The 57,671-nt window shown below is 55.8% G+C and carries 45 protein-coding genes, 1 tRNA gene, 1 other RNA gene and 2 pseudogenes (2 of these 49 running past the window's edge); 34 read left to right on the top strand and 15 right to left on the bottom strand.

Going from position 1 to position 57,671, the window contains the following annotated elements:
* The 8 genes from ABC336_RS12750 to ABC336_RS12715 form a co-directional block, all read left to right on the top strand.
* A protein-coding gene (locus tag ABC336_RS12750) for a tetratricopeptide repeat protein (RefSeq protein WP_413239003.1) crosses the window boundary here: on the top strand, positions 1-707 show its final stretch. Its footprint begins 1,042 nt before the window's first position; only the last 707 of its 1,749 coding nucleotides appear in the window; its start codon lies beyond the left edge, outside the window; its stop codon occupies positions 705-707.
* 39 nt (positions 708-746) lie between these two features.
* Positions 747-1,694 (top strand): thioredoxin-disulfide reductase, encoded by a 948-nt coding sequence (gene trxB / locus ABC336_RS12745; protein ID WP_413239002.1) that lies wholly within the window; start codon positions 747-749, stop codon positions 1,692-1,694.
* A 293-nt stretch (positions 1,695-1,987) separates the two neighbouring features.
* Positions 1,988-2,929 carry an ROK family glucokinase gene (locus ABC336_RS12740; RefSeq protein WP_413239001.1) on the top strand — a complete coding sequence of 314 codons (942 nt, stop codon included), beginning with the start codon at positions 1,988-1,990 and terminating at the stop codon, positions 2,927-2,929.
* 55 nt (positions 2,930-2,984) lie between these two features.
* Positions 2,985-3,869 (top strand): RNase adapter RapZ, encoded by an 885-nt coding sequence (gene rapZ, locus ABC336_RS12735; RefSeq protein ID WP_413239000.1) that lies wholly within the window; start codon positions 2,985-2,987, stop codon positions 3,867-3,869.
* A gap of 19 nt (positions 3,870-3,888) precedes the next feature.
* Entirely contained in the window at positions 3,889-4,875 is a 987-nt protein-coding gene (locus ABC336_RS12730) for a gluconeogenesis factor YvcK family protein (protein ID WP_413238999.1), read from the top strand.
* A gap of 5 nt (positions 4,876-4,880) precedes the next feature.
* On the top strand, positions 4,881-5,810 hold the full coding sequence (gene whiA, locus ABC336_RS12725; protein WP_413238998.1) for a DNA-binding protein WhiA: 930 nt from the start codon (positions 4,881-4,883) through the stop codon (positions 5,808-5,810).
* A gap of 135 nt (positions 5,811-5,945) precedes the next feature.
* Positions 5,946-6,215 carry an HPr family phosphocarrier protein gene (locus ABC336_RS12720; RefSeq protein WP_413238997.1) on the top strand — a complete coding sequence of 90 codons (270 nt, stop codon included), beginning with the start codon at positions 5,946-5,948 and terminating at the stop codon, positions 6,213-6,215.
* Positions 6,216-6,385: 170 nt separating this feature from the next.
* Entirely contained in the window at positions 6,386-6,511 is a 126-nt protein-coding gene (locus ABC336_RS12715; protein ID WP_413238996.1) for a hypothetical protein, read from the top strand.
* Positions 6,512-6,587: 76 nt separating this feature from the next.
* Here ABC336_RS12715 and sda read toward each other — a convergent pair whose 3' ends face one another.
* From sda to ABC336_RS12700, 3 genes are all read right to left on the bottom strand, one after another.
* Complete coding sequence (gene sda, locus ABC336_RS12710; RefSeq protein ID WP_413238995.1) at positions 6,588-6,890, bottom strand: sporulation histidine kinase inhibitor Sda; 303 nt, start codon at positions 6,888-6,890, stop codon at positions 6,588-6,590.
* 225 nt (positions 6,891-7,115) lie between these two features.
* Positions 7,116-7,697 carry an ATP-dependent Clp endopeptidase proteolytic subunit ClpP gene (gene clpP / locus ABC336_RS12705; protein WP_413238994.1) on the bottom strand — a complete coding sequence of 194 codons (582 nt, stop codon included), beginning with the start codon at positions 7,695-7,697 and terminating at the stop codon, positions 7,116-7,118.
* Positions 7,698-7,848: 151 nt separating this feature from the next.
* Positions 7,849-7,923: transfer RNA gene (locus ABC336_RS12700), tRNA-Arg, on the bottom strand.
* An 833-nt stretch (positions 7,924-8,756) separates the two neighbouring features.
* On the opposite strand from ABC336_RS12700, the gene ABC336_RS12695 reads away from it, so the two are divergent.
* The 6 genes from ABC336_RS12695 (at position 8,757) to eno (ending at position 16,425) form a co-directional block, all read left to right on the top strand.
* The gene (locus tag ABC336_RS12695; RefSeq protein WP_413238993.1) at positions 8,757-9,800 is read left to right on the top strand and encodes a sugar-binding transcriptional regulator; all 1,044 of its coding nucleotides are present in this window, start codon (positions 8,757-8,759) and stop codon (positions 9,798-9,800) included.
* 133 nt (positions 9,801-9,933) lie between these two features.
* Positions 9,934-10,938: a type I glyceraldehyde-3-phosphate dehydrogenase gene (gap, locus tag ABC336_RS12690; protein ID WP_413238992.1), complete on the top strand. Its 1,005-nt coding sequence runs from the start codon at positions 9,934-9,936 to the stop codon at positions 10,936-10,938.
* A 590-nt stretch (positions 10,939-11,528) separates the two neighbouring features.
* Positions 11,529-12,710, top strand: coding sequence for a phosphoglycerate kinase (locus tag ABC336_RS12685; RefSeq protein ID WP_413238991.1), 1,182 nt, complete (start codon positions 11,529-11,531; stop codon positions 12,708-12,710).
* A gap of 52 nt (positions 12,711-12,762) precedes the next feature.
* Positions 12,763-13,515 carry a triose-phosphate isomerase gene (tpiA, locus tag ABC336_RS12680; protein ID WP_413238990.1) on the top strand — a complete coding sequence of 251 codons (753 nt, stop codon included), beginning with the start codon at positions 12,763-12,765 and terminating at the stop codon, positions 13,513-13,515.
* 1 nt (position 13,516) lies between these two features.
* A complete protein-coding gene (gpmI, locus tag ABC336_RS12675) occupies positions 13,517-15,058 on the top strand; it encodes a 2,3-bisphosphoglycerate-independent phosphoglycerate mutase (RefSeq protein WP_413238989.1) in 1,542 nt (513 codons plus the stop codon).
* Positions 15,059-15,129: 71 nt separating this feature from the next.
* Positions 15,130-16,425 (top strand): phosphopyruvate hydratase, encoded by a 1,296-nt coding sequence (eno, locus tag ABC336_RS12670; RefSeq protein WP_413238988.1) that lies wholly within the window; start codon positions 15,130-15,132, stop codon positions 16,423-16,425.
* A 450-nt stretch (positions 16,426-16,875) separates the two neighbouring features.
* Here the strand turns inward: eno and ABC336_RS12665 are convergent, their stop codons facing one another.
* Entirely contained in the window at positions 16,876-17,157 is a 282-nt protein-coding gene (locus ABC336_RS12665) for an alpha/beta-type small acid-soluble spore protein (protein WP_413238987.1), read from the bottom strand.
* Between the two features lie 218 nt (positions 17,158-17,375).
* The gene (locus ABC336_RS12660) at positions 17,376-17,639 is read right to left on the bottom strand and encodes a hypothetical protein (RefSeq protein WP_413238986.1); all 264 of its coding nucleotides are present in this window, start codon (positions 17,637-17,639) and stop codon (positions 17,376-17,378) included.
* A 205-nt stretch (positions 17,640-17,844) separates the two neighbouring features.
* Here ABC336_RS12660 and secG point away from each other — a divergent pair, with 205 nt between their 5' ends.
* The 6 genes and pseudogenes from secG (at position 17,845) to ABC336_RS12625 (ending at position 23,794) form a co-directional block, all read left to right on the top strand.
* Positions 17,845-18,081 carry a preprotein translocase subunit SecG gene (secG, locus tag ABC336_RS12655; RefSeq protein ID WP_413238985.1) on the top strand — a complete coding sequence of 79 codons (237 nt, stop codon included), beginning with the start codon at positions 17,845-17,847 and terminating at the stop codon, positions 18,079-18,081.
* 196 nt (positions 18,082-18,277) lie between these two features.
* A pseudogene (rnr, locus tag ABC336_RS12650) lies at positions 18,278-21,243 on the top strand (ribonuclease R).
* Positions 21,244-21,376: 133 nt separating this feature from the next.
* Positions 21,377-21,859: an SsrA-binding protein SmpB gene (gene smpB, locus ABC336_RS12645; RefSeq protein WP_413238984.1), complete on the top strand. Its 483-nt coding sequence runs from the start codon at positions 21,377-21,379 to the stop codon at positions 21,857-21,859.
* 216 nt (positions 21,860-22,075) lie between these two features.
* Positions 22,076-22,440: a transfer-messenger RNA gene (gene ssrA, locus ABC336_RS12640) on the top strand.
* Positions 22,441-22,678: 238 nt separating this feature from the next.
* Entirely contained in the window at positions 22,679-22,966 is a 288-nt protein-coding gene (locus ABC336_RS12630; RefSeq protein ID WP_413238983.1) for a stalk domain-containing protein, read from the top strand.
* Between the two features lie 174 nt (positions 22,967-23,140).
* On the top strand, positions 23,141-23,794 hold the full coding sequence (locus ABC336_RS12625; protein WP_413238982.1) for a hypothetical protein: 654 nt from the start codon (positions 23,141-23,143) through the stop codon (positions 23,792-23,794).
* A gap of 512 nt (positions 23,795-24,306) precedes the next feature.
* On the opposite strand, the gene ABC336_RS12620 is transcribed toward ABC336_RS12625, so the two are convergent.
* Complete coding sequence (locus ABC336_RS12620) at positions 24,307-25,263, bottom strand: calcium/sodium antiporter (protein WP_413238981.1); 957 nt, start codon at positions 25,261-25,263, stop codon at positions 24,307-24,309.
* 224 nt (positions 25,264-25,487) lie between these two features.
* Here ABC336_RS12620 and ABC336_RS12615 point away from each other — a divergent pair, with 224 nt between their 5' ends.
* The 3 genes from ABC336_RS12615 to ABC336_RS12605 are packed head-to-tail and all read left to right on the top strand — an operon-like array spanning position 25,488 to position 28,776.
* Positions 25,488-25,991 carry a cation:proton antiporter regulatory subunit gene (locus ABC336_RS12615; protein ID WP_413238980.1) on the top strand — a complete coding sequence of 168 codons (504 nt, stop codon included), beginning with the start codon at positions 25,488-25,490 and terminating at the stop codon, positions 25,989-25,991.
* A gap of 7 nt (positions 25,992-25,998) precedes the next feature.
* Complete coding sequence (locus tag ABC336_RS12610) at positions 25,999-27,165, top strand: cation:proton antiporter (protein ID WP_413242503.1); 1,167 nt, start codon at positions 25,999-26,001, stop codon at positions 27,163-27,165.
* 60 nt (positions 27,166-27,225) lie between these two features.
* A complete protein-coding gene (locus ABC336_RS12605; protein WP_413238979.1) occupies positions 27,226-28,776 on the top strand; it encodes an ABC-F family ATP-binding cassette domain-containing protein in 1,551 nt (516 codons plus the stop codon).
* A 67-nt stretch (positions 28,777-28,843) separates the two neighbouring features.
* Here the strand turns inward: ABC336_RS12605 and ABC336_RS12600 are convergent, their stop codons facing one another.
* The gene (locus tag ABC336_RS12600) at positions 28,844-29,338 is read right to left on the bottom strand and encodes a Rossmann-fold NAD(P)-binding domain-containing protein (RefSeq protein ID WP_413238978.1); all 495 of its coding nucleotides are present in this window, start codon (positions 29,336-29,338) and stop codon (positions 28,844-28,846) included.
* A gap of 672 nt (positions 29,339-30,010) precedes the next feature.
* On the opposite strand from ABC336_RS12600, the gene ABC336_RS12595 reads away from it, so the two are divergent.
* From ABC336_RS12595 to ABC336_RS12580, 4 genes are all read left to right on the top strand, one after another.
* The gene (locus ABC336_RS12595) at positions 30,011-30,292 is read left to right on the top strand and encodes a hypothetical protein (protein ID WP_413238977.1); all 282 of its coding nucleotides are present in this window, start codon (positions 30,011-30,013) and stop codon (positions 30,290-30,292) included.
* Positions 30,289-30,750 carry a type II toxin-antitoxin system VapC family toxin gene (locus ABC336_RS12590; RefSeq protein WP_413238976.1) on the top strand — a complete coding sequence of 154 codons (462 nt, stop codon included), beginning with the start codon at positions 30,289-30,291 and terminating at the stop codon, positions 30,748-30,750. Before ABC336_RS12595 ends, ABC336_RS12590 begins: the two co-directional genes overlap by 4 nt.
* Positions 30,751-30,913: 163 nt before the next feature.
* A complete protein-coding gene (locus ABC336_RS12585) occupies positions 30,914-31,240 on the top strand; it encodes a hypothetical protein (RefSeq protein ID WP_413238975.1) in 327 nt (108 codons plus the stop codon).
* Complete coding sequence (locus ABC336_RS12580; RefSeq protein WP_413238974.1) at positions 31,224-33,644, top strand: DEAD/DEAH box helicase family protein; 2,421 nt, start codon at positions 31,224-31,226, stop codon at positions 33,642-33,644. The genes ABC336_RS12585 and ABC336_RS12580 overlap by 17 nt, the downstream gene beginning before the upstream one ends.
* Positions 33,645-33,733: 89 nt before the next feature.
* Here ABC336_RS12580 and ABC336_RS12575 read toward each other — a convergent pair whose 3' ends face one another.
* Complete coding sequence (locus ABC336_RS12575; RefSeq protein WP_413238973.1) at positions 33,734-33,928, bottom strand: hypothetical protein; 195 nt, start codon at positions 33,926-33,928, stop codon at positions 33,734-33,736.
* 349 nt (positions 33,929-34,277) lie between these two features.
* On the opposite strand from ABC336_RS12575, the gene ABC336_RS12570 reads away from it, so the two are divergent.
* From ABC336_RS12570 to ABC336_RS12550, 5 genes are all read left to right on the top strand, one after another.
* Positions 34,278-35,960 carry a sensor domain-containing protein gene (locus tag ABC336_RS12570; RefSeq protein ID WP_413238972.1) on the top strand — a complete coding sequence of 561 codons (1,683 nt, stop codon included), beginning with the start codon at positions 34,278-34,280 and terminating at the stop codon, positions 35,958-35,960.
* A gap of 157 nt (positions 35,961-36,117) precedes the next feature.
* Positions 36,118-39,825, top strand: a complete 3,708-nt coding sequence (locus tag ABC336_RS12565; protein WP_413238971.1) for an S-layer homology domain-containing protein — start codon at positions 36,118-36,120, stop codon at positions 39,823-39,825.
* Between the two features lie 511 nt (positions 39,826-40,336).
* On the top strand, positions 40,337-42,400 hold the full coding sequence (locus ABC336_RS12560; RefSeq protein ID WP_413238970.1) for an Ig-like domain-containing protein: 2,064 nt from the start codon (positions 40,337-40,339) through the stop codon (positions 42,398-42,400).
* Positions 42,401-42,440: 40 nt separating this feature from the next.
* Entirely contained in the window at positions 42,441-45,548 is a 3,108-nt protein-coding gene (locus ABC336_RS12555; protein WP_413238969.1) for a rhamnogalacturonan lyase family protein, read from the top strand.
* Between the two features lie 130 nt (positions 45,549-45,678).
* Positions 45,679-46,404, top strand: coding sequence for a Fic family protein (locus ABC336_RS12550; RefSeq protein ID WP_413238968.1), 726 nt, complete (start codon positions 45,679-45,681; stop codon positions 46,402-46,404).
* Positions 46,405-46,412: 8 nt separating this feature from the next.
* Here the strand turns inward: ABC336_RS12550 and ABC336_RS12545 are convergent, their stop codons facing one another.
* The 5 genes from ABC336_RS12545 to ABC336_RS12525 are packed head-to-tail and all read right to left on the bottom strand — an operon-like array spanning position 46,413 to position 53,641.
* Positions 46,413-48,653, bottom strand: a complete 2,241-nt coding sequence (locus ABC336_RS12545; RefSeq protein WP_413238967.1) for a helix-turn-helix domain-containing protein — start codon at positions 48,651-48,653, stop codon at positions 46,413-46,415.
* Between the two features lie 45 nt (positions 48,654-48,698).
* Positions 48,699-50,240 carry a DUF2961 domain-containing protein gene (locus ABC336_RS12540; protein WP_413238966.1) on the bottom strand — a complete coding sequence of 514 codons (1,542 nt, stop codon included), beginning with the start codon at positions 50,238-50,240 and terminating at the stop codon, positions 48,699-48,701.
* Between the two features lie 25 nt (positions 50,241-50,265).
* The gene (locus ABC336_RS12535; protein WP_413238965.1) at positions 50,266-51,876 is read right to left on the bottom strand and encodes an extracellular solute-binding protein; all 1,611 of its coding nucleotides are present in this window, start codon (positions 51,874-51,876) and stop codon (positions 50,266-50,268) included.
* Between the two features lie 24 nt (positions 51,877-51,900).
* Positions 51,901-52,773 carry a carbohydrate ABC transporter permease gene (locus ABC336_RS12530; protein ID WP_413238964.1) on the bottom strand — a complete coding sequence of 291 codons (873 nt, stop codon included), beginning with the start codon at positions 52,771-52,773 and terminating at the stop codon, positions 51,901-51,903.
* A gap of 13 nt (positions 52,774-52,786) precedes the next feature.
* Positions 52,787-53,641 carry an ABC transporter permease gene (locus ABC336_RS12525; protein WP_413242502.1) on the bottom strand — a complete coding sequence of 285 codons (855 nt, stop codon included), beginning with the start codon at positions 53,639-53,641 and terminating at the stop codon, positions 52,787-52,789.
* 312 nt (positions 53,642-53,953) lie between these two features.
* Here ABC336_RS12525 and ABC336_RS12520 point away from each other — a divergent pair, with 312 nt between their 5' ends.
* Positions 53,954-55,150: a cation:proton antiporter gene (locus ABC336_RS12520; RefSeq protein ID WP_413242501.1), complete on the top strand. Its 1,197-nt coding sequence runs from the start codon at positions 53,954-53,956 to the stop codon at positions 55,148-55,150.
* A 49-nt stretch (positions 55,151-55,199) separates the two neighbouring features.
* Here the strand turns inward: ABC336_RS12520 and ABC336_RS12515 are convergent.
* Together ABC336_RS12515 and ABC336_RS12510 are read right to left on the bottom strand one after the other, a co-directional pair.
* Positions 55,200-56,528: pseudogene (locus tag ABC336_RS12515) on the bottom strand (amidase).
* A 74-nt stretch (positions 56,529-56,602) separates the two neighbouring features.
* Positions 56,603-56,788 (bottom strand): hypothetical protein, encoded by a 186-nt coding sequence (locus ABC336_RS12510; protein WP_413238963.1) that lies wholly within the window; start codon positions 56,786-56,788, stop codon positions 56,603-56,605.
* A 283-nt stretch (positions 56,789-57,071) separates the two neighbouring features.
* On the opposite strand from ABC336_RS12510, the gene ABC336_RS12505 reads away from it, so the two are divergent.
* A protein-coding gene (locus tag ABC336_RS12505) for an FAD-binding protein (RefSeq protein WP_413238962.1) crosses the window boundary here: on the top strand, positions 57,072-57,671 show its 5' end (the start). The gene runs 669 nt beyond the window's last position; 600 of the gene's 1,269 nt are visible here — the first part of the coding sequence; it begins with the start codon at positions 57,072-57,074; its stop codon lies off the right edge, out of view.

Raw genomic sequence — 57,671 nt, 5'->3', positions numbered from 1 at the left:
CGAGCTATCACTACCATCTGCCCTTCGAGGAGCAGTTCCGGCTGTGGGAGAAGTCGACGTCCGGCAGCCTGCCCGACCATATGAAGCGAGATCCGCTGGTGCGCTCCTCTTTCTTCTGGGCGCTGCGCCACGGGGACAGGCATACCAAGCTCCAGGTGATCCAAGCGCTGGGGATGATCGCTGATAGCGAGGTCAAGGATGCGCTGCGCGAGTTCCTGATGGAGCCGGAGGAAGAGGACTATCTGAAGCGGATCGCGATCTTCGTCCTGCGCACGATCGGCGTGCATGAAGCGCTGGATGCCGTGCTGGAGGGTCAGCAGACAACCGTCGACGCCAACCGCATGCCTTCGCGGCTGCCGGTGTGGATGCCCAAGTGGCAGGAAGTGCTGGAGACGGCGCTGGCGCGGATGAGCAAGCAGTACGATATGATCCAGCAGCATGATCTGCTGACGCTGTGGGTCGAATTCCTCTCCCGTCTTTATCCGGATGTGCCCAAGATCAACCGGGTCGAGGCATGGGCGGCGGCGCTGGAGTATCTGACGGCCAAGATGCACCGCCGGACGATCTCCTATCATGAGGTATCCCAGCGGTACGGGACATCGATCTCTACAGTGAGCAAGTACGCGCGCTGGATCGACGAGACATGCGAGATCAAGAAAAAAATGCAATCCATCTTCCCCGCATTTGACGAGCTCAAAGGGGATTAACGTCCAGGAGACGGATATAACGTCAGGAGGTCATCAGACATGTATAAATCAATCATTATCGGAACAGGCCCGGCGGGTCTGACGGCGGCGATCTACTTGGCGCGGGCCAACATGAAGCCGCTCATCATCGAGGGCCCGGAGCCTGGCGGCCAACTGACGACGACGACCGACGTGGAGAACTTCCCGGGCTTCCCCGACGGCATCATGGGCCCTGAGCTGATGGCCAACATGCGCAAGCAGGCTGAACGCTTCGGAGCCGAATTCAAGACCGGCTGGGTCAATAGCGTCGACACGTCGAAGCGGCCGTTCACGCTGCAGCTGGAAGGACATGGCGAGCTGCAGGCCGAGACGCTGATCATCTCGACGGGCGCGTCCGCCAAGTACATGGGCATCCCCGGCGAGCGCGACAATGTCGGCCGTGGCGTCAGCACCTGCGCGACCTGCGACGGCTTCTTCTTCCGCGAGAAGAAGATCATCGTCGTCGGCGGCGGCGACTCGGCGATGGAGGAAGCGAGCTTCCTCACCCGCTTCGCTTCCGAGGTCGTCCTCGTGCATCGCCGGGATGAGCTGCGTGCGTCGAAGATTATGCAGGATCGGGCTCGCGAGAATCCGAAGATCCGCTGGATGCTGAACCGGACGCCGATCGAGGTCGATGCCGGGCCGCTCGGCGTGACGGCGCTGAAGGTGCGCAACAATGAGACCGGCGAAGAAGAGCGGATCGAGACGAATGGGCTGTTCGTAGCGATCGGCCATACGCCGAACACCAAGTTCCTCGGCGGCCAGCTCGAGACGGACGAGACGGGATATCTCGTCGTCAAGCCGGGGACGACCGAGACCAGTATCCCGGGCATCTTCGCCTGCGGCGATGTTCAGGATCACAAGTACCGCCAGGCCATCACTGCAGCCGGCAGCGGCTGCATGGCCGCGCTCGACTGCGAGAAGTTCCTGGAAGGCAGCATGGTGCATGACTGGAGCCAGACGCTCTAAGAGGTTGCTCAAATAGTGATCCTCGGTGTTGAAAACCGGACTTTTTGAACACGCATTTTAACAGGATTGAAGGGGGGCGTATCCGTCGTAAACTTGGCGGGTAACCCCCTTCTTTTTATACTTAAACGCTTCGAAGCCAAGCCGCACTTGTAGGGTTATTTTATGGGCGGAGCGCAGAGGGGCTGTGTTCCTTGACCGGAAGGCTCCACTGGCTTATAGTGGGTACAGAAGCCTAATATAGTGGTTGTTTGGTGAACGCGATCTAATACTTATTAATTGAGGTGGCCTATTTCATGTCGGAGAAGATTTACGTGGGCGTCGATGTCGGCGGCACAACGATTAAGACCGGAATCTGCAATGCGGAAGGAACGCTGCTCGAAACCTATGAAGGACCGACGGGCGAAGGCTCGGAAGCGATCCTGAACAATATGGCCGCCTACGCGCGGCACATCGTCGAGCAATCGACGCACAGCTGGGATGATGTGCAGGGCGTCGGCGTGGGCATCGCCGGATTCCTGGATATCCCGGCGGGGATCGTCACGTTCTCGGCCAATCTGGACCTGCGCGATGTCCACGTCAAGACGATCATGCAGGAGAAGCTGGGCAAGCTGGTCGAGATCAACAATGATGCCAATGTGGCGGCACTGGGCGAGGCCTGGTCGGGTGCCGGCAAGGGCATCCCGAATGTGGTCTGCTACACGCTGGGCACAGGCGTCGGCGGCGGCATCATCATCGGCGGCCGGATCGTCGAGGGTTTTGCGGGTATGGCCGGCGAACTGGGGCATATCAACATCGTCCCTGACCTGGAAGCGATCCAGTGCGGCTGCGGCAAGCTGGGCTGTCTGGAGACCGTCTCGTCGGCGACCGGCATCATCCGCATGGCCAAGGATGCAGTAGCGCGGGGCGACCGGACGTCACTGAGCAGCGTCGAGCATATCATGGCCAAGGATGTCGTAGACGCAGCCAAGGCCGGCGACGAGGTCGCGATCCGTATCGTGGCTCGCGCCGCTTATTACTTGGGCAAGTCCATGGCCACGCTAGCTGTCGTACTGAACCCGCAGCGGTTCATCATCGGCGGCGGCGTCTCCAAGTCCGGGGAATTCCTGTTCGAGCAGATGCGCGAAGTGTTCGCCAAGCTTACGCCGGACAAGGCGCAGGAGGGTGTAGAGATCGTCCCTGCGATACTGGGCAACAATGCCGGCGTCGTCGGCGCGGCAGGCCTAATCGCAAGGTAATGCTGCGGACCTGCGGCCAGGAGGGCCGCGCCCGCATGGGCAGGAGGAATGTACAATGACTGGAGAAGGCATGGCCACACTGCTGATCATCACAGGCATGTCCGGCGCAGGCAAGACGATCGCGGTCCAGAGTCTGGAGGATCTCGGGTTCTTCTGTGTCGATAATCTGCCCCCGGTGCTGATCCCGAAGTTCGCTGAGCTGATCGAGTCATCGAAGGGCAAGATCGGCAAGGTTGCGCTGGTCATCGACCTGCGCGGCCGGGAGTTCTTCACCGCGCTGTCCGAATCGCTGAACTATATCAAGGACCATTACACGATCGGTTATGAGATCCTGTTCCTGGATGCGACCGACAGCGTGCTGGTCCAGCGCTACAAGGAAAGCCGCCGCCGCCATCCGCTGGCAGAGGGCGGGCTGCCTCTGGAGGGCATCCGCCACGAGCGGCGGCTGCTGGAGGATCTCAAGGGCTGGGCGACTCAGGTGATCGACACGAGCAATCTCAAGCCTGCCCAGCTCAAGGAACGGATCGTCTCACGCTTTACCAACCACGATCAGCCCGGCATCGCCATCAACGTGACGTCCTTCGGCTTCAAGTACGGCGTACCGATCGATGCCGATCTGATCTTTGATGTGCGTTTCCTGCCCAACCCGCACTATGTGGAGCATCTCAGACCCAATACCGGTCAGCATTCCGAAGTGTATGACTATGTGATGAAGTGGCCGGAGACGCAGACCTTCCTGGGCAAGCTGCTGGATATGCTGAATTACCTGATCCCGCTCTACAGCAAGGAAGGCAAGAGTCAGATCGTCATCGGCATCGGCTGCACCGGGGGCAAGCACCGCTCGGTGGCGATTGCCGAATATCTGGGGCGGATGCTCGGCACCAGCGAGACCGAGACGGTGCGGGTAAGCCATCGCGACGCGGAACGGGACCGACACTAACAGCTAACGAGGTGAAGCGATGGCACCGCAATCGAAGCCCAAGCCCAAGGCACGGATCGTCGTGATCGGCGGCGGCACCGGACTGTCCGTGATGCTGCGGGGGCTTAAGGAAAAACCGCTTGATATCACCGCCATCGTGACGGTTGCGGATGACGGAGGCAGCTCCGGCAGACTTCGTCAGGAGCTGCAGATCCCGCCGCCTGGCGATATCCGCAACGTGCTGAGCGCGCTCGCCGATGTCGAGCCGCTGCTCGAAGAGATGCTCAACTACCGGTTTCATAACGGCGCCGGATTGGCCGGGCATTCTTTGGGCAACCTGATGTTGGCGGCCCTCACGGAGATCTCCGGCGATTTCGTCTCCGGGATCCGGGAGCTGAGCCGCGTGCTGGCTGTCCGAGGCAGGGTGCTGCCGGCGGCCGATCAGGCGATCGTGCTGCGTGCTGAGATGGCTGACGGTACATATGTAACCGGCGAATCATCGATTACCAAAGCCAACAAACGAATCAAACGGATCTTCATCGACCCGCCGGATGTCGAGCCGCTGGAGGATGCCGTGACGGCGCTGCAGGAGGCGGATGCGATCCTGGTCGGACCGGGCAGCCTCTATACGAGTATCCTGCCCAATCTGCTGGTGCCGAGGCTCGCTCAGACCATCGAGGAGTCGGAGGCGATCAAGCTGTTCGTCTGCAATGTGATGACGCAGCCTGGCGAGACCGACGGTTATAGCGTGAGCGACCACTTGAACGCGGTACGCGATCATGTCGGCCATCATTTGTTCGACTATGTCCTCGTCAACAACAGCGACATTCCGCAGGATGTCCAGCTGCGGTACGCCGAGCAGGGCGCCAAGCCGGTGAAGCTGGATCTGGAAGAGGTGCGGCGCGAAGGCTACAAGGTGATCGCCGACCGGCTCGTCTATTTTCATACCTATCTGCGTCACGATGCAGTCAGACTTAGTCATCATATCCATCAGCTCGTCGAAGATTGGATGTTACGAAAGAGGTGAGGACCTTGTCCTTTGCGGCTCAAACAAAAAAAGAACTGACCATGGTGGAAACCGACGCCTGCTGCGAAAGAGCTGAGCTGTCCGCACTCATCCGGATGAATGGGTCGGTCAATGTGGCTAACCGCAAGGTGATCCTCGATGTCTCCACCGAGAATGCCGCAATCGCAAGGCGGATCTATACGCTGATCAAAAAGCTGTTTGCCGTGCATACAGAGCTTCTGGTGCGCAAGAAGATGCGGCTGAAGAAGAACAACGTCTACATCGTCCGGGTGCCGCTGCGGGCGCAGGAGATCCTCCAGGAGCTGCGGATCGTCTCCGAGGGCTTCATGTTCAATCAGGGCATCGACAAGGATATGATCCGCAAGTCGTGCTGCAAGCGATCCTATCTGCGGGGGGCGTTCCTGGCCGGCGGCTCGGTCAACAATCCCGAGGGCTCGTCCTATCATTTGGAGATCGCCTGCATGTACGAGGAGCACTGCAAGGCCATGGTGCAGCTCGCCAACCGGTTCAGTCTGAATGCGCGCTGCATCGAGCGCAAGAAGGGCTTCATCTTCTATATCAAGGAAGGCGAGAAGATCATCGAGCTGCTCAATATGATCGGCGCCCATCAGGCGCTGTTCAAGTTCGAGGACGTGCGGATCATGCGGGATATGCGCAACTCCGTCAACCGCATCGTCAATTGCGAGACCGCCAACCTGAACAAGACGATCGGCGCCGCAGTCCGGCAGATCGACAACATCCGGCTGATCGAACGCGAGATGGGACTGGACACCCTCCCGGAGAAGCTGCAGGAGGTCGCCCGGATCCGTCTGCAGCACCCGGATATCAACCTCAAAGAGGTCGGGGACCTGCTGAAGGGCAAAGTGAGCAAATCGGGGGTTAATCACCGTCTGCGGAAGCTCGATGAGCTTGCAGAAAAAATAAGAAACGGCTAAACTTTTCAACCTAGTGCGATCAGTGTTATAATGCTATAATAGTGTGTAAAAGGCTTGGTATCAGGCGCGAGGCAATAACCAACAATGCCAATTAATCAATCAGGATTGTAATATGTTATAGGGGGTATGGTTTTAATGACAAGGCATCCGGTGGTCGTTCGATTGAAGACAGGTCTCCATGCTAGACCGGCAGCACTTTTCGTGCAGGAAGCGAACAAGTTCTCTTCGGAAGTATTTGTGGAGAAAGACGATAAAAAAGTGAATGCCAAATCCATCATGGGGATTATGAGCTTAGCGATCAGCTCGGGTACCGAAGTTCACATTAGTGCAGAAGGTTCGGACGCAGAACAAGCTGTAACCGCTTTAGTCTCACTTGTGAGCAAGGAAGAGCTGGAGAACCAATAGGCGGCCCTGTAGAGCTGCCGTCAGGCATAGCGTGAAGGGCTCCCTTGAGGGGCTTTTTTGCAGTTTATATGAGCTGTGAGGCTCCTCTCATGCGATGTGTATGAGGCGGGGGCTGATGCAGGAGGCATGCTCCAAACTGCCGCATGAGCGGGGGGATGAGGCATGCCTCTTTGGGCGTGAAACGAAAATTTGGCTTGGAAGGCCAGCGACCGATGGGGGTCAGACGGGTCGGCGGCATGGGAGGCTGGCGCGATGTGTCTACATGCTATGGGGGCCGCGAGAGCATGGTGGCGTGATAGGCGGGGAACGACAGAAGACCGCACCCCGGCGGGGTGCGGTCTTCTCCGAGCGCTTGGACAGACAGCGTCTCGATCAGCGCTGCTGAAGTTCCTGGCGAAGGATGCCTCGTTGATCCAGCGCATGCTCGATCAGACGGATGAAGTCGTCGGACAGACGCATGGCCTTGGCTTCACGGTAAACTTCCAGCAGATGCTTGTCATTCAGCGGCTTCAGGAGCATGGTCTTGTCCTTGAATCCGGCTGAAGTCAGGCTTTCTGAACGATCCGATCTGCGGCGCATCGAAGCCTCAGCTGGTGCAGCTGCAGCTTGCGACGCATACGGGTGACTGGACTTTATAAAGTTGCGCATCGTAAGAAAGGGGTTCGACATTCTCATGAAAATGCACTCCATTAATTGGTTTCAAAAACAAGCCTAGAGTTGTATGATTATGGGAGGTTTGCTTGTTAAACATCTTACCATGAAATGGATAGTGCGTCTTCCGCAATTCAGAGGATTGAATTTTTCTTGACATATCGAGAGGAGTGTGGTATGTGAATTCGAGGAGACACCAGCCCCGCATCGGGTACGGGGCTGGCGGAAACTTGCTGACTTAGCGGCAGCTTAGATTTTCTCGATGACTTTATCGACGAGACCGTACTTCTGAGCTTCTTCGGCGCTCATGAAGTAGTCGCGGTCGGTGTCCTTCTCGATCCGCTCCAGCGGCTGACCGGTACGTTCGGCAAGGATGTGGTTAAGCTTGTCGCGCATCTTCAGGATGCGCTTGGCGCGAATCTCGATATCGCTGGCTTGGCCTTCGGCTCCGCCGAGCGGCTGATGGATCATCACTTCGCTGTTCGGGAGCGCATAACGTTTGCCTTTGGCGCCGGCAGCAAGCAGGAAGGCGCCCATGGAAGCGGCCATACCTACACAGATCGTGGATACGTCCGGCTTGATGTATTGCATCGTATCAAAGATAGCCATCCCCGCTGTGATCGATCCACCCGGAGAGTTGATGTACAAGCTGATATCCTTCTCCGGATCGTCGGCGGCCAGGAACAGCATCTGGGCGATGATGGAGTTGGCGACGACATCATTTACACCGCTGCCGAGGAAGATGATGCGATCCTTCAACAGGCGGGAATAGATATCATAGGCGCGTTCCCCGCGATTGCTCTGCTCAATAACCATAGGTACGAAATTCATTTCCAATCGAGCTCCCTCCAAACGTATAGTGGTCAAAATGACTTGATAGTCTTATCATAATTCATCCTTAAACAAAAGTCAAAGATAGTCAAACACCGGATAAAAAAAAGCGACCTTGCGGTCTTAGTCATTAGTATGGCTAGTAAGTAAATGGCGCGCCCGCGAGGAATCGAACCTCGATCTCAGGCTCCGGAGGCCTACGTCATATCCATTGGACCACGGGCGCATAGCAGCAAATCTGCCCTCCACGGATGGAGGATAGCGAGATTTATTATATGGGATATCAGAGTAAAAAGCAAGGGCATCGCTGAAATAAGATTATTCAGACAAGTCGGCGCTGGTACATTATGCCGGGACGGCGACTGATGAATAATAGGGAGGATCAGACTGTTGAAAAATAAAGCCTCAAGGTAACGGATCGTTCTTCCGATCGCTGTTGTTCCCAGATTTCTTGAATTTTGGACCCCTTTTAAGGGGGGAAATCCGGGAACAAAGGCGAACGCTACGCTTCTCCAGAATCGATTCCGTACCCATCGGCGCTTTTTCAACAGTCTGGAGGATGCGATTAGCTTCATTATACAATCCGGCTACGTTGAACGGACACAGCAGCGTCTAATTCAAACAAAGCTTTGAATATGCGGGAGGTGCGGACAGGCGATCCGCTATTTGTCAGATGAACAGGCCAAATGGGCGTCAACAAGCCAGTTAACGGATCGTCTGTCCGCATGAGTGCCGTAAAAGTAGTTAAAGGCTTGAATATGGTCTACTGTGTCCGCAAGCAGGTCAAGCAGGAGTCATCGCCAGTCAGTGGGGCATGGTAGACGGAGTGTCAGTAAAGCAGCCCGCATCAAAGGCAACAATAAGAATCTGTTAATATTGGGCGGGCAAGTGTGGAAGCCTGATAACATCATGATGTCAAGTCTTGCAAGCGGCGGGAATATTCGATACAATAAAGGTGGGACTAAAAACGATATACCGGGACAAAAAACGTCCAACCGGAGGCGCCGGCCAGGAGAATACCGGCGCAGCCAGAACCGGAGCCACAGGAGTGAATGCAAGATGCGCAGAATCATCGAATTGCAGCAGCAGCTTCTGCCGGACATGTTGGATATCTTCCGCAAACGATACTCCATCCTCCAGCAGGTGAAGCAATCCCATACGATCGGCCGCCGGGCATTGGCGGGCTCGCTCCAGATGAGCGAGCGGACGATGCGGGCCGAGATCGATGAGCTGAAGGCGCTCGGACTGCTCGATGTGCAGTCCTCGGGCGTGAGGATCAGCGAGTCGGGGCGCCGCCTGGTGGAGGAGATCGAGCCGATCGTCAGCGAGCTGTTCGGGCTCTCGGAGGCGGAGGAGCGGATCCGCCAGTACTTCGGCTTGCGGCAGGTGACGATCGTCCCGGGCGACTCGGACACCTCCGAGCAGGCCAAGCGCGAGCTGGGCCGGGCCGGCTGCCAGGCGATGCTGAAGTATATGCAGGCTGGCGACGTGATCGCCGTCACCGGCGGATCGACGATGGCCCAGGTGGCCAATCAGCTCGTCTCGCCGACACTGCTGCGGGGCATCCGCTTCGTGCCGGCACGGGGCGGTCTGGGCGAGAGCCTGGACTACCAGGCCAATACGATCGTCTCGACGATGGCCAAGCGCACCGGCGCACAGTACCGGCTGCTCCACGTGCCGGATCATCTGAGCGACGACGCGTATACGTCCCTCATGCAGGAGCCCAACATCCGTGAGATCGTCGAGGTCGTCCGCAGCGCGAGGATGGTCGTGCACGGCATCGGCGACGCGATGGTGATGGCCCGCCGCCGCCGGGTGGACGAAGCGGTCACCGCAGCGATGCGGGAGGAGGGCGCGCTCGCCGAGGCGTTCGGTTTCTACTTCGACCGGCGGGGGCAGGTCGTCCACCGGATGAAGACAGCCGGACTGCGGCTGGAGGACATCCAGTCGACCGAGGTCGTCATCGGGATCGCCGGCGGACGGAGCAAGGGCGAGGCGATCGCTGCCGTGATGCATTTTGGCCATGACGATGTGCTGGTCACTGATGAAGCGGCGGCGGAGGAGATCATCCGCCATATGGAGACGGATGGCCAGCCGAAGTGATCAAAAGCGATCTTTTTGAACACCCTCTATTAAGGGTAAAGATGAAGATATCATGATGCACACGGCTGTTTATCGGCTGCGGCATCTTAAGATATAGCACCACCACTACACCAAATTCTAGGAGGCAAAAACAATGGTTAAAGTAGGTATTAATGGATTTGGCCGCATCGGCCGCAACGTATTCCGTGCAGCGCTGAACAATCCCGACGTGCAAATCGTGGCTGTCAACGATCTGACGAATACCAGCACGCTGGCCCATCTGTTGAAATACGATACGACTCACGGTACGCTCGACGCTAAAGTTGAAGCTAAAGAAGGCGCGCTGGTTGTTGACGGCGTAGAAATCAAAGTCTTCGCAGAGCGCGATCCTGGCAACCTGCCTTGGGGCGAGCATGGCGTAGAGATCGTTGTGGAGTCCACTGGAATTTTCACCGCTAAAGAAAAAGCTGAGCTTCACCTGAAAGGCGGCGCGAAGAAAGTTATCATCTCCGCTCCTGCTACGAACGAAGACATCACCATCGTCATGGGCGTGAACGAAGACAAATATGACGCTGCTGCACATACGATCATCTCCAACGCTTCTTGTACAACCAACTGCCTGGCGCCGTTCGCCAAAGTCCTCAACGACAAGTTCGGCATCGTCAAAGGCATGATGACTACGATCCACTCCTACACGAACGACCAAGCTGTACTCGACGTACCGCACAAAGACCTTCGTCGTGCGCGCGCTGCTGCCGAGAACATCATTCCTTCCTCCACTGGCGCTGCCAAAGCGGTATCCCTGGTCCTGCCAGAGCTGAAAGGCAAACTGAACGGTATGGCTATGCGCGTTCCTACACCTAACGTATCCGTGACTGACCTGGTAGCTGAAGTGAAATCCAACGTTACGGTTGAAGAAGTGAATGCTGCGCTGAAAGAAGCTGCAGACGGCCCGCTGAAAGGCATCCTGAACTACTCCGACGAGCCGCTCGTATCGAGCGACTACAACGGCGACCCAGCTTCCTCCACCATCGACGCGCTGTCGACTATGGTTGTTGAAGGCAACATGGTTAAAGTGGTTTCGTGGTACGACAACGAGTGGGGCTATTCGAACCGTGTCGTTGACTTGGCGGCTTACATCGCGGCTAAGGGTTTGTAAACCCCTAGCAACCCCATTTCGGATTCCCCCCAACCCCCCTTTATCCCAAAGGGGGGCTCCATGGGGCGCCGCCCCCTGGACCCCCGGAAGTAACCACGAGGGGACTGCCGGGCTTCAGGAGGCACGATACTTAAGATGAACGAGCCGCTTGTCGTCCCTCCGGGACACGCTCTCAGTCGGCGACAAGCGTAAAGCGTGAAGAGCAGAGCTTCGACCCCTCCGGGACCTGGCTCCCAAAAGCAGAGCAAAGCCAGGCCCTCTGCGAGGACCAGCTCCCAAAAGCAAGAGCAGAGCTTAGCCCTCTCCGAGGGCTGGACGCAAGAGCAGAGCTTAGGCCCCCTTCGGGGACCTGGCTCCCAAGCAAGGCTTCGTCCTCTGCGAGGACTGGCCCTAAGGGCAAGGTGGGTTCTCCGAGAGAACCTGATGGGAAGACGGGTTCCCTTGGGGGAACCATTGGCATGGCAGGGACCTAAGGGAACCTGATTGGAAGAACGGTTCCCCAAGGGAATCGATGATGGTAGTCCCGGTTTGCCCCCGCAAATTCGGGGCTACTATTGGTTAAAGGCACATACCTTGAAGGAGGCGTCACGATGAACAAGAAAAGTGTGAAAGACGTAGAGGTGCAAGGCAAACGCGTATTTGTACGCGTGGATTTTAATGTGCCTGTGGAAAATGGTAAAATTACAGACGATACAAGAATCCGCGAGACGCTGCCAACGATCAAGTACCTGATCGAGAACGGCGCTTCGGTCATCTTGGCGAGCCACATGGGCCGTCCGGACGGACAAGTGGTCGAAGAGCTGCGCTTGACTGTGGCGGCCGAGCGTCTGTCCGAGTTGCTGGGCCAATCGGTCGTCAAAGCTGACGAGACAGTAGGCGCGGCTGTGAAGGCGCAAGCCGAGAAGCTGCAAGCTGGCGACGTGCTGCTGCTCGAGAACCTGCGCTTCAACGCGGGAGAAGAGAAAAACGATGCCGAGTTCGCGAAGCAGCTGGCTGAGTTGGCTGACCTGTACGTGAACGACGCGTTCGGCGCGGCTCACCGTGCGCATGCTTCGACTGCCGGTATCGCTGCACACTTGCCGGCAGTATCGGGTCTGCTGATGGAGAAGGAACTGGATGTATTGGGCAAGGCGCTGTCGAACCCGGATCGTCCGTTCACGGCCATCGTCGGCGGCTCCAAGGTTAAGGACAAGATCGATGTCATCAACAAAATGCTGGAGATCGCGGACAATGTCCTGATCGGCGGCGGCCTGTCCTATACGTTCTTCAAGGCGCAAGGTCATGAGATCGGCAAATCGCTGGTCGACAACGAGAAGCTGGACCTGGCGAAGGGCTTCATCGACAAAGCCAAGGAGCTGGGCAAGAACTTCCTGCTGCCAGTCGACATCATCGTTACCGACGACTTCAGTGCGGACGCCAACACGCAAGAAGTCGACGTAGACGGCATCCCTGCGGACTGGGAAGGCATCGACATCGGACCGAAGACTCGCGAGAAGTATGCTGAGGTTATCAAAGGCTCCAAGCTGGTCGTCTGGAACGGACCGATGGGCGTCTTCGAGATCGAGCCGTTCTCCCATGGAACGCGGGCTGTGGCTCAAGCTTGTGCAGAGACCGAAGGCTACACTGTGATCGGTGGCGGCGACTCGGCAGCTGCTGCGGAGAAGTTCGGTCTGGCGGATCGGATGGACCACATCTCGACAGGCGGCGGCGCTTCGCTGGAGTTCATGGAAGGCAAGAAGCTGCCAGGCGTCGAGGCACTGAACGACAAGTAAGACCTGCTGCGGTCAGCAGCGAGAGATACTTTCGAGAGGACGTGAACACAAGGTGAGACAACCAATCATCGCAGGCAACTGGAAAATGTTCAAAACCGTCTCTGAGGCGAAAGCTTTCTTCGCAGACGTGAAAGGCAAAGCGGAGATCGACGGCGTAGAAAGCGTCATCTGTGCTCCATACATCGCGCTGCCGGCGCTGGTCGAGGCCGCTCAAGGCACGACCATTGCCATCGGTGCGCAAAATGTCCACTTCGAGGACAATGGTGCGTACACGGGCGAGATCAGCGGCGTGATGCTGAAGGAGCTGGGCGTGAAGTATGTCATCCTCGGACATTCCGAGCGTCGCGCATACTTCGGTGAGACGGACGAGATCGTGAACAAAAAAGTCCATGCGGCATTCAAGCACGACCTGCTGCCGATCGTCTGCGTAGGCGAGAAGCTGGAAGAGCGTGAAGCCGATCAAACGAAGGACGTCTGCAAAGTACAGACAACGGAAGCCTTCAAAGGTCTGAGTGCAGAGCAGGCGGCACAGGTTGTGGTGGCGTACGAGCCAATTTGGGCGATCGGCACAGGCAAATCCTCGACTTCTGCAGATGCAGAGGACGTCATCGCCTACATCCGCAGCGTCATCGCTGACCTGTACGATGCAGCTACTGCCGATGCGGTACGGATCCAATATGGCGGCAGCGTAAAGCCAGGCAACATCGCCGAGTACATGGGCCAAGATAACATCGACGGCGCGCTCGTCGGCGGCGCCAGCCTGGAGCCTGCCTCTTACATCCAATTGATCGAGGGGGCCAAGTAAGATGGCAGTCTCAGGACCGGTTGCACTGATCATCATGGACGGCTTCGGTCTGCGCGGCGAAACGCATGGCAATGCGGTCGCGCAAGCGAAGAAGCCCAATTATGACCGCTATCTGGCGAACTATCCGCACGCCACGCTGACCGCTTGCGGCGAAGCGGTCGGCCTGCCGGAAGGCCAGATGGGCAACTCCGAGGTCGGCCATCTGAACATCGGCGCGGGCCGGATCGTCTATCAGGATCTGACCCGGATCACCAAGTCGATCCGCGAAGGGGATTTCTTCACCAATGGCACGCTGCTGGGCGCAGTCAAGCATGCCAAGCAGAATGGCAAGAAGCTTCATCTATATGGTCTGCTCTCCGATGGCGGCGTGCACAGTCATATCGCTCACCTGTTCGCGCTCCTGGAGCTGGCGAAGCAGGAGCAGTTGGATGACGTGTACATCCATTGCTTCCTGGACGGCCGGGATGTCGCGCCGGACAGCGCGCGCGGCTATATGGAGGCGCTGCAGGCCAAGATCGAGGAGACGGGCGTAGGCAAGATCGCTACGGTGCAAGGGCGCTACTACGCGATGGACCGCGACAAGCGGTGGGATCGCGTGGAGAAGTCTTACCGGGCGATGGTGTACGGTGAAGGCCCGGCTTATGCCGATCCGGTAAAGGCGATCGTCGAATCGTACGAGAAGTCGGTGTTCGACGAGTTCGTCGAGCCGTCGGTTATCGTCGGAGCGGACGGCCAGCCGGTCGGATTGGTCGAGTCCGAGGATTCGGTCATCTTCTTCAACTTCCGTCCCGACCGGGCGATCCAGCTGTCCAATGTGTTCAACAACGCGGACTTCCGCGACTTCGACCGCGGCGAGCGCCAGCCGAAGAACCTGCACTTCGTCTGCCTGACCCTGTTCTCGGAGACGGTGGGCGGCTATGTCGCTTACGCGCCGAAGAATCTGGACAACACGCTGGGCGAGGTGCTCGTGCAGAACGGCAAGAAGCAGCTGCGGATCGCCGAGACCGAGAAATACCCGCACGTCACCTTCTTCTTCAGCGGCGGCCGCGATGTCGAGCTGCCGGGCGAGACGCGCATCCTCATCAACTCGCCGAAGGTTGCTACCTACGACCTGAAGCCCGAGATGAGCGCGTATGAAGTGGCAGCGGCTGCGGTCAAGGAGATCGAGGCGGAGAATCACGATGTCATTATTCTGAATTTCGCTAACCCTGACATGGTCGGCCACTCCGGCATGCTGGAGCCGACGATCAAGGCGGTCGAAGTGACGGACGAGTGCATGGGACAAGTCGTCGAGGCTGTATTGGCCACAGGCGGCGTGGCGATCATCACAGCGGATCACGGCAATGCGGATCTCGTATTGGACGAGGTGAGCCGTCCGTTCACCGCGCACACCACGAACCCGGTACCGGTGATCGTCACTGACGCTTCGGCACAGCTGCGCGAGGACGGCATCCTGGCGGATCTGGCACCGACCGTGCTGGATCTGATGGGCCTGGGCAAGCCGGATGAAATGACAGGCACCACGCTGATCAAGCGCGACTAAATTTTGCGGAGCAAGGCCCATAGAAGGTATAATAGATCAGACTACCAACCACAAAGGAGTGTTCATGTTTCATGTCTATCATTACTGATGTATACGCACGCGAAGTGCTGGACTCCCGCGGCAACCCGACTGTTGAAGTAGAAGTGGCTCTTGAGTCCGGCGGCAAAGGCCGTGCGATCGTGCCATCCGGCGCATCCACAGGCGCCTTCGAAGCTGTCGAACTGCGTGACGGCGACAAATCCCGCTACCTGGGCAAAGGCGTGCTGAAAGCTGTCGAGAATGTGAACACGATTATTGCCCCGGAAATTATCGGACTCGACGCGCTTGACCAAGTGGCGATCGACCGTGCCATGATCGAGCTCGACGGAACGCCGAATAAAGGGAAACTTGGCGCTAACGCGATCCTCGCTGTGTCGATGGCTGTCGCTCGTGCGGCTGCTGACGCGCTGGACGTTCCCTTGTACACGTACCTGGGCGGATTCAACGCGAAGACTCTGCCAGTACCGATGATGAACATCGTCAACGGCGGCGAGCATGCCGATAACAACATCGACGTGCAAGAGTTTATGGTATTGCCAGTTGGCGCAGAGAGCTTCAAGGAAGCGCTGCGGATCGGCGCTGAGATCTTCCACAGCCTGAAAGCTGTTCTGCAAGAAAAAGGTCTGAATACGGCTGTAGGCGACGAGGGCGGCTTCGCACCGAACCTGGGCTCCAACGAAGAAGCGATCACGACGATCATCTCGGCGATCGAGCGCGCAGGCTACAAAGCTGGCGAAGACATCTACCTGGGCATGGACGTGGCCTCCACCGAGTTCTTCAAAGATGGCAAGTACCATCTCGAAGGCGAAGGCCGCTCGTTCACTTCCGCTGAGTTCGTAGACTACCTGGCTGGTCTGGTTGACAAGTACCCAATCATCACCATCGAAGACGGCATCGCCGAGGACGACTGGGAAGGCTGGAAGCTGCTGACGGACAAGCTGGGCGGCAAAGTCCAACTCGTAGGCGACGACCTGTTCGTTACCAACACCGAGCGTCTGTCCAAAGGCATCGAGCAAGGCGTAGGCAACTCGATCCTCGTTAAAGTGAACCAAATCGGCTCGCTGACTGAGACGTTCGACGCGATCGAAATGGCGAAGCGTGCTAGCTACACAGCTGTTATCTCCCACCGTTCCGGTGAGAGCGAAGACAGCACGATCGCTGATATCGCTGTAGCAACGAACGCCGGTCAGATCAAAACGGGTGCTCCTTCCCGTACAGACCGCGTAGCGAAGTACAACCAATTGCTCCGCATCGAGGACCAACTGGGTTCGACAGCGATCTACGCTGGCGCTTCGGCGTTCTACAACCTGAAGAACTTCAAGAAGTAAGAAATAGACATGAAAGAGGAGATGGCCGGCGGCCATCTCCTTTTTGTTGTGGTGTTTACTTGCGGCGCAGACCCTCTGCGCTCTCTGGCCGAATGATAAGGGCAGAAGTCAGGCTGCCCTCAAAATTCGTCCTGGCGGTAAAGAAGAGGGCACTCTAAGCACCAAACTGCATGTAGAGCCTTTCCTCGAGCATCGGCTGACCGCTCTAAGTACCAAAATGGTGCGTACAGCACCGACCCGAGTCCTCTAAGCACCAAAATGATGCTAGGAGCGGCGCTCCGAGCGCGGGCCAACCGCGCTAAGCAAAATGGTGCTTACAGCCCCTCGTCGCACGCTGTTCCAATAATGCCCTTACTCTCCATACTGGAATGCTAAGATTTTTCAACAGCCTGAAAATGCATCTAGCCGGGTGCCGGTCCCTGTCTGCGCTGTACCGTTTCACTCATGGCGCTACTGCCTCCGGGCGAGCCCTTCCTGGGCCAAGCGGACCATCTCGCGGACCATCGAGCCGCCGATCCTGCCGCCGATGTGGCCGGCTGATTCGGTAGTCAGATCGCCGTTGTCCCCCTGCTTGAGCGGGATGCCCAGCTTGCCTGCCACCTCGTATTTGACGTCGTCCGGCTGTGATGGATTGACGGTGTAGCCCTCTTTTTTCATGACTTCGGCTTTAAACTGCTGCATCGCCTGTTCTGCCCCCGGGACTATATACTGCCTTCTCCTTCTTCTGGCCATGTGCCTCGCTCCTTTTGCGGTTTTGCCGTTAGTATGCCCGGTCCGTGCGGAGAATAAGAGGAGGCAGTGGCACGGCGAGGGGGACTGTGGAATTTTATCGCTGGTGAAGCCGTCTTTCGTCATAGCGCACACAAGTAAAGAAGATGGCGCAGCGGCCATCTCCATTTGTCGTATAGAAGGCGTTCGGTCCGCGGATGCTCCTCTTCCGTCAGTCCGGATTACTCCTGCAGCTTGTCCAGGGTTGAATCATGGATCGCTGGCGGGTCGGGCTGTTCAATGCCTGGGCCTGATTGCCCTGCCGGCGGTTCATTGATATTGCTATTGGAGAACCAGTCCAGACTGATGCCCATGACCAGCAGGATGATGAAGACGGAACCGACGATTGCCGAGAGGACGATCCAGTGCTTTTTTCTAGGCTCGACGGGATTTTCTCCTCCGCCTTGGGGATTGTTATTATTGGTTGGTGGGGCTTGATTCATCATGTTCACGCTCCTTCCAGGGGTTGGGTCTTGCGGCCAGCCTATATCCTTTATATAACCAAAAATCGCGAAGCGGAATACAGTCATTTTGCGGGGCTCATATTGTCAACTAGCGCTAGTTGTGCTAGACTATATAAGTGTGTTTTTTATTTATCCCGGCGCTTCGCGCTTCGGACTATGCAAGCTTACTTAATCAGGAGGTGGAATTGTGGAACAAGCATTTAAGATTGTGTTGGTCATTTTCGCATTGGGTTTGATTGCGGTTGTCCTCCTGCAGAAGGGTAAGAGTGCTGGTCTGGCTGGAGCGATCTCCGGCGGCGCAGAGCATCTGTTCGGCAAGCAGAAAGCGCGCGGACTGGACCTGTTCCTGCAGCGTCTGACTGTTGCCCTGGCGACCGGATTTTTCATTTTGGCGCTGGTCGTTGCTTACTTTGTATCCAACTAACGTATAACAGCCAAAAGCAGGGGGGACCCTGCTTTTTTTGTGTTCACGAAAGAGGCTATGGGCGAGAGAATTGTTGAATGTTGATGGATTTACGATTGTGAGTCCCCTGATTCGTGTATACTACTTATAATATGGCTATTTATCTGCCCGGACCCGGATGCTTCGGTAGCATCCCGTCCGGCTCTGAGGTGAGTGAATGATAACCGAGCAAGAGATATTGGATTTTATGCGGGAGACGGCGTACAAGCCGATGACGTACCAGGAGCTGGAAGAGCAATTCCAGATCAATGACGCCGCTGTGTTCAAGGCGTTCCTAAAACTGCTCAATGAGTTGGAGTCGAGCGGCAAGATCCTGCGCACGCGCAGCGACCGCTACGGCGTCCCGGAGCGGATGAACCTGGTGCGGGGACGGCTGCAGGTGCATATGAAGGGATTTGCGTTCCTGCTGCCGGACGACAAGGGTCAGCCGGACATCTATGTCAATGCCAATGATCTGAAAAGCGCCATGAACGGCGATACGGTGCTGCTGCGCGTCACGGGACGGAGCGAGAACGGCGGCCGCGTCGAGGGCGAAGTCGTACGGATCGTCCAGCGTGCGGTGACGCAGGTGGTCGGGACGTTCGAGAACCACGAGGTGTATGCGTTTGTCATCCCGGATGACAAACGCATCAACCGCGATATTTTTATCCCCAAGGGCGAGTTCAAGGGGGCGGTGAGCGGCCAGAAGGTCGTCGCGCGCATCGTCAACTATCCGGAAGGCCGCTCAGCGGCCGAGGGCGAGATCGTCGAGGTGCTGGGACACATAAGGACGACCCGGGCATCGATATCCTCTCGATCATCCGCAAGCATCAGCTGCCGGAGTCCTTCCCCGATGACGTGATGAAGGAAGCCGAGGCTGCGCCGGATACGATCACGGAGGAAGAGATCGTCCAACAGGGCCGCCGCGATCTGCGGGAGAAGACGATCGTCACGATCGACGGCGAGGACGCCAAGGACCTCGATGATGCGGTCAATGTCGAGTGGGCCGAGAACGGCAACTATATCTTGGGCGTGCATATCGCCGATGTCAGCTACTATGTAAAGGATAAGTCTGCGCTCGATCAGGAGGCGTTCCGTCGGGGGTGCAGCGTCTATCTGGTGGACCGGGTCATCCCGATGCTGCCGCATCGTCTGTCCAACGGCATCTGCTCGCTCAATCCGCAGGTTGACCGGCTGACGATGTCGTGCGAGATGGAGTTCGACGCCAAGACGCTGAAGCGGGTGCGTCACGACGTGTTCACGAGCGTGATCCGCACCAAGGAGCGGATGACGTACAGCAATGTGCGCAAGCTGCTGACTGAGGACGATGCCCAGCTGCAGGAGCGCTACAGCGGCCTGCTGGATATGTTCAAGCTGATGGAAGAGCTGGCGATGAAGCTGCGCAAGAAGCGGATGAAGCGGGGCGCCATCGACTTCGAATTCACGGAATCCAAGGTAATCGTAGACGAGAACGGCAAAGCGGTGGATATCGTCAAGCGCGAGCGCTCGGTCGCCGAGCAGATCATCGAGGAGTTCATGCTGGCGGCCAATGAGACGGTGGCGGAGCATTTCCACTGGCTCAAGGTGCCGTTCCTGTACCGGATCCATGAGGACCCGGACGCGGAGAAGCTGCTGGCGTTCGTCCAGTTCGCGGCCAATTTCGGCTATAGCGTCAAAGGCAAGGGCAACGCGGTCCATCCGCGGGCGCTCCAGACGCTGCTCGATGACGTGCGCGGCGCCAAGGAGGAGACGGTCATCTCCACCGTTATGCTGCGCTCGATGAAGCAGGCCAAGTATGATCCGCAGAGCCTCGGCCACTTCGGCCTGGCGGCGGAGTTCTACTCGCACTTCACCTCGCCGATCCGGCGTTATCCCGACCTGGTCATCCACCGGGTGATCCGGGAGGTGCTGGAGAACGGCGGGACGCTGCCAGCTAGCCGTCACGAGGCGCTGGAGGCATGGATGCCGGAGGCGGCGCTGCATTCCTCGACGCGCGAGCGTGTGGCGGTAGACGCCGAGCGGGACACCGAGAAGCTCAAGAAGTGCGAATATATGTTGGACAAGGTCGGCGAAGAATTCGAAGGCATGATCAGCAGCGTCACCAGCTTCGGCATCTTCGTCGAGCTGGAGAACTCGGTCGAAGGGCTGATCCGGCTCAGCGATCTTAATGACGACTATTACCACTTCCACGAGCAGCATATGATGCTGATCGGCGAGCGCACCTCGCGGCAGTTCCGGATCGGCGACGAGCTGAAGATCCGGGTGTCGCGGGTCAATATGGAGGAGCATACGATCGACTTCGAGCTGCTCGACATGAAGCCGCGCGAGGGCGGCGGTAAGGGCTACTACGGCAGCGCGCCGCGCGGCCGCGGGGCTGGCCCCGGCAAGAGCGAGGTATGGGGCGGCAAGCGCCAGAAGACCGAGCGCAGCGCCTCCTCCGATGCGGGAGCCAAGCGTGGCGGCGGCAAGCGGGGCGCCAAGCCGGGCGCGTCGGCGCCTGCTGCGGGAGCGGCCGGTACGGCCAAGGGCAAGAAAGGCCGCAAGGGCACGATTGAGGCCGGCCCGGCGCGCCAAGGCGGGCAAGCGCGTGATGGGCAAGGTGCTGCGTCTGCGCCGAGGGCCCGCACCGGCAAGGCCCGGCTGGTCGGCCATATCGGGCGCGGCACGTGGGATCTGCCCGAGGGCAGCGAGCAGGGCGACTGGTCCGGCGAGGAGCCCGGGGCGGCGCGGCGCCGCTCGGGACGCGAGGAGCAGGCGGAGCGGCCGGGCGACGGGCGTGAGCGAGGCGCAGACGGCGGGCGTGAGCGCGACGCTAACAGCGGCGAGGCCGGGGCGCGGCGCGCTGGCGGCGAAGCGGCTGAGCAAGCGGGCGGCGAAGCGGCTGGACGTGCAGGCGGCGAGCGCAAGGGCGGCATCCGCACAGACATGTGGGGATTGCCGATCCGCGGCGATGGTGCCGGACGGGACACTGGCGAGGACGAGAGCTCCGGCCGGGGCCGCGGCGCCGGTCCGCGCAAGCGCAGCGGCGGGCCTGGCGGGCCGTTCGGCTCCGGCAGCGGCAATGGCGCCAAGCGCAAGAAAGGCAGCAAGGGCGGCAAAGGCGGCAGCAGCATGGCTGCCTTCGTCCGCAAGAAGAAGAAATAGCCGTCGGCGGGCGGTGTCTGCGGAAGGCGATGAGGGCAGGGGGATATTGATTTCCCCTGCCGTTCTTGTTACAATAAATGTCTGGCTCAGCCAGGAATCAACGTGTCGTAAACGGCAGTGAGGAGTGAGGCTCATGGCCAAGAAGAAGACCGATGACCGGCCGCTTGCGCAGAACAAGAAGGCTTCTCATGACTATTTCATCGAAGAGACGTTCGAAGCGGGGATGGTCCTGACCGGAACGGAGATCAAGTCGATCCGTCAGGGGCGGGCCAATATTAGCGATGCGTTCGCGACGATCCGCAACGGCGAGATTTTCATCCATAATATGCATGTCAGCCCGTTCGAGCAGGGCAACCGTCATAATCCTACCGATCCGACGCGGGCGCGCAAGCTGCTCATGCACAAGGCGCAGATCAGCAAGCTGCTCGGCCTCTCCAAGCAAGAGGGCTACTCTATCGTACCGCTTAAGATCTATTCGCGTAATGGCTTCGCTAAACTGTTGATTGGTCTGGGTAAAGGTAAAAAGCAGTACGATAAACGCGAATCTGCTGCGAAGAAAGATGCCCAGCGTGACATCCAGCGGGCTCTGCGGGAACGCCAGAAAGTGGCGCGCTGAGTTTTGTTATAAGACGTATGCACCACTGGCATGACCGCTGGTTGGTCTGCCTGATCTCGCCAGGATGCCCAGTAACACGGGCGAGCAATTCCGCGCGGGATGTGGTATACTATAGAGGTGACTTGATCGGATAGATCATCGTCATATGCACCGGCTCGAAGCACATTTGCTGAAGCTAGCGAATGGCCCTTCGCTGATCCGGACGACTCCTAACTCGGGGGCGTTTCTGGATTCGACGGGGATAGTTCGAGCATGGGTGGCGGGTAGTGGGGACGCGTCCGCTTCATCAACGCTAAAGCCTATTAAACGGCAAACAACAAACAAACTACGCTGTAGCAGCTTAATAACCTGCACACGTGCTTCTACCTAGCATCGTCCATGTGCTAGGATAGGGGCTCAACTTTAGTGGACTACGCTGTCACATCTCCGCCTGGGGTGTGCTGAAGAAGACAATCAGGCTGACCCTTGCGGTAGCCGGTTACGGGGCGCTCGCCTGGGTGACATCAAAACTGTGACTACACCCGTAGAAGCACATGCGCCGTTATCTTCGGACAGGGGTTCAACTCCCCTCGCCTCCACCATGTAAACCACATCTTCATGAGGATGTGGTTTTTGCTTGTTGGCATCCATTTTGGTCTGAGCTTGTTGAAACAGCTCCTTTGAGATGATCGCAAGCATGCTGCCTGCGATCCGAATCACCTCTTCGGTGCCCATTTTTCGGTGGCTGCTCCGTCGACGGCGTAGTACCGGGCTGGACATCGGCCGACGCAGGCGCAGGTGGTTGCCGCCACCAAGCGGATCTTAGACGGAGATGTCTCAGTGCCACAGTTCCCCGCCGCTATAGTGTGGGTCAACGGGCAAGAGGTCACTTACGGCCTGATCATCGATTGCCGAGCCTTTGCGCCACTCCGGTCGGTAGGCGAGGCGGCTGGCCGCGTAGTAGGCTGGGACAACGTCACCAAGACGGCCGCGGTGGATGGCAAACCTGTTGCGGGCCTGCTGCTGGACGGCGTGACGGATGTGGCTCTGCGGGCCGTCGGCGAGATCCTGGGCGGAACAGTGGCCTGGAATGGTCCATGCAAGACGGCGTCGATTACCGTGGCATAATAATAGCCGCCTGGGCTGATGGCTGGGCGATAAGAAGAAAGCAAATTTGTAAATTAGTGCAACTTTTGGGTGGTTTCGGGAGTCTAATTAAAAGAGCCGATTATTTCTTGTTTCAGATTATAAGGAGAAGAGGGGATTAGTGAATCGGTTTTAAATTCAACTTGGGAGGTCTTTATGTTTAATAAGAAGGGCATCTTGTTGACTTTGTCTATGCTATTAATTGCTTCTGTAATTGCGGGTTTTTCTTACGCCGACACTTCAAAACTAAACTTCTTCACTGACAGTACTAATGATGAAGCAAAGGTGAGAGAAAACTACTATAAAGTTTATTCTGAGACACCGTTAATTATGGACTCTACACGTGAAATTAAAATGTATGAGGTTACTGATGGGGCACTTTTGGCTGAAATTGAAGAGATGTATAATGACCCATCCCATGTATTTGAAGAATCTTTGCCGGGAAATGGGGTCGATTATTATGATTACGCAATAAATAACAACCCGCTACCATATTATTTCAACTTTAATTTTAGAGCAGAACTGACTTCTCAAAGAATGATTAATCCAAACCGTGGCACTGTACGAATCTCTGCTTTAGGTGAGTGGGAAGAGGAACATGGGTATAACGGTAGTGACTATAGTTATTATGACATTACCTTGTATTCAGTTGGGAATGGCGCAATAACAACAGCTCGTTTTAGACACGGGATGTGGAGACATTACGACTTTACAAATGTGCCAGCCGGCGAAATGTATTTTGTAATGACAAAGCATCCTCAAACCTGCACTGAAAGTATAATTGGTAGTGGCGTAGTTGTAAAAGCGTAAAACAAGCCCTCACTGACTCGTGTCGGTGGGGGCTTTATTAGTCTTTGCGGAATTTACTGCGCGCGGTACTCAACCGAGAGTCGGATCAGTGTACACGGGTGTTTTTCGCGGTCGATCTGGCCGAGTGCGGAGGCGGGTCAAATTTGACGCACCTTGAATACACGAAATTTCGTTTCCCTTCACTCTCCGCCTTCTGGGCGGAAACAGGTATTACCAGTGGTTGGGGGGACTCAGCCATCTTGCAGAGCCGAAATCCTTCAGACGGATAACGGACTTATGCTAAGTCACGCGAGGGGTGGAGCACCTGCGACTTGGTTCTGGCTTGGTTCTGAGATCGAGGCCAGTGTACAGAGTCTGTTTTACTCATGACCAAAAGCCCCAAAAGAACTTGTTGAAGCCCTTACTGGCCATACGCGCCCTCCCTCCGGGTGTCACTTGCTCATCGACACCACAGGAGCTTATTGAAGAGAAGAAGGGATGCGGTCTGGCAGCTGGAGCGATTTGCCGATGCACTATCCACGGATGAGGATGAATGCCATATAACCCGCGTAAGCCAAAGTAAGAATGACCCCCTCGATTCTTCCGATCTTGTAGCCGGTGCGAGAGACGATCAGCAGCAGCCCCGTAAGCACAATGAGTATGACAACATCGGTCCCGATGCCGGAAGCCGCTTCCAGCGGAGAAATGACCGAAGAAACGCCCAGCACGAACAAAATATTAAATATATTGCTGCCGACAATATTGCCGACGGCAATCTCGTTCTGCTTCTTAAGCGCTGCCGCGACCGATGTCACCAGCTCCGGTAAGGAAGTGCCTGCCGCCACAATCGTCAGACCGACCAGCGTTTCCGTCATTCCCCATTGCAGCGCAATCGTCGTGCTATGCTTCACGACAAGATGGCCTCCATAGACGATGGCAGCCAGTCCGGCTGCCGTATACAGTATATTTTTGCCCCAAGGCGCCTGAACCGCTCCCGTCTGCCGTTCGCCCGTCTCTTCCCTGCTGTTGCGGGCCGCTTCGAATATGTAATACATAAAAATCGCGAAGAAAAGCAGCAGGATCAAGCCGTCTCCCCGCGTGATCAGGCTGTCGTCGCTTTGCTGCAAGGCCGGATCGCTGATTACCAGCAAAAGCGCTACGCTCGCCAGCAGCATAAACGGGATTTCCTTCTTTATCGTTGCACCGGTCACCTGAATAGCCATAATCAAGGCGACCGCCCCGACAACCAGCGTCGTATTGAAAACATTGCTCCCGATCACATTGCCAAGCGATACGCCCGCATTGCCGTTCGTTGCCGCTATGATGCTCACCGTCGCCTCCGGCGAGCCTGTGCCGAACGCGACGATGGTCAGGCCGACCATCATCGGCGACACGCGGAGCAAGGCGGCAATCTTCGAAGCCCCTTCGACGAAATAATTGGCTCCGGCAATCAATAGTCCGAAACCGACCATTAATAATAGATAACTCAATCGCTCATCTCCTCCGGCATACGAACTATGCTTTAAGCTTCAACCATTCTTCATCCCTTTATTCCTGTCCTGCGGTTCATTCACTTCTCTGCCGCGGCTAATCGGCCTCAGCCGGTAGCGGCGAACACCAATAACAAGTATAATATAAATAATTAACTATGCAGCAGGATGAAAATGCGCATCGCCCTGAAGTCTATCCGTTGCATGAAAGGGTCGAACGTACTATGAAAATGAATAAGTCCAGTTTGCCGGGAGTCGGAAAGCGGATTTCCTGCATTACTAAAGATAATCAGATGATGGCGATTATTGCGCATCATACCGGCAAGCGGGAGTTGTATTTCTTTGAAGATGCGGATGACGACGAAGCGGCCTTCACGATGTCTCTTTCTTCGGAAGAAACCAGAGAGATCGGCGCTCAGCTACTGGGGACGACGATGGAGGTCGAACAGAGCGATAAGCTTGAGCGTCTGCACATCTTGCGGAAGCAAGTCGTGATGGAATGGATCGAAATCCATGCAGGGTCGCCATTTGTGGACAAAAATTTCGAAGAGATACAAAAGCTGCTCCCGGAGGACGTTTCGATCGTGGGCATCATTCAATCCGAGAACTTTCAGGTTAATCCCGGATGCGAATTAATGCTTCGCGACGGGGATATTGTCATGGCAGTTGGCAAAAACGAACCTATGCGTCAGTTTATGACCCGTTGCGAAAAGGGAGCTGGCGCTTGACGTGCAGATGCCTGAACTGTTAAGCGCCGGCCTGATTCTTCTGCTTCTGTTCTTCGCCGGCTTTGTCGGTTCCAAGGCGAGAATACCGGAAGTCGTCATTTTTATTATACTCGGAATCGTCGTCAGCAGTATAATAGCGGACACTCATCTGCTTCATTTCGCAGGCGAAATCGGTATCGTTCTGTTATTCTTCATGCTCGGCATGGAATTCCCTATCAAGCAGCTCATGACCATTGCGAAGAAGGTGCTTCGTGCGGGCCTGCTCGATGTCGCGCTCAGTCTCGGCGTGACGACGCTGCTTTGTACGGTAATGGGATTGGATTTGATCGCTTCGCTGATCGTCGGCGGCATCGTCTATGCGACCAGCTCATCCATTACGGCCAAGCTGCTTGAGAGCTCCAAGCGCATGGCGAATCCGGAGTCGGAATTTCTGCTCGGATTGCTTATCTTCGAGGATCTTGTCGCACCGATTCTGGTCGCGGTGCTGGTCGGACTGACTGCCGGCACAGCTGTTACCGTCGGTTCTATGTCCTTGCTGGTCGTGAAGGTCGTCGCTTTGGTCGCCGGAGCGGTGCTGCTGGGGCGGTTTGCCTTCAGCAAGCTGGGCCCGTTCTTCGACAAATATATGAACCAAGATTTGTTCATCCTGTTCATTATCGGTCTTGCGCTCGCTTATGGCGGCTTGGCGCTGTTGCTCGACCTCTCCGAGGTGCTTGGCGCTTTTCTGGCCGGCATTATGCTTGCCGAGGTTCGCCGGACGCATGAGCTTGAATCGATGGTCGTTCGATCCAGAGATTTGCTTATGCCTGTCTTTTTCTTATACTTCGGCACGACGATCAGCTTCGACGAAGGCATTCCGATGGTCGGATTGCTTCTGGTTATCCTGCTATGGTCCATCCTGTCGAAGATCGCTATCGGCTATTGGGGCGGGCAATCGTATGGCCTGAGCCGCAAGGTCTCGCTTCGGGCCGGACTGTCCCTGACACAGCGCGGCGAATTCTCGATTATTATTGCAAGCCTCGCCACAGGCGCACTAAAAGCATTCGGGAGCATCTTCATCCTGTCATCGGCAATCATCGGCATTCTTCTGTTTCAGGCTGCCCCCGCAATCGCCAACCGGCTATTTGCCCGGAAGAAAAAAGCCAGTGCAGAACAGACGACGGCCGAAGGATAACTTGAATCGCCCTGACCCCGACCTTAATTAGGGTTCATACATGAATGGAGATAGAGAGCAATGAGTTTGTTGACAGTTGAACAGCTAACCCATACGTTTGGCGATCGGGTGTTATTTAAAAATGTAACTTTTCGTTTGCTTGAGGGTGAACGTGTCGGTTTGGTAGGTGCGAATGGGACAGGTAAATCTACACTTATGAATATTCTGACGGGTAAGCAATTGAAGGACGAGGGGAAAGTCGATTGGACACCACGCGTGCAATATGGTTACTTAGATCAGCATACGAAGCTTGAAGCGGGTAAAACGATCCGTGATGTCTTAAAGGATGCCTTCTCACCTTTACTCGTATTAGAAGAGGAACTGAATCAGATTATCGCTCAGATGGGCGATGCGGATTCCGATACGCTGGAACAGTTGTTATCACGGATGGGTGAAGTCCAAGAACAACTTGAAATGAGCGGGTTTTATCTCATCGATGTGAAGGTGGATGAAATGGCGAATGGACTAGGGCTTCATGCCATTGGCCTTGACCGGGATGTGACCGCACTTAGCGGGGGTCAGCGTACTAAGGTTCTGCTTGCCAAGCTGTTACTAGAGAAGCCGGGCGTTCTCTTACTTGATGAGCCCACGAACTATTTGGACGAGGAGCATATTAACTGGCTAACGAATTATTTGAAAAATTATCCGTATTCCTTTGTGTTAATTTCCCATGAAACCAGTTTTATGAATCAGGTCGTTAACGTAATCTATCATCTTGAGTTTGCGAAGTTGACGCGTTACACGGCGAATTACGAGAAGTTCAAAGAAATGGCTGAGCTCAATAAGGCCCAGCATATTGATGCTTATGAGAAGCAACAGGGCTATATTAAGAAGCAAGAGGAGTTTATTCAAAAAAACAAGGCGCGTGCTTCAACGTCTGGACGAGCAAAGAGTCGTGAAAAACAGCTGGACCGCATTCAACTTATCGATAAGCCAGAGGAAGCGGCAAAGCCTAGCTTTAAGTTCAAAGATGCCAGGGCAAGCGGGAAAATGGTATTTGAAGCCGATGGCATGGTTATTGGTTATAATAAGCCACTTCTTCCCAAAATGGATATGGTCATTGAACGGGGAGAAAAGATTGCCATTGTGGGTTGCAACGGGGTAGGTAAATCCACGCTGCTGAAGACGATCCTTGGCGTCCTGTCGCCACTGGAAGGCAAGACGACACGCGGAGATTATTTGTTCCCGGCTTACTTTGAACAAGAGGCCAAGGCTCCAACGATAACGCCGCTAGAGGACGTATGGAACGAATATTCTTATATGACTCAGAGTGAGGTTAGATCGGCGCTAGCTCGCTGTGGTCTGAAGAACGATCATATCACACGTTCGCTTAATCAGCTTAGTGGTGGTGAGCAAGCCAAAGTTCGTCTTTGTAAACTGATGATGCGAGATAGCAATTGGATTTTGTTCGATGAACCGACAAACCATTTGGATATCGTCGCGAAAGCCGAATTGAAGCGAGCGCTGCAAGCTTATAAGGGTACTGTCATTCTGGTCTCTCACGAGCCTGATTTTTATGAGGATTTCGTAACAAAAACGTGGGACGTAGAGTCTTGGTCCATGCAAAGCTAGCTGGATTCAAACTTATTCCATCATTGAGTCAACTGCTTCATAGGGGTTGGCTCTCGACATGCATCATTTACTCCGACAGACCGATCAGTGTTGCGCTGTCCTTCCACAGCGCCGTCATCACATCGTCGCGGGAAGCCAACTCGGATAGCTGTGGCCAATCCAGCCGGTTTTTGCGCAGGACGGTATAGACGCGCCCTTGCGGGATCCCGATAACACCAAGTACCAGATTCGCCAGCGTCTTGCCAGCCGTATGACTGCTGCTGAAGCGTGGGAAGAAATTCCGGACGCCGGGCCATCCCACCACTGCCCACATGGCGCGAAATACAACTGGCGTATTGCGCATTAAACCAGTCCCAGGTGTTGGCCCCGGACTATAAGAGACAACTCGCCATCGCTTCGCCGCCGCCTCCGGACTGGCAGCCAGAGCGCGGGCCGTCAACACATTGCACAGCTTAGACGTCGAGTACGCACGGCCGCTGGCGATGCGCGGCTCACTGTCGTGCTCCTTGTCCAGCTCGGGATAGGCCAGCAAGCGGGCATTTGCGTGCCGCGGCGGGGGCATCCTCTGGCGCAAGAAGCGACTAACGCTAGTCCCATCACTTACAACACGCTATCACCATTATCTATTGGATCGGATCAGGACGATGAGCAACGGGGCGAACCTGGCAAGTGGACAGAATTGGGTGGTCTAAATGGGGTTTGAGCTAGGAACGAATCGCCAATCTGATCCATTCGTGTAAGTAAAGGTCAGCAAAGATGTGCTTACTTGTCCAAAGATCGTGCATCGCCAGTTTCAAACGGAACGCGCACCCGGTGTCCAGGTTACTCTCGCTCAGCTTCTCGAGCGTCGCCTTCTGCTCCTGCATGCGAACCCCGTCGGCTGAGAGTAAATAAAGAGGGTTCCAGAGAGAAGCTAAAGGTAGGTTGCTCAATTAGTATTGATTGCGTTGTCCATCTTCATCACTCTTTTATAAGCCCCAGCAGCATTTGTTGGGGCTACCACACGGTGAATGAATGGGCAAGGTTTTTGAAGCCTACGGAACCGGAAGATTTTTTTGTTAGCTTCCCTTCTGGATTAGTGATTCAAATAGTCGGTGATGTGGATTGTACTCGACAGAATGATGGGTTGCTAAGGGCATTCAAAGGCCGCTTACCTCAAAAGGCATGTTTGTTCTGTTGGCATACGCTGACTTTTGATATAATAAAATAAAGCTGTTGTGAGGTGATTTTCCTAATGAAGCAAATTAACGATCATTCACTGTTCGTACCGGAATTCCAAAAACTAATTGACTCACATGAGTATGTGAATATGCAGATTGATGAGATTGATCACGGGATGGTGATTCGCTTGGAAAAAAGCAATAATACGGATCAAAGGGCAAAGAAAGCGCGTCGGATGAGAATGTTGGAGAAAACAGCGGGCATCTTGAAAAATGCGCCTGACTCGGTAAAAAAAGAGTTCCAAGCGATTGCTGAAAGGGACGGTGAAGATGACCGGGAGGGGAGCTGCTTGTGAGCAGCTTTCTGTTAGATACGAACATCTGTATTTATTACTTTAGGCAGTATCCGCCTGTAGTCCATTTTCTGCAACAGTTATATGGTGAGGATGCTGTTCACGAGTTGTTGTTGTCCACAATTACGGAGGCAGAGTTGCTATCAGTAAGGGAAAATCATGTTAATCGTGAATTGCGGCGAGGTATAGAGGAATTTGTCGACGATTCTGACCAAGTGCTCGATGTGGATCGGACGATTGCAAGAAAAGCCGCTGAAATACGCTCAAGACTGGATTATGAGTATAGGAAGAAAATCAAACTGCCTGATGCACTAATAGCGGCGACAGCATTAACGACGGCTTCTGTATTGGTCAGCAATAATGATAAAGATTTTAAGCAAGTAGCTGAGGTCTTTGGGCTAAAATATCTGAATCCTGTTCAAGATCAAGAAGAGCTGCGACATTACTTGAATACCCAATAATATTAGGCCCGGGATTAGACGGAATACAGGGAAACGTGGAGAAAATTGCGGGACAGGGGTTCAAATCCCCTCGCCTCCACTATGTAAATCCACTACCGCAGCAGGTAGTGGATTTTTGCTATACTATTTGATAGCACATGTTGGAAGAAAAGGAGTGAACCCATTGCCAACCTACAACAAACTAGTACGCGACAAGATCCCACAGATCATCGAAGCGACCGGGAAGACTAGCCGCACGCGGATCTTAAGCGACGACGAATATCTCCAAGAACTCCAAACAAAGCTCCGTGAAGAAACCAACGAATACCTGGCAGCAGACAACGCCGGAGAATCGTTGGAGGAACTCGCCGACATTCTAGAGGTTATACGCTCATTGGCGGAGGTGCACGGCTCCAACTGGGAACAACTTGAGTATATTCGCCAGCAAAAAGCGGAAGCGCGCGGGGGGTTCAAGGACAAGGTGTATCTGATCGATGTCGACGAATCGTAAGGTTAAGCTGATCACGGAGAACCTGGCGGATGAGCTGATCGCGGGGATGCAGCAGGCGTCGGGGATCTATATCATGACGTCGTTCGTCATGCATTCCGGGGTCCGGCTGCTGGCCCCGCATCTGAAGCGGGCGCTGGATAACGGGGCCGAGGTCCGGATGCTTGCCGGGGACTACCTATTCATCACCCAGCCCGAAGGGCTGCGCTCTCTGATCGCGATCGATGAACGGCTGGAGGCCCGGCTTTGGCGGAGTGCGGGGGTGTCGTTTCATCCCAAGGCATACCTGTTCGACTATGATAACGGGGAGGGGCTCTTCATCGTGGGCTCCTCCAATTTCTCGTTGTCCGCGATGCGTATGGGTGTGGAGTGGAACCTTGCGATGAACGCTGAGGCTGAGCCCTACACGTTTCAGGTGGCTATCGAGAAGTTCATGAAGAACTTTTATCATGACTCTACCCTGCCTCTCAATGCCGATACTATCGCCTTGTACGAGGACGAATACGAGCAGCACCACGAGCGGAATCCTGAACTGCTCCGGCAAATCACGGACATGGAGGAAGCCGAGTACCAGGTGTTCGACGATGGGCCGGCAGATGGCGCTGCGCCGCAAGAAGCCAAGACGACGCTGCAGCCGCGGCCTGCTCAACAGGCAGCGCTGGAAGAGCTGGAGCGTACGCTGGACGAGGAGTATACGAGAGCGATGGTCGTCATGGCCACGGGACTCGGCAAGACCTATCTGGCTGGATTTTTCGGTCAACGCTTCAAACGCATCCTGTTCATCGCCCACCGGGAAGAGATCCTGCACCAGGCACAGCGCTCGTTCCAGCATGTGATGCCGGAGCGGTCATGCGGGATCTACAATGGTCAGCAGAAGGAAGGGGAAGCGGACAATGTCTTTGCCTCCATCTATACGCTGGGCAGGAAAAGACATCGCGAGGCTTTTGCGCCGGACAGCTTCGACTTGATCGTCGTAGACGAGTTCCATCACGCCGCCGCGGCGTCGTACCAATCGGTCATGGACTACTTCCGCCCCCAGTTCCTGCTCGGCATCACAGCGACGCCGGACAGGATGGATGGCAAGGATGTGTATGCGATCTGTGACGGCAATGTCGCGTATCAGATCCGATTTATCGACGCGATCCGGCGCGGCTGGCTGTCGCCGTTTCAGTATTACGGCATATTCGATGAGACGGACTACACGCAGATCCGGTGGATGGGGACAAGGTATGACGATGAGCAGCTCGCCGCTGTCCAACTGAGAGAGAGTCAGGCGGAGCAGATCTTCAGAGCGTGGGAGCGACATAAGCAGACGCGGACGATCGGATTCTGTTCGTCGATCCGGCAGGCGAATTTCTTAGCTTCGTATTTTGAGGAACAGGGCGTCCGTTCGTTAAGCTTGCATTCCGGGACGGTGGGCATCACCAGACAGGAGGCGATCCGGCAGCTGGCCGAGGGCGAGCTGGAAGTCATCTTCACGGTGGATCTGTTTAATGAAGGGGTGGACATCCCGAGTGTGGACACGCTGCTGTTCGTACGGCCTACCGAATCGCTGACGGTGTTCACGCAGCAGATCGGCCGCGGCCTAAGGCTGGCAGACAGCAAGACACACTGCGTCATCATCGACCTCATCGGCAACTACCGCAATGCGGACAACAAGCTCAGTCTGCTATCGGAGAGTAAGGAGGGCGGCAAGAAGGCCGCAATCCTCCCATCCGTGCCGGCAGGCTGCAGCATCGACCTGGATACGCGGGTCGTCGATCTGCTCCAAGAGCTGAGCCGCAAGCGGATGCCGCGCCGGGAGCAGCTGATCCACTCGTTTATGGAATTGAAGCGCGAGCTGGGCCGGATGCCGTCGTACCTCGAGCTTCACCTGCATGGGCAATCGGAGAGCCATGCCTACCGCAGCGAGTTCGGCTCTTATCCGGGGCTTCTCTATGCTGCTGATTGCTTAAATCCGGCTGAGGTGGAGTTGTTCCAGAAATATGAGCCGTGGCTCCGGGACGTCGAGAGTACGCGGATGAACAAAAGCTACAAGATGATCGTCCTTCTCTATATGCTGGAGCGGGGATCGCAGGGTTGGACAGACCCAGTCACACCTCAGGATGTGGCGCCGTTCTTCCATCATTATCTGACGGACAAGGAATACCGCAAACGGATCGACTTCTCGGACCAGGAGCATCGGAAGCTATGGGACTATCAGGAGAAGGGCGTCAGCGGGCTGGTCGCCAAGATGCCGATGACGATGTGGGGCTCGGCCAAAGGCAGCATGACCGCATTCGAGGACGGCATGTTCTCGCTCCGGATCGCTCCAGAGGCAGAGGAGATGGAACGGCTGCATGCATGGACGCTGGAGATCTGCTTGTACCGTCTCCATGTTCATTTCGAGCGACGCGGCGAACGATGAATAAGGCTTGATATATTCGTAACCAACAGCGTCCAGCCCAAGCCGGTTGCTGTTGGTTTTCCTGCACCATCCTTCTTAGCCCCGCCCCATCAAAGCTTCCTCGCATAATAAATCCACAGCACATAGAACACAACCAACATAAACAGCAGGCAGCCCATCAAGGCGAAGAACACTGTGGCGCTGAAAAAGCCGGAGACGATCGTGGCAATGCCGATGCCGCCGAAGCTGATGGCGATCGTGAGCGTGCTGGCATTGCGGATGATGAGGCCGGCCCGGGTGCGCATCGTTGCCCTGTACGTATTCCTCGTCAGTTCTCCAATGCACTGAAGTCAAATACCTCTATTTGCTTTGCAATTGATCTCAATTTATAAGCGCACTAAAGGAATATAAAACCTCACGTCGAAATTAAGAGATGCACGAGGAAAATGTAGCCAGTATCCCATTCATCTACTATTATCATCATCCGTTGTCGGCACAGAAAGGTGAATACATATGAGATATAAAGTGACGATCATTTTCTGTTTGACGATATTCATCGTGAATGGATTGCATATGCTCTTGGTTCATGAAGCCACGGTTTTAAGGATGCTAATACTTCTGCTCAACCTATGCTTGGCTTGGTTTCTTGGGAGGATGATCGATCATTATATTCTTGTGAAGAAGGAATTGGGGACGACCAAGGTTCATCTCATCCAATATTCCTACGGGCTTGATTCGACCATGGACGGCATAGGGATAACGAATGAAGCGGGATTGTTCGAATACGTAAATCATTCCCATGTCAAGATGTATGGATATACGCAAAGTGAACTGTTGGATGCTCACTGGAGCACTTGTTATTCCGAGCCGACCATTGATCATCTGACAAGCGTTGCTGTCCCTGCGCTTAGAAGAGACGGCTATTGGCGGGGAGAGGCGGAAGGTGTCCGAAAAGACGGGACAACATTCAGCCAAGAGCTGGTGCTGTCCCAGATCAGAGGAAGCAAGAAGGTGTTTTGTGTTGTCCGGGACATCACGGAACAAAAACAGTCGGAAGACAAAATAAAGCGTCTGGCACTCACCAATGAAGTCACGAGCCTTCCTAATCGCCGGAGTCTAAAGCATAAGATGGCAGAGCTGATGATCGGGAAAGTCCCCTTTTTTGTGCTGTTTATCGATGTCGACCGTTTCAAAAATGTAAACGATTCCTTTGGTCATGAGGTGGGCGATCTGCTGCTTGTGCAGGTTGCCGAACGTTTAGCTGCTGTTGCACATGATACGTTGACGGTATTTCATCTGGGCGGGGACGAATTCATCGCATTGCTGCAAATGGAACGATCCGAGGTACATCAGATGGCTGCTGCTCTACTCGAGAAGATGGGCACACCATTTTATGTCTCGGAGATCGAGATCAATATTACCATCAGTATAGGGATCAGTGGTTATCCGGATGATCATGAGGAGCTGGAAGGACTGATCAGCCTGGCTGATACAGCGATGTACGAGGTCAAAATGTCGGGGAAAAATGATTATAAATGGATCAACGACGAGATGAAGGCGGCCTTGGAAAGGAAAGCATACGTAGAGGTTGAACTGAAAAAAGCGGTGCGCCATGGACAGCTTGCGCTTCACTATCAGCCTATCCTGAATCTTGAGAGCAGCCAAGCAGTGGCGGTTGAGGCGTTGCTGCGGTGGAACCATCCGAAGCTGGGCCCGGTCTCCCCGGCGGAGTTCATACCGATCGCTGAAGAAACGGGGATCATCACAACTATAGGCAGATGGGTAATTAAGGAGGCAATAAATCAAGCTGGTGTATGGCGTGAGGCAGGTTCCCCCCTGGGAGTGTCGATTAATGTGTCCCAACGTCAGCTTAGCCATGACAAGGGTCTTGTCGCCTTTATCAACCACAGGTTAGAAGAGTGCCGGATCGATCCGGATCAAGTCATGCTTGAAATCACAGAAAGCGTCATGGAGAATTATGAGAAAATCATACCTGTCTTGAACGAGCTCAAGCAGCTTGGAATTAAACTGGCGCTTGACGATTTTGGCACAGGCTTCTCATCCTTATCCTTTGTGAAGCGCTTGCCGATCGATGCCTTGAAGATTGATCAATCCTTCATCCGGGAGATGACGGAAAGTCCAACGGACATCGCTATTATCCGATCGATCATTGAGATCGCGAACAACATAGATCTGACGATTGTTGCAGAAGGCATAGAGACAACAGAACAAGTGAATCTCCTTAAAGGGATGCAGTGTTTAAAGGGGCAGGGGTATCTGTTTAGCAAGCCGCTTCCTCCGAAGGCATTGGAAGATTGGATGGCCGACAAAGCTTGATGATCTGCTTTCTCGTACCCTGATCGCCTTTGCGGGCATCCGGGGGACCGAGCTATCGCTGTTCATGATTACTTAACATTGAAGATGTTTTAAATTTACATTGCATTGCTATAGTACTTCTTAGATCTATAATTTACTAGGGAAAGAAGGCAATGCAATGAAGGGCATCGTATTTCGCAAGCTCGTACTACTCTTATCCACGATCACATTGCTGGGCGGAGGGCTGTTCACAGGGTTTGGCCCCAAGCCTGTGGTTTATGCGGCCGGTGAAGCTGCGCCGTACTTGATGATTGAAGATTTTGAAGCGGGCATCTCCCATGTGAACTTTAATCCTAAACGGATGTATGACGCTACGCTTCACTTGGAAGATAACAAGGCGTATGTAAGAAATGGACAATACTCGGCTCGGATCGATTACGATATGATCGGCATTGTCGATAACCCCTCCCAGATTGAAGTGGGATATCAGGCGGGACGAATCCCGGTTACAGGCTACCCTATTAAAGTAGGCATGTGGGTGTATGGGAACAATGAAGGACATCTGCTAACGACAAAATTTAGAGATCACAGCGGATCTTCTTTTCAAGCCGAATTTTACGATGAAACCCAGCAGGGGATCGACTGGCAAGGCTGGAAATATATCGAGGCCGATGTTCCGCAGGGAAAACCGGTCCCGATTGTCCTGGAATTGTTCTTTCAACTGAAACAATCGGATATGAGCAAGAAAAATAAGGGTTCGCTATGGGTAGATGACATTATCTTTATCTATGAGGAAATGGACGAGGATAGAGAAGTGCCCGCCATTACACCCATTGCTCCAGTGGAAAATGAAGTGTTAAGCGCTCCGCTGGAACAACTGCAGATTGAACTGTCAGATATGGGATCGGGCCTGGATATGAGTACCTTGTCTGTTCTTTTGGACGGCACGGATATTACGGATCAAGCGAGTTACTCGCCGGATACTCATCTCCTCACCTATCCCGGACGATATGTGGATGGCGGTTACCATGAGCTCACTATCACAGTGAGAGATAACAACGGCAACCCGGCAGGAAAAACGTACGCATTCATCATCGATGCAGGCGAGCGTTTGTTCATGACTGCTGAAGAGGAAGCCGTAAGCAATGAAATCTACGCTGTTCGAGTGGGGATCCAAGATTACGCTAGTGCAGATGAGGCTTCATTTACCTTGCACTATGATCCCGATACTCTGCAAGTTGAAAGCTTGACTGAGGCGGCGGGCGTTGCTGCGACTTCCGTTGTTGATAATGAGAATGGGAGTGTTCAGGTAGTACTTGACGGCGTGTCAGCGGTAGCCCATGAGGTTGCGGTGAACTTTAGAGTGAATCCTCATGCTGTATTAGCGCGCGGTGAAGCGTACAAGACCATAACCATGAGCGATACGAGCCTCTCGGCAAATGAAGTGCAGCTTAGCTCGCCATTAGCTGCTCCTATCCACTATACCATCGGATTTCCCTATCGTCTGACGATGACGGGAGTCGGTTTGGGTACGCCTTCGACATTTACTGTATGGGATCATGAGGGCAGACCTTTTGCAGGGGCGGATATTGTGTTCACGGGGGGATTGAAGCAACAGTCGGTCATTACAGTTACCGCTGCGGCGACGAATGTATATCCGGATAAGAATACATCTTCTCCTGTATTGGCGGTTGCCACAGCGGGTGATCGTTATTATGCATCAGCGGAAGCGAAGGATGGATTATTCGAGGTCATCCTTGCAGATGGCCGCACGACAGGCTATATCTCGGAAGCCGATGTTAATCGTCAGCTGCTGAGTGACAGCCTGGGCAAGACAGATCCCAACGGGCAGTTAACGACACACTTGGCTACTTTGGCCCTTGGCACCTATCAAGTTCAAGCCGTCTACGGGGATCAGAACAGTAAGGTTGTCCATTATGAAGTCGTAGAGCAATACGGTACAGAGATGCCTGCCCATATTCAGACTTATGTGACCGAAGATATGTCTTCTCAACTCAGTGTGGCCTGGCATACCAAATCAGATCAAGCCGTTACGGCGATGGAGTACATTGAAGCAAGCGAGTGGGGAACAGAAGAAAGCCCGAATACTGCGAATGTAAAACAGCAGCAAGCGGACAGTGAGCTTCAAGTGCTCAGCATGAAGGAAAAAGGCACCCGTGGCGAGATCCGGTTCCATAAGGCGTTGATCCGGGGCTTGAAGGCGGGCACGACTTATAAATATCGTGTAGGCTATGGGGACCATTGGTCAGAGTGGCATGACTATGCAACACTGGCTCAGGACAGCTCAACACCGACCTCCTTCTTATTTGTTACGGATTCTCATACGACTGAATTACAAGGATTGCAAACCTATCAAGAGCTGATGACCAACGCTCTGACACACTACCCATCGACCCAGTTTATTATGCATGGCGGAGATATGGTGGATACGGGCGGTGCATTCGAAGAATGGCTGCAGTTCTGGCAAGCTTCTTCGATCTATGCCACATCCCTCCCATCTGCGCTCGCCTTGGGTAATCATGATGTGAAGAGCGAAGGGAAAGACGTATTCACCAAGGGCGCGAACTTCCCGATGAACGGACCAGAATCGCAACTGCAATATGCTTATTCTTTTGATGTGAAGGATACGCATTTTGTCGTATTGAACTCCGAAGGTACACGGGAGCAAATGATAGAACAAGCCGCCTGGTTGCAACAAGACCTGGATCAAAGCGAGGCAAAGTGGACAGTCGCTATGTTCCATCGTCCCGCCTACCATACAGAAAAAGGCCGGGGACACATTGTGGAGTATACGCAAACGTATTTTGCCCCCATCCTGGAAGAGAAGAGCGTGGATCTGGTTCTAGTCGGCCATGATCATGTGTATGCGCGCACCTACCCGATGCAAGAGGGCAAACCCAATAAAGCTACAAATGAGGGTACGGTATACCTAAACGGTGGATCCTCGGGCTGGAAATTCTATGATGGGGACCATTATCCGTATCTGAGTTATCTGTTTGATGAGAATATCCCTGTATACTCTGCGATCGAAATTACGGAGAACAAGATTCATATTGAAGCGCGTACGATAACTGGTGACATGATCGATGAGTTTTCTATCGTGAAACCGACAAAAAATGAGCCAACACCAACGCCGAATCCAACGCCAAATCCATTACCGGTCCCAACACCAGAACCGGAGCCGGAGCCAACCCCGGACCCGGAAGCAACACCGGGACCAACACCGGAGCCGACACCGACACCAGCCCCGGGGCCGACGCCTGCGAAGCCTGTCTTCAACGAGAAGGTGGATGCCAACGTGGTGAAGGGGATCATGCAAAAAGAGACATCTGCTCCCGGAATAAGCTTTACGGATGTTCTTGCCTCTTCGTGGAGTGCTTCCGTAGTAGAACGTGCAGCTAAGATGGGTATTGTGACAGGGTACAGCGACGGTACCTACCGCCCTAAAGAAAAGGTAAACCGTGCTGAGTTTGCCGCGATGCTGACCAGAGCGTTTGGTCTGACGAATCCAAGCGGCTCTTCCTTCTCTGACACGCAAGGGCATTGGGCTTCCGGAGCGATAGGCGCATTAAGGGCCAATGGGGTAGTCACGGGATATGAGGACGGCTCCTTCCGTCCGTACCAAGAGATCACCCGCGCGGAGATGGTTGCCATGCTTGCTCGACTGACGAACTATGTGCCTGGCACATCTGATCTGTTCTCGGATACCGTTACGAGCTGGGCTTCTGAGCAGATCCATGCTTTTGCAGCTGCTGGTATCGTAAACGGCATGGGCAACGGCTTGTTCAAACCGAATGATGCTGCCTCTCGCGCTGAGGCAGTGACGATGATTATTCGCTTGATGGATACCGTGCTTGCGCAATAAGTAGGATTGTTCATAGCAAGGAAGTCGAATTGTGGTTTGCATCGCCGCAGTTTGCTTCCACCATGCAGATCCACAACCGCCAAGGTTGTGGATTTTGCGTGCAGCTCTTCCTACTCAATAACTAAGTTGCACTATTTTGCAAGGCGCTCATTGCCCGAAACGACGGCCTTATCCTCACCTCTGTGATGCTCAGGCCGACATAGAGGCCCATGGCCTTCACAATTGCTCAAAACGGTCAATATTGATCCATGATCAAATCTGACCAGAACAATCAATAGCCATGATTTACGGAGAAGTTGGCGATGGATTACAATGCAGACACATCCTTGCCAGTGTACACACATCTACATTCGGACGACTACCCTGCAGAGAAGTGAGGTGAGCGGAAAATAGAAAGCGCTTCATCGTAAAATGAAAGCGTTTAAAAAATGTAGGGTTACCGGAGAATGAGCATGCAGCGGCTGGACTGGCAACTCTTGGGTTCTAATCATGGCTATGAGGAGTGAAATGAATGAAGAGAAGATTAAAGAAGTACATATCGGTACTTCTCACCGTCTCCATGGCATGGATGCTGGTGCCGCTGGCGGCGTGGGGAGAGGAAGTCGGCGGTACTACGCCTGTCGCTCTGACCCCGGTCGGCGATCTCTTGGACTTCGAGGATGGCGAGCTGACGGGGACGGTTAGCGGCGCTCCGGCCACTGCAGGCCCCGGCTCGATCGCGGTAGCGGCATTCGATTCCAACGTGCTGCGTGTACATCCGCCATCGGAAGGACAAGCCAGCTATTGGTGGACGCTTCCGCTGGATAGCGGCGACTATGACCTCGCCGGACAAGACCAGGTGGAGGTGTCGTTCGACTGGTGGGTGGACATCACCCGTCCGGGCGCCAACTCGCTGGATGTCCGTCTGAACGACGGTGCGGATCAAGTCCTGACGCTTCGGACGGCCGGCGGCGGGACGGGGGCCGACGCACCGGCGACAATCTCCTATTACAGCGGCAATATGACTGCCGCCAATGCGCCGGCTGTCGGCTCCGCCACGACCGCGTTAACCGGGGTGCCGCGCCTGACCCGGCTGTCGGCGACGATCAGCGTGGATCTGCTGATGCAAGAAGCCTCCATCAGCCTGACTGATGGCCATGCCCTCAGCTATCAGTCGCCGCAGCCCATCGCCCTGGGCTCCGATCAGCTGACCAGCCTGAGCATCGGCGCGAGCCGGGCCAGCGGGCAGAACTGGGCCAGGTTCAACGCGGTCCCCGATGTGATTTGGGATGAGAGCGCCTACGGGATGCGCGTGGACAATATCCTCATCCAGGCTGCCGACTCCGGCGGCGTGAAGCCGATCATCTCCCCGAGCGACATCACGATCTCTCCGGCCTCCGCAGCTCTGGAATATGGCGCAGGCTCGCTTGCCGAGCGGCATTCCGCTGCCTTCAGCGCGGTAGTGATGCCTGTCAATGCAGCTGACCGGACGTTCACTTGGTCGATCGCTGATGACAGCATCGCGACGATAGAGGTGAACCCGGATCACAGCGTGACGGTAACAGGGGTTGGCGCAGGTCAGACCGAGCTGTTGGCGGTATCCAATATGGACGATACGATTGTGGACAGCGTGCCGATCGAGGTGTCCTACGTCCCGGCCGCGACGGAGCCGATGCCGGATTTCTCCGCCCTGCTGGCGGAAGGATACACGCAGCAGTTCGGGAGCAACTTTGCCGGTGACGCTGCCGCCCCGCTCTGGATATTCGCCGGCGGCACATACCATTCGCTTGCCAGAGAAGATGCGCCGCAGACCAATCACTATTTCCGGTTCGACGCCTCCGGCTCAGGCAATCGCGGCGGCCAGGGGCATCTGCCGGAGCCGGTGTTCGGCAGCAAGGTCTACGTTCATTTCGACTGGAAGGTGCCGGCGGTGACCACCCAGCAAAATACGTTTAACCTCAGCTTCCAGGACGGTGCCCAGGTGCTGCTCAGTTTGCGGACGGGCACTTACAACGGCCAAAGGACGATTGGCGCGTTTGCAGGCCCGTTGCCGGGACCGACGGGGCCTGAACCGGACCATTTCTGGAACACGGAGCGGTACCATGCGTTTACGTACAACCAAGTGAATACCTGGTACACGGTAGGCGTTGCATTGGACTTCGACACGATGACAGCCACAGTATCCCTTGTGCCGAGAGATCAGGCCGGGGCGGAGCCGTCGGTGCTGACGATCCCATTTGCAGGGAGCCAGATCAGCTCCTTCGTGCTCACCGGCGAGCGCGCGGGCGGCAATAACATCAACGTGGAAGACAACGGCATCGACAACCTGTATTTCTTCACGCAGCCGCTGGCGCCAGACACGATCACGGAGGTGCTGCCCTATGACTTCTTGCCGGAGCGACCGGCTGCGGCGGACAGCAACACGTGGCAGAGCTGGATGAAGATCGTATATATCGGGGATGTTGCCGATGAAGCAGGACTGGGCCTGCCGGAGACGATCGACGTGAAGGTGGCAGGCGGCAGTACGGAGACGGTAGGCATCACCTGGGAGTTGACCGAGACCCCGTGGTCCCGGCCAGCACTGGCGGGTCTATGACCCGGACAAGCAAGGCGTATTTTCCTACCAAGGAACCATCGTGAGCACGCCTGGCGTAGCCGTCAACCGGATGGCCGTCGAAGCGAAGCTGTATATCGAGAACCGCCACAAGACGCCGGTCACCTCCGAGCCCTACTCGATGGAGTGGCTGGACAGAGGCGTCGTGGCGATTCCGGAGAACAGCGGCCAGGGCATCCTGGTCACCTGGCGTCTGCTCGCTTCCGAATACCGTCAGGGGTTAACCTTCGACGTATACCGGAATGGCGAGAAGGTCAACGCTGCGCCGATCGCCAAGCTTAACTATATCGACGCAGACGGGGAGGCGGGAGACAGCTACGTGGTAGAGACGGTAAGCACCGGCGCCCGGAGCAAGCCGGCAGAGGCATGGGCGCACAATTATGTGGACATCCCGCTGCAGCGGCCGGCCGATCGTCCGAACCCGGCGCTTGCTTATGGCGCGACTGCGAGTGCGGAGCCGATCACTTATACCGCGAACGACATGTCTGTAGCGGATGTAGACGGGGACGGCCAGTATGAGATCCTCGTCAAATGGTACCCGTCGCAGGCACAGGACCCGGGCCTGACGAACCGGCATACCGGCGAGACGATCTTCGATCTGTATACGCTGGAAGGCGAGCTGCTCTGGCGGATCAATCTGGGGATCAATATCGTCTCCAGTGCGCATCACAGTGCGTTCAACTTCTATGATCTGGACCAGAACGGCAAGGCCGAATTCGCGGTGAAGACGGCCGACGGAACGAGAGGGTACCTGCCGAGGGCCGACGGCACCATCGATGACCTGACCGATGAGCCGGCTTGGGTACTCGGCAACCGCGATGCGGTCTGGGTAGGCGGTCTGCAGAACCCGGCCAATGGCAACCAGATCAACAATACGGCGCTGGGCCGCGTGGCGTCCGGCCCGGAGACCTTCACGGTCTTTGACGGAGCCACAGGCGAGCCGCTGGATACGGTCCCGTACTTTGCACCGTACAACATCACCCCCAACTGGGGCGACAACAACAATAACCGCAGCGACCGCTTCAACGGCGCGGTAGCCTATATGCCGAAGCATGGCGTACCCGGCGCCGAGCCGTATCCGACAGTGATCGAGGTGCGCGGTCACTATGGTCCGCATTTTGTAGCGGCTTATCAGTGGCTCGACGGTGAGATCGAGGAAGTGTGGACATTTGCACTGGCGGACTGGAATGCCGGCAGCAACCAGGGCAATCATAACCTGAAGGTGGCCGATGTGGATCATGATGGCTACAGCGAGGTGGTGCTGGGCCCGATCACACTGGACCAGGACGGGACGATCGTGTGGAGCGGCAACGGCACCCGGGGGACGATCGCTGCGGGCCACGGCGACGCGCTGCATGTAGGGGCGATGGTGCCGGGCAGCGATGAGATCTATGTGTTCCAGCCGCATGAATATGGACCGCCGAACAATGTTACCCTCGTCCGCGGTTCCACAGGCGAGCCTGTGTGGACGTACTCGGCCAATGTCGGCGATGTCGGTCGCGGCGTAGCGGCCAATGTCACGCCGCTGCCAGGCTTCGAGATGTGGGCCATCCAGACGCCGATGTACAATATGGTGAGCGGCGAGATGATCACTGCCGATGTTGGCGGCATCGGCCAGGCGAACAAGGCGCCGGTCAACTTCATCCTGTATTGGGATGGGGATCTGCTGAGCGAGTTCTTCGACGGGCCGGATAATTACAACTCCACCGAGGCGCCATCCATCACGAAGTTCCAATATGATGTCGTGACCGGCGAGAGCGAACTGGAGACGCTGCAGACCTTGACCGGGACGTACTCCAATAACGGGACCAAGGCCAACCCGGGGCTGATCGCAGACATCTTCGGCGATTGGCGGGATGAGGTGCTGGTCCGCACCAGCGACAACAATGCCTTGCGGATCTATACGACGGATATCTCGACAGCGCATGTCATCTACACGCTGATGCATGATCCGACGTATCGTATGGCAGTGAATCTGCAGAACTCGATGTACAACCAGCCGGCGCACCCGGGCTTCTACCTGGGCGAAGACATCCGCGAGGACGTCCAGGCGATGCAGCTGCCTGTGCCGAATCTGTACTACACCGGGAACAGTACGCTCTCGGCAGCTACGGCAACGTACTACACGAATGCCCCGGCTGACATAACGGTGACGGCGATCTTGAACGGCAACACGCTCACTGGCATCAGGAAAGATAATGCAGCACTCGCTGACACAGATTATAGCGTTGGTGAGGCAACGGCGAACGGCCGGCAGACGATCACCATCAAGAGCAGTTACCTGGCGACCCTGGCCGATGGCGACGTCTTAACCTTCATGTTCAGCGCAGGCGAGCCTGCAGAGCTGAAGGTGACGGTGACGACGCGGGCGGCGAATCCGCCGATCTATTATCCGCCGCCGGTGACGCCGACGGATCCGGCAACACCGGAGGACCCGGACGATGTGCCGACGGATGAGGAGACGGGGACAGATCCGGGAGCGGGGGGAGAGACGCCAGCTCCAGCGAAGCCGGTACTGAAAGGTGCGATCACAGATGCGGAGCAGCTGAGGGCGGCGATCCTGCAAGCGCTGCAAGCGAATCAACCGGTCCGCTTCCCTGACGTTCCGGCGACGCACTGGGCAGCCCAAGCCATCGGCTACGCCTCGCAGCTCGGCATTGTCGTGGGGATGCCAGGTGGCGAGTTCAAAGGCTCGCATCCGGTCACGCGGGCTGAGTTCGCAGCGATGATCGTGCGTACGGTGGGCATGGACACGACAGGGGAGACGGGATCCTTCTCCGACACGGCTGGGCACTGGGCGAATGCCGAGATCGGCGCTTTGTCCCGTGCAGGTGTCGTGAATGGTACAGGCGACGGCGCATTCAGTCCGAATCAGGAGATTACCCGCGCCGAGATGACCGCTATTCTGACGCGGCTCTTGGATAGCAGCCCGGCGGACCAAGCGTCCACATTCTCCGATATTAGCGGCCACTGGGCTGCATCGTATATCGCCCAGCTTAGTCAGGCCGGCATCGTGAACGGGGTGGGCAGCGATAGGTTCGCTCCCAATGATACCGCTACGCGGGCACAGTCGGTGACGCTCATTACGCGGATGCTGAACCTTGTCCTTGATCTTGGATTGGACTTGTAAGACGCTTTATTTGTAGCAAACAGCCTCCCGGCATCGCTGGGAGGCTGTTTAGAATCGTATAGAGGTTATCAAATACTCGTTCTGGTGTATAATTGACCTAATCCCCTTTTCTGATCGGAGTGAGCCTGGTATGTTCTTGGAAATCGATGAAAAGAAAACGCTTCTGGATCAGAAGAGACCGTTGCCGGTGCATACATTACGCAGTATTCGCGAGCATATGATTATCAATTGGACGTACCATTCCAACGCTATCGAAGGCAACACCCTTACGCTATCGGAGACGAAGGTCGCGTTAGAGGGAATAACCGTTGGCGGGAAGACCATCAAAGAGCATCTAGAGGCAATTAACCATAAAGAAGCTATTTTGTACGTAGAAGAGATCGTGAGTCGCCGGGAGCCATTGTCCGAATGGCAGATCAAGAACATCCACCGGCTCATTCTAAAGCACATCCACGACGAGTACGCAGGCACGTACAGGAGGGAGAATGTGATCATAAGCGGTGCGACGCATCTCCCGCCTGATTTCGTTCATGTTGCAGATGAGATGGAACAGCTTATCCAGTCCTATGAGATCTGGCAAACGGACGTTCATCCCATAGAGCGGGCGGCGCGGCTGCACGTTGATTTTGTGAAGATTCATCCCTTTGTAGATGGCAATGGAAGAACTGCCCGATTGCTGCTCAATTTTGAACTGATGAAAAATGGCTACCCGCCGATTGTCATTGAGAAAGAAGATCGAGCCGAGTACTATGCTGCGCTTGACCGGGCTCACACAACGGGTGATACGCTTCCGTTTATCCAGTTGGTTTCCCAATCGCTCGATAAGACACTAGACTGGTACTTGAAACTGGGGTAACCGCCGTGCTACGGCCGTGACTGCCTGCGGTAGTCGCCCGGGGTGACCCCCATATTTTTCTTGAACACGCGGATGAACGAATTGGACTGCAGATAGCCCATCTTCACCGCGATGTCAGCGACCGGAAGATCGCTCTCCACCAGCAGCCGGGCGGCCTGCTCCATCCGGACGCGGGTGACATACTCGATGAAGGTCTCGCCGAACTCTTCTTTGAAGAGGCGGCTCAGGCTCTTGAGATGGATAGAGAAAACTTCGCTTAGCTGCTGCAAAGATAAGTTCGAGTCCTGATAATGCAGCTCGATGTAGTCTTTGACCTGATGAATGAGACGATGATTCTTGCGGTTTTCCCGATAATTTTGCAGCGACCGCCATTGCTCGTTCAAGTGGGCGAGCCAGGCATCGGCCAGATCCTGCAGCAGCTCAAACCGCTCAAGCATGTCATTGAACTGGCGCATCGCATCCTTCTTCCACATCTGCTGAAACTCCTGAGGCAATCCGCCGATCTCCTTGTACAGCTGAAAGGAAAAATAATTAAAGAGATTAATGAGCTCGTCCCGGGACAAGGAAGCCTCCTGCAGCGACGCGATCCAGAGCAGATACAGCTCCCGCCACGTCTCCTCGCCCAGACGGTAATGCTCCGTAATGGTGCGGACATGCTGGAGCTGATCAAACACGCTCTGCTCCATGCTCTTCGGAAGCTGCCCGCTCTGGATGACGCGGTTGTTGCCAAGGGTGGATTTGTATTGCAGCGCCGCTTGGGCAGCCCCGTAGGAGAGGGAGAGCTGACCGGGCTCGCTGACCGGGTCGCCGATCGCAAAGGTGACGGTGAATTGAAGATGCGTCACAATCCAGGTGCGGGCGGCTTCGCATACGTTCAGCACGACATGGTTCAGCTCGGGCTCAGCCAGATGCTCCTCGGCCATGAACATGATGCCGAGCTGCTCGGCGGCCGTCCACTCGCACCAGCCCGTGATCCCGGCCAGCGCCGCCTGCTCCGAGATGACGTTGGAGAGCGCGAACTTCAGCAAGTATTGGTCGCGGGGATTGTAGTGCATCGCAAACTGCGAGTAGCTGTCGATCTCCGCGATCGCCACGATCGCATGCGAGAAGCGGTCCGGCAGGCTTAGCCGCGCCATCTCGGCGCTCCACTCGTCCGGACGGATGAGCGTCTCCCCTTCCGTGAGGGTATGGAAGAAATGGCGCTTGCGTAAGATGAGATCTTCCTTATGCTGGACTTCGAACTGATTGGAGCGCTCGATGATGACATCCAGCGCCGATTCGATGAAATCCAGCTCGCCGCGGCTTCGAACGCCCAGCGTCTGGCCGGTACGCTGGGCGTAGCTGGTCACGCGGTTGCTGATCGCCAGAATAGGCAGGTAGTTGCCGCGAGTTACCCAGATCATGCCGAGGATGCCCAAGAGCACGATGAGGCAGCCGAAGAAGAGCCACTTCCAGGAGACGTAGGAGAAGAAGTGCAGCATGGGCAAGCTTGTGATGCCGCTGTAGATCGTCCAGCCTGTATAGGGCGAAGTGTGCTCGCTCAGGAACGGCACCGCAGGGAAACGCTCCGAGATGGTAGGGTGATGCGGAGCGAAGAAGAGCCGGCCGTTCTCATCGACCAGCTCTGCCTCGCTAATATCCGATCCGACATAGTCCAGGTACATGCGGTTGATCGCGTGGATGCTGACGTTGACCACGAACACCCCGCGATTGCCTTCGATGAGAGGGACGTTGCGGACGAGCGAGACGACCATCTTCTCTCTGTCGGCAGCAAAGCCCTTGTATACGCGCTGATCGGTCCAAGGCTTGGCGACAGGGGACTGCTCATGACGGAGCAGGAAGTCGCGGTCGGCGAAGCTCGACAACGGCACCATCGCTTCCTGCGTTAGCACCGCCTGATCGGCATACCGGTACAGATAGATCGAGTCGATCTGCGGCATCGTGATGATGAGCGCGTTGATGCGCTGCGACGCTTCGTACTCCAGGAGCACATTGGACGGTTGGGGACGATAGAAGCCGGCCAGCGCCTCATCGGTCATCAGCTCTTTGACGGTGACCTGCTCGATCAGCCTCAGCGAGGTGTCGATCGTGTCGAGCACATGCCTGGCGTAGATCTGGTTCGCCTGCTCGGTCTGCCGCTTGGAGATTTCATTCATGCTCAGGACGGACACCAGGATCAAACCGGAGATGATGATAATAAAGATAGGCATGTAGGATAAGAGCCAACGGTAATAGGTGTGATTGCCCATGTTTATTCCTCCCGTATGATCCGCTGTCTGCAAGTGCCGCAAGTGTCAGATCGTGAGATCCTGCCCGGCAGCCGCGCTGCTGCTTGCCGAGGAAGCCGTCGCCGTCTCCTCGTACCCGTATAACGTCCATTGATAGTGAAGCCGCTCCTTGCCGTTGATGCCGCCAAGCGCCCCTTTCTTGGGACAGCCCGCCTCCTGGAAGAGACGGATCCGCTGCCTGTAGGGCACGGCGTCGAGGACGTAGAAGCGATAGGCGGATACGAGACCGCGGGAGTCGGGGATAATCGTCGCGGCCGTGGTCCCCTCGTATACCTGGTCCGAGGTGCAATGCAGATCCAGGCATCCGTGTGTCGGCGTGCTGACTTCCCCTCTGCGGTAATAGTAAGCGCAATTGAAATGATCCTCCGTCCCGGTGCCGAGCCAGGACGGATCATGATCGTGATCCACATAGATGTATTCATTGCCCTCTTGGTTGAAGTTGGCGACGCTGCGCGTCTCTCCGATCTGGGCGGTTACCTGATTCATGCCGATGAGCCGGCCGCTTCCACGGCGGTCCAGCATCGTGTACAACGTACCGTAAAGCAGCTCTTGCTCGGCGTACTGGCAATAAAAGCGCAGCTTCTCCTGATGCGGCTCCAAGGTCGCCTTCACCCAGGTCTGCACGGGGATGGTCTGCCCGGAGCGGTTCTCGATCGTGATCCGGGCTCCGCCGGTGAAGGGCATCCTCACATGACTCATCCAGCGGCTCCCCTCCCGGCTGAATAGCAAGGACTGGTAATCCCGGTCCTTGGTGCCCTGGCAGAAAAAGTGCAGGAAGGGCGCCTCGACGGCAGCCTGCGGCTGCTGATCCCAATACATGCGGAGCCAGAGCTGCTCCAGCACCTCGCGGCCCAGTGCGCCGGTGTCGATGCCCCATTGCTTGATATGCCCGGCGTCCCCGGTCAGATAGATGTCCGATTCCTCTCCGGGAGGCAGCGAGTGATGATCTGCGGCAGGCGCGCCGGGCAGGGCAGGCTGCTGCCTCCAACGGGAGATGACCTCTTGCAGGGCCTGCGACGTCCGTGCGTCGGCATCGCCTGTATAGCTCTGGACGGCAGTGGTCGGCGGATAGAGCAACGCGTTGATCTGCCAGTAGAAATTCGGAGATTCCGAATCCGAGCGGATGATGCAGCGGCGGCTGAAGGGAATCGGCACATAGCTGACTCTCCCCTCGCTGGAATCCTCCCGGTCCATGACGAGCGGCTTGAGGAAAGGCCACTCTTGACCGCTGAAGAAGCGATCGAGAGTGGTCTGTATGCGCGGCGCGGGCTCATCGTCCAGATAGATCTCCAGCCGTCCGTCGCCCCGGGCCTCGCCAGCCATGAAAAAGCGGGTGATGCAGCCCGGGCCGCTATAATCCACCAGAACCTTCCAGGTGGTATCTGCTTCGCGCTCGGTACGGAGGAAGTAGTTGCAGTCCCGGGGCCCCATCCGTTGATTCAGGCTCGAATCCATGACGGAGCGCTCGCCTTCAAAAGTAGAGAGATAGTGGTCATGCGGCTGCTCCAGCCGTTCTAAAAAGGTAGCGATATCTTTCGGTTGATCCATTCGTGCAACGCCTCCAAGCTGATTGCTATTGAATAAACTCTAACATATCTTTGGCCAGGAAGGCAGTATCTTTATTGGCCTCATACCAGTTCGCGTGGAATTCCTCCAGCTGGGTGCCGCCGGATTGGGTCCAGATCTCCTTGGCTGCCGCAATGGCCTGCTCTGTGGTGAAGGAGGCGCCGGCGATGATCGCTTTGTTCGTCTGCTCTGTGATCGCTTCCGTCACGGCGGTGCTGATCTGACGCAGATCCTGCGGCAAGGCCGGCATGTGCTCCGGATGCGTAAGGTTGGCCATCGGACGGCTGGCATCCATATAGAGCGCATCGGCCTGCTCGACCAGCTCGATAAATTCCTTCTCAAGCGCGACCTGAGGGTTCAGCTGTCCCTTTTGCACGCCGCAATCCCCCAGCAGGATGCTCGAGAAGAGCATGGAGAAGTCCAGGTTCCAGGAAACCTCCTTCTGGAATTTCTCGGGATCCAGCTGGACGGGGCAGCCATTGTCCCCCATCTCGTAATGCTCGCCCTCAAAGCCGTATTTCATCGTCATCATGGTCGATTCTGACGCCATAAAGTCGACATATTTCATCACGGCCTCGGGATGCTTGGCGCCGGCGTTGATGACCGCCGTCATCTGCACCGGGTTGTTCAGGTTCGGGCTGAATTGACCAAAGGAAGAGGCGGGCAAGGCGATAACCTCGATACGGCCCTCGGGATTGTTCTTGCGGAAGGATTCATACGGAATCAGTTGATTCACATGATGCACGCGGCCGGCATAAATGCCTACCTTGCCGTTGATCCAGTCCTGCTTGGCCTTCTCGCCGTTCTTGTCCGTCAGGAAGTCTTTGTCCACGATACCTGCATCGTACAGCCGTTTCTTGAACTCGACAGCGGCTTGCAGGCGGTCCCAATCCTTCACCAGCCTGCCGTCCTCCACTACCCATGTGACATTCTGGAACATCATGTCGATGAGCGAGGACATATCCATGCCGAAGGTATCCTGCTGGCCGTTGCGGTCCGGGTCGTCCTTCGTAAAGGCCAGAGCTACCTCGAACAGCTCTTCCGCAGTCGTCGGCACCTCCAGTCCGAGCTCTTCCAGCCAATCCATGCGGATGAACATGGACATGTCGGCGCCCGTCCGGCTGACGCGGCCGAATTCGTACATCTTGCCGTCTTCTTTGGTGGCGACCTTGAGCAGCGCCGGATATTGCTCGATCAGCTCTTTATAGACGGTGCTGTGCGTTTCGATCAGTTCATCGACCGGGAGGATGGCCTTCGTATCGTACAGCTGGCCGCGGAAGGCGCCGTCGAACTCAAAGATGAGGTCCGGAGCGCTCTTGGACGCCAGCAGGACGTTGAACTTCTGCACCGCTTCGCCCCGCGGGATGGCCACGAAGCTTGCCTGGGCAGGACCATTGTCATTGATCCAGTCGGTCCAGAAATTGTTCTCCACCGTCCCGGCCTCGCTAGGAACGGAGCCGCGGTCATAGATCGAAGCGGTGATCGGCAGCTTGGCGTCGGTCTGGTTATCGGGCGTGCCGGTCGACGGACTAGGCGTATTGGCGCTGCTGCAGGCTGCGGCAGCGACGGCCAGGAGACCGGCTGCGGCTGTTGTGGCAAGTGTGCGCTTGATACTCATGTTAACATTCCCCCTAAGTTGTGTTTAGCTTTTGATGGCGCCGATCATGACGCCTTTGACAAAGTATCTTTGCAAGAAAGGATACACGATAAGCATGGGCAATACCATGATGATGATGCCGGCCGATTTCATGGATTCGGGTGTCAGCGACATCACATCGGACGATTGCTGATTGACTTCCGAGAGCAGGCTCTGGCTCTGTACCATCTGCTGCACCAGGACGGTCAAGTTGAGCCTGTGGGAGTCATTGATATAGATAAGCACGCTGATAAAAGCATTCCAATAGGCAACCCCGTAGAACAGGGTAAGGGTAGCCAGCACGGGCAAGGACAAGGGCAGGACGATGCGGAATAAGTAGCGCCACTCGCCGCAGCCATCCATCCTCGCAGCCTCATCGATCTCCGGCGGCAGACTCTCGAATGAGGTTCGCAGCACCATCATGTTGAATACGCTTACCAGACCAAGCAGCCACAGCACGGCATACGTGTTCACCAGGCCGAGGTTGCTCATGATCAGATAGGTGGGGATGAGTCCGCCATTGAAGAGCATCGTGAATACCGCCGCGAGCGAGAAGAAGCGCCTCAGGAAGAAGTAGTTCCTCGAGAGCGGATAAGCGGCCATGATGGTGAAGCTCATGCTGAGCGCCACCCCTACGACAGTGATAACTACGCTATTCTGAAACGCCCGTACAATATTGGTGCCCTCGATCAGCGTGACATACGCATCGACTGTCCAACGCACGGGCCACAGGAAGACCTGGCCGGATACGACCGCATGGTAGTCGCTCAAGGACAGCGAGACGATATGAATGAGCGGCAGCAAGCAGCTCAGACCTGCAATCGCGAGAAGAATATAATTCATCGTATAAAACAGCTTTTCGCTGGAACTTGCTTTCATCGTTCTGCCCTCCTTACCATAAGCCCCGGTTGAATTTGCGTGCAATCTGATTGGCCGTCAGGACGAGGATGAAGCCGACCAGGGATTCGAACAGCCCCATGGCAGCTGCAGCGCTGAACTGGGCGCCAAGAAGTCCGGCTTTGTAAATATAGGTGCTGATGACCTCCGAGATGGCGATGACACTGTTCTGCAGCACATAGATCTTATCGAAGCCAACCTCCATCACGTTGCCCAGCGACAGGATCAGGATCAAGACAATCGTAGGCGCCATGCCCGGCAGGGTCACATGCCAGATCTGCCGCCACTTGCCTGCGCCGTCCATGCTGGAGGCCTCGTAAAGGGTAGGATCGATCGCAGAGATCGCCGCCAGATAGATGATACAGGCAAAACCGCTGTCCTTCCAGATCCCTGAACCGAGGAAGATGGCCAGCCACGAGCCCTCCTTGTATAAAAAGGGGTAGGGCGAGCCGAACCAGTCGGTAATAAGCGTGTTGATCCAGCTGCTCTGCTGCGAGAACAAGGTGACGACCATGCCGCCCACAATGACCCACGAGAAGAAGTGGGGCAGATAGACCAGCGTTTGCACGCCGCGCTTGAACCATGACCTGCGCACTTCATTGAGCATGATAGCCAACAGGATGGGAAACGGAAAGGCGACGACAACGGTCAACACACTTATGATGAACGTATTCTTAATGATGCGGGTCGTTTGCGGCAGGCTGAACAGCATCTCGAAGTGCCGCGTCCCTACCCAGGGACTGCCAAGAATGCCTTCCATAAAATTATAATTTTTGAAGGCGATGACCAGGCCGAACATCGGCGCGAATTTCGCTACGATGAAGAAAGCGATAACTGGAATAAACATCATGTACAGCGGAACGTTCTGTTTGACCTTGCGGATCGTCGGTGTTCTCAACTTCAGCTCCCCTCCCCTTGCTGTGCCTGCAGGTACAACAGCAATTGTCTTAACTATAAGGGGCGGGGCGGCATAGCTCAATCTCCCATTCCGCTGTCGATATGCATGATTCGCAGGGGGGCAAATGCAGGCGGGGCAAGGGTTCGGGGCTTGTCCATGCGCCATATTCGCCAATGAGGCAGATTCTTGCTGACTCATCTGAATCGTGAGCGGTTAATTACCTCAAAGAGATTCTGAGCGAGAGGGGCGAGTCAGGTGGAAGTGATGCAGGTCATCCTGTTGCTGTTGGCGGGTTATATTATTTTTGCGGTGGACAAGAAAAAAGAAAACTTCCCGGTGCCCATGATCCTGGTGCTCCTCGGCATCGGTTTATCCTTTATTCCCTACTTTGCCCATCTGGAAGTGAGCAAGGACATCTTGTACGATATTTTCCTGCCGGGCTTGTTGTTTGTGTCCGCCTACAAGTATCCCCCCCGGGCATTGCGGCGACATGCCGGGGTGATTGCTGTGCTGAGCACGATCGGGCTGCTCGTTACAGCGCTGTTGCTGGGGATGGCTATTTATGCCATGGCAGGGCTGTTCGGCGGTTTGTCCTTCGTCGGTGCGCTGCTGATCGCCTCTGTTCTTACGCCAACGGACCCCGTATCTGTCGTGTCCATCCTCAAGCAGTCATCCATCGATGAAGGGGCCGCTGACGTCGTGGATGGCGAATCGATGATCAACGACGGGACAAGCGTGGTCCTGTTCGGTGTTCTGGCGGGCATGTATACGGAGGGGCGGGCGTTTGAATGGCAGTCGTTTCTCGGGGAGTTTCTGCAGATGGGGCTGGGCGGAGCGTTACTGGGCGTGGGTATCGGCTGGCTGCTCAGCAAGACCGTTCATGTCACCCATCACCGGGAATATCAGGTCATGCTTAGTATTGTTGCAGCTTATGGCGTGTTTCATCTGGCAGAGCTGCTCGGGATGTCCGGGGTGCTGGCGGTTGTCGCATCCGGCATCATGCTGGGCTGGGAGTTCGAGCATACGAATAAGGAGGATCACTACCGGGAGGCGCTGGATGGCTTCTGGAATGTAGTGGAGCCGACCATTCTGTCGCTGGTGTTTTTGCTGATCGGCATCCAGGCGATGGAGTATCTGGCCTGGGACGTGTGGGGGTTGGCCGCGGGGATACTCGCATTATCCCTGGTCATCCGGTTTGTTGTGATCATCCTCACGATGGAATCGTTCAGGGGCTGGCGCGACTTCAACGACTGGCGGACCTGCACCCTGATCGCTTTCTCGGGCATTCGCGGGACGGTGTCCGTGGTGCTGCTGCTCACGCTGGTGCAGGAAGCATCTTTCACCGGAGAGACGAGGCTGATCCTCTCGCTGTCCTTCGCCGTTGTGCTCTTGTCGCTTGTGCTGCAGAGCCTGGGCATCTATCCCTTGGCCAAGCGGCTGGGGAGCGGGGGGAAAGACTAACTCTGGATACCGAATGATAATCCTGCTCCCTCAACTGTATTCACTTACATCAAGAATAATCCAGGACCGGCCTGCATCCTCCCAAAGGATTGGTCTGCTCCCACTTGGCTCCGAGCTGCAGCAAGGTCTTGTCGGCCAAGTGGCTGCCTATCAGCTGCATGCCGATCGGAAGCTGGTCCGGGGACAGGCCGGCTGGCACCGCCAGGCTAGGCAGACCTGTCAAGTTTGGCGGAGCGGTAAAGGGCATGCAGCGGATGGTGACGTCGATATTTTGCTGAACTCAGTTAGTCTGAAAACGAGGCGCGGCAATAGGCAGGGTGGGTGCAGCTATCACCTCGACTTGTTGGAAGCAATCGCCCATTGCCTCTGTCAACTGCCTGCGTGCTTGCTGTGCCTGCAGATAAGACTGAGTGGAGGTGATCTCACCCACTTGGAGGAAGGCCCGGACATCCTGCCCGAAGTATTGCGGATACTGCAGCAGCATCTCATGATGTATATTCGCTGTTTCACTGACAAGGACCGCATATTCTGCAAAGGCGGACAGCTCAAGCTCGGGGATATCCAGGGGCACCAGCTTCGCTCCCAGTCCTTCCCATGTGCCCAGGGCGGCTGTGAAAGACCGCTCCACATCAGGGTCGAGCCCTCTCAAAAAATAGCCGGGAACGCCGATTCGCAGTCCGCTGACGTCCAGGTCGTGGAGGTGTTCCGTATAGTCGGTCCATGGCGCCTTTAGCGAATTGGGATCCTTCGGGTCATAGCCGCTCATGGCGTTGAGCATCAGCGCGAGGTCGGACACAGAGCGCGCCATGGGGCCGATGTGATCCAGCGACCAGGTTAATGGCGTCACGCCATAGGAGCTGACCAGGCCGAAGGTCGGCTTCAAGCCATAGATTCCGCACATCGCTGCCGGCCCGCGGATCGATCCGAACGTATCGGTTCCCGTAGCGATCGGCACCAGCCCCGCTCCAACAGCTGCGGCGCTGCCTCCGCTGGATCCGCCAGTCATATGGTTAGGATTCCAGGGATTGCGGGAGCTTCCATAGAACGGATTGATGTTGGTCAATCCGACGGTAAATTCATGAACATTCAGCTTTCCTGTCATTACCGTACCGGCGTCTTTGAGCTTCGTTATCGTCGTGGCGTCCACCGTGGGAATAAAGTTCTTGAGCATGATCGAACCTGTTGTTGTCCGGATGCCGTTGGTGTAGAAGTTATCTTTGATTCCGATAGGTATGCCGTGCAGCGGGCCGCGATAACGGCCTTGTAGGATGTCGCGCTCCGCCTGTCGGGCCTCGGTTAAGGCCAGCTCCGGGAGGAAGGTAATATACGAATCCAGTGCAGGCTCGAGGTGATGGGTTCGTTCGATCAGCGCGGTCATCAGCTCTACAGGCGAGAGCTGCTTGCGTTGGATCAAAACGGAGAGCTCGGTCGCCGTCGCCCATTCCAGACTCGTCATGACCGGATCACCGCTGGATCGACGATGGTGATCGGCGCGGTTTTGTGCAGGTTGGGATAGTCCTTCATGGGCAGCTGCGCTTGCTGGATCGCTTGCTTCAAGCACTGAACATAGTGAAGGTCGCCAGACAGCACCGGTATGCCTTGCAGCTGCAGCTTACACAGATTTTCATTCTGGGTCATGGCATGCGCCTCCTTCGGCTGGGAAAAAGCGATAGTATTCCTCGGGCGTTTGGACAGGCTTGGACGGGAAGTATGGAGCATCGGCCATCTGGATGGGCGGCGTAGGCTGACTCGGGCGCCACGTTCGATGGTCTTGCCTCGGGTACTGCACGGGATCACTCCTTTAATCGCATTAATAAAATCATATGATAACGAGGGTCAAAAAAAACCAACGGTTTCCAGAGTGTGTAGAAGTACACTTAATGATACAATCGAGCCAAGACCTGCAAAGGAGCTGGGGATATTGAGATACGAGAAGAATTGGGCCGGCAATTATACCTATGGGGCAGTAGAATGTCATGTGCCTGACAATCTGGACGAGGTGCGCGAGCGGGTTGCTGGAAGCGAGAAGATCAAAGTGTTGGGGTCGCGTCATTCCTTCAATGGCATCGCGGATACGCATGCGACGCATCTGTCGATGGAGCGGATGAACCGTGTCCTCTCGCTGGACCGCGAACACAACCGGGTGACGGTGGAGGGCGGGATCCGGTACGGGGATCTGTGCACGTACTTGCATGAGCAGGGCTATGCGCTGCACAACCTGGCTTCACTGCCGCATATCTCGGTTGCTGGGGCTTGCGCGACGGCGACCCATGGGTCGGGCGATGCGCATGGGAATCTGGCAACCGCTGTGTATAGTCTGGAGATCGTCAAGGCGGACGGCGAGGTGGCAACCTTCACGCGAGACGAGGCAGACGGCGAGTTTTTCGGCGCGGTAGTCGGGCTCGGGGCACTGGGCGTCGTCACGAAATTGACGTTGGATGTGGTGCCTGCATTCGACATGATGCAGCATGTCTATGAAGGGCTGCCGCTGAGCGAGGTGCAGCATAACTTTGAGGCCATC

Source organism: Paenibacillus jepli, from assembly GCF_047238105.1.
Lineage (GTDB): Bacteria > Bacillota > Bacilli > Paenibacillales > Paenibacillaceae > Paenibacillus_D.
Note: the sequence above shows the minus strand (reverse complement) of the source record. Positions and strands in the feature narration are given on the sequence as shown.

Excerpts from the sequence above, each read along its gene's own strand:
- ABC336_RS12540 (WP_413238966.1), bottom strand. The coding sequence starts at position 50,240 with ATGGATCAACCGAAAGATATCGCTACCTTTTTAGAACGGCTGGAGCAG.
- ABC336_RS12525 (WP_413242502.1), bottom strand. The coding sequence starts at position 53,641 with ATGATGTTTATTCCAGTTATCGCTTTCTTCATCGTAGCGAAATTCGCG.
- eno (WP_413238988.1), top strand. The coding sequence starts at position 15,130 with ATGTCTATCATTACTGATGTATACGCACGCGAAGTGCTGGACTCCCGC.
- ABC336_RS12570 (WP_413238972.1), top strand. The coding sequence starts at position 34,278 with ATGATCGATCATTATATTCTTGTGAAGAAGGAATTGGGGACGACCAAG.
- ABC336_RS12625 (WP_413238982.1), top strand. The coding sequence starts at position 23,141 with ATGTTTAATAAGAAGGGCATCTTGTTGACTTTGTCTATGCTATTAATT.
- clpP (WP_413238994.1), bottom strand. The coding sequence starts at position 7,697 with ATGAATTTCGTACCTATGGTTATTGAGCAGAGCAATCGCGGGGAACGC.
- gap (WP_413238992.1), top strand. The coding sequence starts at position 9,934 with ATGGTTAAAGTAGGTATTAATGGATTTGGCCGCATCGGCCGCAACGTA.
- ABC336_RS12580 (WP_413238974.1), top strand. The coding sequence starts at position 31,224 with ATGTCGACGAATCGTAAGGTTAAGCTGATCACGGAGAACCTGGCGGAT.
- ABC336_RS12730 (WP_413238999.1), top strand. The coding sequence starts at position 3,889 with ATGGCACCGCAATCGAAGCCCAAGCCCAAGGCACGGATCGTCGTGATC.
- ABC336_RS12720 (WP_413238997.1), top strand. The coding sequence starts at position 5,946 with ATGACAAGGCATCCGGTGGTCGTTCGATTGAAGACAGGTCTCCATGCT.
- ABC336_RS12565 (WP_413238971.1), top strand. The coding sequence starts at position 36,118 with ATGAAGGGCATCGTATTTCGCAAGCTCGTACTACTCTTATCCACGATC.
- ABC336_RS12610 (WP_413242503.1), top strand. The coding sequence starts at position 25,999 with ATGCCTGAACTGTTAAGCGCCGGCCTGATTCTTCTGCTTCTGTTCTTC.
- ABC336_RS12575 (WP_413238973.1), bottom strand. The coding sequence starts at position 33,928 with ATGCGCACCCGGGCCGGCCTCATCATCCGCAATGCCAGCACGCTCACG.
- ABC336_RS12740 (WP_413239001.1), top strand. The coding sequence starts at position 1,988 with ATGTCGGAGAAGATTTACGTGGGCGTCGATGTCGGCGGCACAACGATT.
- ABC336_RS12520 (WP_413242501.1), top strand. The coding sequence starts at position 53,954 with ATGCAGGTCATCCTGTTGCTGTTGGCGGGTTATATTATTTTTGCGGTG.
- smpB (WP_413238984.1), top strand. The coding sequence starts at position 21,377 with ATGGCCAAGAAGAAGACCGATGACCGGCCGCTTGCGCAGAACAAGAAG.
- ABC336_RS12550 (WP_413238968.1), top strand. The coding sequence starts at position 45,679 with ATGTTCTTGGAAATCGATGAAAAGAAAACGCTTCTGGATCAGAAGAGA.
- ABC336_RS12545 (WP_413238967.1), bottom strand. The coding sequence starts at position 48,653 with ATGGGCAATCACACCTATTACCGTTGGCTCTTATCCTACATGCCTATC.
- ABC336_RS12530 (WP_413238964.1), bottom strand. The coding sequence starts at position 52,773 with ATGAAAGCAAGTTCCAGCGAAAAGCTGTTTTATACGATGAATTATATT.
- ABC336_RS12560 (WP_413238970.1), top strand. The coding sequence starts at position 40,337 with ATGAAGAGAAGATTAAAGAAGTACATATCGGTACTTCTCACCGTCTCC.
- ABC336_RS12595 (WP_413238977.1), top strand. The coding sequence starts at position 30,011 with ATGAAGCAAATTAACGATCATTCACTGTTCGTACCGGAATTCCAAAAA.
- ABC336_RS12510 (WP_413238963.1), bottom strand. The coding sequence starts at position 56,788 with ATGACCCAGAATGAAAATCTGTGTAAGCTGCAGCTGCAAGGCATACCG.
- rapZ (WP_413239000.1), top strand. The coding sequence starts at position 2,985 with ATGACTGGAGAAGGCATGGCCACACTGCTGATCATCACAGGCATGTCC.
- ABC336_RS12695 (WP_413238993.1), top strand. The coding sequence starts at position 8,757 with ATGCGCAGAATCATCGAATTGCAGCAGCAGCTTCTGCCGGACATGTTG.
- ABC336_RS12605 (WP_413238979.1), top strand. The coding sequence starts at position 27,226 with ATGAGTTTGTTGACAGTTGAACAGCTAACCCATACGTTTGGCGATCGG.
- trxB (WP_413239002.1), top strand. The coding sequence starts at position 747 with ATGTATAAATCAATCATTATCGGAACAGGCCCGGCGGGTCTGACGGCG.
- gpmI (WP_413238989.1), top strand. The coding sequence starts at position 13,517 with ATGGCAGTCTCAGGACCGGTTGCACTGATCATCATGGACGGCTTCGGT.
- ABC336_RS12600 (WP_413238978.1), bottom strand. The coding sequence starts at position 29,338 with ATGCCCCCGCCGCGGCACGCAAATGCCCGCTTGCTGGCCTATCCCGAG.
- ABC336_RS12615 (WP_413238980.1), top strand. The coding sequence starts at position 25,488 with ATGAAAATGAATAAGTCCAGTTTGCCGGGAGTCGGAAAGCGGATTTCC.
- ABC336_RS12685 (WP_413238991.1), top strand. The coding sequence starts at position 11,529 with ATGAACAAGAAAAGTGTGAAAGACGTAGAGGTGCAAGGCAAACGCGTA.
- sda (WP_413238995.1), bottom strand. The coding sequence starts at position 6,890 with ATGAGAATGTCGAACCCCTTTCTTACGATGCGCAACTTTATAAAGTCC.
- ABC336_RS12660 (WP_413238986.1), bottom strand. The coding sequence starts at position 17,639 with ATGATGAATCAAGCCCCACCAACCAATAATAACAATCCCCAAGGCGGA.
- ABC336_RS12665 (WP_413238987.1), bottom strand. The coding sequence starts at position 17,157 with ATGGCCAGAAGAAGGAGAAGGCAGTATATAGTCCCGGGGGCAGAACAG.
- ABC336_RS12535 (WP_413238965.1), bottom strand. The coding sequence starts at position 51,876 with ATGAGTATCAAGCGCACACTTGCCACAACAGCCGCAGCCGGTCTCCTG.